A 52591-nucleotide genomic window follows, 5' to 3' on the forward strand; every position below is an offset into this window, starting at 1 on the left:
ACGCCGACCACGAGCAGAACGCCTCGACCTCGACGGTCCGCCTCGCCGGCTCGTCGGGCGCCAACCCGTTCGCCTGCATCGCGGCCGGCGTCGCCTGCCTCTGGGGCCCCGCCCACGGCGGCGCCAACGAGGCGGCGCTGAAGATGCTGCAGGAGATCGGCTCGGTCGACCGCATCCCGCACTACATCGCCCGCGCGAAGGACAAGAACGATCCCTTCCGCCTCATGGGCTTCGGCCACCGGGTCTACAAGAACTACGACCCGCGCGCGAAGATCATGCAGAAGACCACGCACGAGGTGCTCAACGAGCTCGGCATCAAGGACGACCCGCTGCTGGACGTCGCGATCGAGCTGGAGCGCATCGCGCTGCACGACGAGTACTTCATCGAGAAGAAGCTCTACCCGAACATCGACTTCTATTCGGGCATCACGCTGAAGGCGATGGGCTTCCCGACCACCATGTTCACGGTGCTGTTCGCGCTGGCCCGCACGGTCGGCTGGATCGCCCAGTGGAAGGAAATGATCGAGGACCCGTCCCAGAAGATCGGCCGTCCGCGCCAGCTCTACACGGGCTCGCCGCTGCGCCAGTACACCTCGATCAACCAGCGCTGAGGCGCCGGTTCGACGGTTTCGAGAGGCCCGGGGTTTCCCCGGGCCTTTTCTTTTGCGCAGGAGCCGGTTAGCTGGCGTCTCCTCATCCTGCGCCGGAGCCGGGCATGCCCTTCCAGACGTTCAACGCGGGCGAAAGCGCCTATGCCGTGTTCCGCCCCAAGGGCGCGGGCCGCAAGCCGCTGCCGGCGATCCTGTTCCTGCACGGCAAGGGCGAGAGCGGCACCGACGGGCGCCAGGTGAAGGTGGGCCTGCCGCCGCGCCTGCTTGCCGCGCCCGACGACTGGCCGTTCCTGGTGGTGTGCCCGCAAAAGCCCGAGGCCGACCGGCTGTGGCCCGAGTACCAGGACCTCTTGAAGGCGGTGCTCGCCGACGTGGATGCCCGCTTCCGCACCGACCCGGCGCGCCGCTACCTCACGGGCCTCAGCCAGGGCGGCAACGGCACGCTGACGCTGGCCACCGCCCTGCCCTGGCGCTTCGCCGCGCTGGCGCCGGTGTGCGGCTGGGCCGACCCCATGCGCACGGCGCGCCAGCTCAAGGGCATCCCGACCTGGCTCTTCCACGGCACCCACGACGCCATCGTGCCTGCGTCCTGCTCGACGGCCATCGTCGACTGCATGGTGCGGCCCGACCTGCGAGGAGACGACCCCGCCCCTCGCCTGACGCTCTACCCGGGCGTGGGACACAATGCCTGGGATGCGGCCTATGCCGAGCCGGAACTGCCGGCCTGGCTCCTGTCGCACAGGGTGGCCGGCTGAGCCTCAGCGCAGACGCCGGCGCAACGCTTTCCAGGGCCGGCCGTCGATGGCGGCGAGCCCAAGCCCGATGAGCGCCATCCCGGCGACATGGCGCAGCGCGAGTTCGTCGCCGAGCAGGGTGACGCCCAGCATAACGGCCGTGACCGGGATCAGGAACGTGACGAGACCGAGATTCGTGGCCCCGGCCGAGGCCAGGATCCGGAAGAACAGCACGTAGGCGAAGGCCGTCGACGGCAGCGCCAGGGCCGCCACGCAGGCCCAGGCCAGGGGCGAAGCCGGCGCCAGTGTCCAGGGCTGCACCACGACGACCGCGATGGGCAGCATGATGGCGAAGGACACCGTGGTCTGCCCGGCGGCGATCGCCAGCGGGGCGACGCCGAGCCGCGTGAACCGGCGCCCGTAGAGGTTCGACGCCGCATAGCAGGCCGAGGCCCCGAGGCAGGCGAGCTCGGCCAGGATCTCGACCCAGCTGGACAGCGTGGGCGCGGCGCCCAGCATCACGGCCACGCCCAGGAATCCTGCGACCACGCCGAAGAGGCGGTTGCCGGTCGCCTTCTCGTCCTGCGTCGCGAAATGGGCGGCGACCACCAGGAAAAGCGGCGTCGTGGCGTTGAGGATGGACGCCACGGACGCGGCGATGTGCGACTGCGCCCAGGCGAAGAGCGAGAACGGCACGACGTTGTTGAGCAGCGCCATGCCGATGAACGAGAGCCAGACCGACGCTCCGCGCGGCGGGGCGACGCCCATGAGCTTCACCGTGAGCCACAGGGCCGAGGCCGCAAGGCCGACCCGCACGGTCACGATCAGGAGCGGTGGAATCTCCTTCACGGCCACGCCGATGAACAGGAACGAACAGCCCCACAGCACCGACAGGACCAAGAGCATGGTCCAGTCGCGGGCACTCATGGGACGGTTGACGGCGGGGGACGCGGAGGGGGTGCTCATGACCCCCGTCCTGTCGCACGCCGGCGCGGGCTTGGCATCCCGATTCCTGCGCTGTTCAGGCGTGCGCGGAGAGTGTGCGTCCTTCGACACGCCGCTCTCGGCGGCTGCTCAGGATGAGGCTCATTGCTGCTCTTGAAACAGTTGGATGGGTCTTCGTCCTGCGAGCCTGTGAATCAATGCCCGGTGCAGCGTTGCATCTGACGTCTCCAGCGCGCGACCACCTCTCCGCCGTCCTGCCCGGGCTTGGCCCGGGCATCCACGACTTTGCCGGGGCCATCCTGAAGTCGTGGGTGGCCGGGCCAAGCCCGGCCATGACGCGGAGAGGGAGGCGCAAGCTGGACGACCGAAACAGTTACGCGCTCTGGGCTGGCCGGGTAGCGGCCGTGTCGAGGCCCGCAGAGGCGTCAAGCGCCCTTGGCCCTCACCACGTCCAACACGATCCGCGCGGCGCGGGCGCTGGGCGTGTCGCCGTCGGGCAGGCGCATGAGGCCGTCGAGGCGGGCGAGCACGGCGAGCTGGACGCGGCGCTCGGGCGTGTCGGTGAGGAGCGGCGCGAGAGAGGCGGCGAGGATCCCGGGTTCGGCTTCGGCCTGAAGCTTCTCGGGGATCGCGTTCGCGCCGAGGATGAGGTTCGGCAGCACGATCGAGGGCACCTTGATGAGGTACTTGAGCTGCTCCTCGAGCTTGGAGACCTTGTAGGCCACCACCATCGGCACGCCCGACAGCGCCAGTTCGAGGGTCACGGTGCCCGAGGCCGCGAGCGCGGCGCGGGCCTGCCGGAAGGCGGCGTACTTGGCCTCGTGCCCTTCCACGACGCGCACGGGCACCGGCCAGGTGGCGACGGCGGTGCGGATGTCCGGCGCAAGATGCGAGACGGCCGGCAGGACGGCCTCGAAGCGGTCGCCGCGCGCGGCCATGCGGGCGAGCGTCTCGCCGAACACCGCCAGCAGCCGTCCGATCTCCGACCGCCGGCTGCCCGGCAGCACCAGGAGCACCGGCGGCTCGGCGGCGCGGCGCGCGGCCTCCTCCGGCGATGGGCGCAGTTCATCCAGCCGCTCGATGAGCGGGTGGCCGACATAGGTGCAGGCGGGGCCGCCAAGATCGCGATGCGCCTGCGGCTCGAACGGCAGCAGCGCCAGCACGTGGTCGACGTAGCCGGCCATGGCTTTGGCGCGGCCCGGGCGCCAGGCCCACACGGAGGGGCTGACATAGTCGACGACGGGGAGCCCCGGCAGGGCCTTGCGGACCTTGCGGGCGACGCGATGCGTGAAATCCGGGCTGTCGATGATGACGAGCCCGTCCGGGCGGGCCGCCACGATGGCTTGTGCCGTCTCGTCGATGCGGCGCAGGAGGCTGGGCAGCCGCTTGATGACGGGCAGGATGCCCATGACGGCGATGTCCGAGAGCGGGAAGAGGCTCGCCATGCCCTCCCGCTGCATGGCCTCGCCCGCCGTCCCGGTGAAGCGGATGTCGCTCCCGGCGGCGTCGCGCAGCGCGCGCATCAGCTTGAAGCCGAGCTCGTCGCCGGAATGCTCCCCCACGACGAGCGCCAGGTGCAGGGGCCGGCTCATGACGGCACGTGTCCTTCCACGAAGTCACCCGCCTTCACACCGACGAGGGCGATGCCCGCATCCCGGGCGGCCGCGACCGTCGTGGCCCGCTCGATGACGACGACGCCCGCCGCCGCGACCGCGATTGCCCCGATCCTGGCCGCCCGGCCCCGCTCGACGGTGCGGGGGCCGATCGCGGGAAGGTCGACGCGCGTGTCCTGCCCGCGCTTGGGCACCTTGACGAGGACGGCAGCCGCGCCGTCCAGCACGACCCGGCGCCGACGGATCAGGCCGGCCACGCGTTCCAGCATGGCGTCCGTGCCCTCCGGTCCCTCGACCGCGAGGACCCGGCCGGACGACACCACGACGCCCTGCCCCACGTCGTAGGGCCCTGTCGCCGCCAACAGGGCGAGGCCTCGCTCGACGTCGGCGCGCTCGGCCGGCGTCGGCTCGCGGCCGGCGAAGGCGCCCAGGGGGGCCAGCAGCGCGGGGGCGATCTCATGAGCGCCGACGACGTGGAAGCCGGCTTCCTCGATGAACTGGACGACGCCGCGCAGGATGCGGTCGTCCCCGCCCGCGAGCACCTTCGCGATGTGGTCGCGGTTGCGGTAGGCGGAGAAGATGGAGGTGATCGCGCCCGGTCCGGGCCGGGTGACCGAGCCCGCCAGGACCACGGCCGCCGGCGCGACGGCGCGCAGCGTGTCGAGGATGCGGGCGGGATCGAGCATGTCGGCCCACACCAGCGGAAAGCGTTTGAGGCCGCGGTGGGCGAAGCCCTTCAGGGCGACGATCGACACGTCGCGGCCGCAGGCCCGGGCCGCCTCGGCGATCTCCAGCGGGAAGCCCCCGCCCCCGGCGATGATCGCGACCGGACCGGGGGGCACGGCCACCGGATCAGCCTTCGTGGGCGTCGCGCGGGGTGCAGATGGACCGGTTGCCGCCCTCGCGGATGAAGGCGAGGATCTCGTGCACCGTCTCGCGCTGGGCGAACTCGGTGGCGACGTCCTCGACCCGCTCCTGCAGGGTGCCCTCGTCCGCGAAGAGCAGCCGGTAGGCGCGGCGGATGTCGTGGATCACCTCGCGGTCGAAGCCGCGGCGCTTCAGGCCGACGATGTTCAGGCCGGCGAGATGGGCGCGGTTGCCGATGGCGATGCCATAGGGGATCACGTCGTTCTCGACGCCCGACAGGCCGCCGATGAAGGCGTGCGCGCCGATGCGGCAGAACTGGTGGACGGCCGCGCCGCCGCCGATGATGGCGAAGTCGCCCACCTTGCAGTGGCCGGCCAGCATCACGTTGTTGGAGAAGATGACGCTGTTGCCGACGATGCAGTCGTGAGCCACGTGGGCGTTGGCGAGGAAGGTGCAGTTGTCCCCGACGATGGTCGCCAGGCCCCCGCCCTCGGTGCCGGGGTTCATGGTGACGCCCTCGCGGATCGTGCAGTTGGCGCCGATCGTGAGCGTGGAGGGCTCGCCCTTGAACTTGAGGTCCTGCGGCTGGTGGCCGATGGAGGCGAAGGGGAAGATGCGCGCCTTGGGGCCGATCGTGGTGCGGCCGGCCACGACGGCGTGGCTGATGAGCTCGCACCCGTCGCCCAGCGACACGTCGGGACCGACGACGCAGAAGGGGCCGATGACGACGCCCTCGCCCAGCTTGGCCGCGGGGTCGACGACGGAAGAAGGATGAATGGTGGCCATGGGGATCAGTCGGTCACCAGCATGGCACTGACGTCGGCTTCGCAGACGACCTTGCCGTCGACCTTGGCGTCGCCGTGGAACCACCACATGTTGGCGCGCTGCTTGATCTTCTTGAGATGGTACTCGACCACGTCGCCGGGAACGACGGGCTTGCGGAACTTCGCATTGTCGATGGTCATGAAATACACGACCTTCGGCCGCGCCTTGCCGAGCTTCGAGGCGACGCAGAGCGCGCCCGCCGTCTGGGCCATGCCCTCGATGAGCATGACGCCCGGCATCACCGGACGGCCCGGGAAATGGCCGTTGAACTGCGGCTCGTTGAAGGTGACGTTCTTGATGCCGATGCAGCTGTCGTCACCGCGCATCTCGACGATCTTGTCGACCAGCAGGAACGGGTAGCGATGCGGCAGGAGTTCGAGGATCCGCAGGATGTCCGCGGTGTCCAGGCTCTCCGGTGTCGTCTCGGTCATCATCTCACCCTGTCTTGAGCACCGATCGGTTTCCCCGGAAACCCACCGGTGCTTCGTTCGATCATGGTCGCATGCCTGTTGCGGAAAGCCGGTACCCACCTTTCCGCGGCATGCTCCGTCGCGCGCCCTGCGCTCAGCTCTTCTCGTCCTGGCCGGATCCCGGTGCGGCGGGCTTTCGCTTCGCAAGATTGGCGAGCAGCGTCAACTCCCGGAACCATTCCTTCACAGGCTTGGCCGGCGTTCCGCCCCAGCGCGAGCCGGGCGGCACGTCGTCGGCGACGTTGGACGAGCCGGCGATCTGCGATCCGGCGCCGATGCGCACGTGGCCCACCACACCGACCTGGCCGCCGAGCGCCACGAAGTCCTCGACCGTCACGCTGCCGGAGATGCCGACCTGCGCGACGATGATGCAGTGGCGGCCCGCCACGACGTTGTGGGCGATCTGCACCAGGTTGTCGATCTTGGTGCCCTCCCCCACGATCGTGTCGCGGTTCGCCCCGCGGTCGATGGTGGAGTTGGCGCCGATCTCGACGTCGTTCTGGATCACGACACGGCCGATCTGCGGCACCTTCTGGTGGCCCTGGAGACCCAGCGCGAAGCCGAAGCCGTCCTGGCCGATGCGCACGCCCGGATGCAGGATCACCCGGTCGCCGACGAGCGCGTTGAGCACGGTGGCGTTGGGCCCCACCGAGCCGTTGCGGCCGATGCGCACCTGCGGGCCGATGACGGCGTTGGCGCCCACCACCGTGCCGGATCCGATCTCGGCGCCAGGACCGATGACGGCGCCGGGATCGACGATGACGCCGGGCTCGAGACGCGCCTGGGGATGCACGAAGGCGCCCGGCGCGATGCCGGTGGAGCCGAAGACCGACCCCGGCCGCATGGCGTCGGGATAGAACTTCGCGGTGACCGAGGCAAAGGCCTTGTAGGGCTGCGGGCTCACCAGCGCGACCGTTCCGGCCGGCACGCGGGCCGCGAACTTCGGCGCAACGAGGCAGGCCCCGGCCTTGGTCAGGTCGAGATCGGCCGCGTAGCGGGGATTGTCGAGGAAGACGAGGTCGTCCGGGCCGGCGCGGTCGAGCGGGGCGACGCCCGAGAGCGCGAGGTCCAGGTTCGCGCCGTCCGGCGCCTTGGCGCCGGTGATCGAAACGATGTCGGCCAGCGTCAGGGGAGACGCCAGCCGAAAGAAGACGGGTTCTGTCATGTGGGCACCGTGGCCCGGCGCCGGCCCCCGGGGGCCGGCGGCGGTGCCGGTCAGAAGGACGTGCCGCCGGAGAACCGGAAGTACTGGGTGCGGTCGTTCCGGTCCTTGGTGACCGGATAGGCGTAGTCGAACCGGATCGGCCCGAGCGGCGACTGCCACAGCAGGCTGGCGCCGACCGCCGAGCGGATCTTGTGCTCGTCGATGACGGTGATCGTCGTCGGGTAGCCGGTCGCCACCGGGGACGGGCTGACGGCGGCGAAGTTGCGCTTGCCCTCGTAGCCGAACAGCGTGCCCGCGTCGGCGAACACGGCGCCGCGCATGCCCAGTTCCTTCGGCAGGCCCCAGATCGGGAACTGCACCTCGGCCGTGCCGCCGAAGTACTTGGTGCCGCCGAGCGCGTTGTTCTTCGGGTCGGAGGCGTCGCGCGGGCCGATGCCCGACGGAGCGAAGCCGCGAACCAGGCTCGGGCCCATGAAGAACTGGTCCGTGATGCGCAGGTCGTTGCCGTAGAGGTGACCGCCCTGGACCTTCAGCATGCCGACGACGTCGTCGGTGAGCTCCTGGTAGTAGCGCGCCTCGCCGGTGGTGCGGATGAAGCGGCTGTCGCCACCCAGGCCCGCGATGTCCTGCTTCAGCTCGGCATAGATGCCGTTCTTCGGGTTCTTGTTGTTGTCCAGCGTGTTGTAGGCCAGCGTGTAACCGACGAGCGAGGTCATCGTCGTGCCGGTGGCCTCCTTCAGCGCCAGCGAGGCTTCGCCGTTGTCACGGCAGGCCGGCCAGGAGAAGGCGTAGGTCGGGGCGAGCGAGTACCAGCAGTCGTTGTACGGCCGCTTGATCGTGTTCGGGATCGAGATCTTCTGCTGGTAGAGCGAGTAGCGCAGCAGCAGCGAGGTCTCGTCCGTGAGCGGCAGGCCCAGGCGGAGCGTGCCGCCGGTGATCTTGTTCTCGTAGTACGAGTAGCGGGTGTTGTCCTGCTGCTTGGAGAACAGGTCGAAGCCCGCGGCGAGCCGCCGGTCCATGAAGAAGGGCTCGGTGAACGAGAACTCGACGCCCTGCGAGTACTGGCCGCTGGACGCCGCGATGCGCACGTACTGGCCGCGACCCAGGAAGTTCGATTCCGACAGCGACACCTCGGCGATGAAGCCGTCCGAGGTGGAGTAGCCGCCGGCGATCGAGAACTGGCCAGTGGGCTGATCCTCAACGTCCACGTTCACGACGACGCGGTCGGGGGTGGAGCCGGGCTCGTTGGTGATGCGGACGCGCTTGAAGTAGCCGAGGTTGTTCAGGCGGCGCTCCGCCTTGTCCATCAGCACCTTGTTGTAGGCGTCGCCCTCGCCCACGTCGAACTCGCGGCGGACGACGTAGTCGCGCGTGCGGGTGTTGCCGCGGACGTTGATGCGCTCGATGTAGACGCGCGGGCCTTCCTCGACCACGTAGGTGATGTCGATGGTGCCGGCCTGCGGGTTGCGGTTGCCCTGCGGACGCACCTGCGAGAAGGCGTAGCCCTTGCTCGCCACGTCCGTGGTCATGTTCTGGAGGGTCTTCTCGACCTCCTCCGCATTGTACACGGAGCCGGACGAGGTCTTGACCAGGCGCTTGAGCTGGTCGGCGCCGACGTCGGGGATGCGGCTCTCGACCGCGGTGTTGCCGACCTTGTACTGCTGGCCCTCGTCCACCGCGACCGTGATGCGGTAGCCGTTGGACTCGGGGTCGAACTGGACGTCGGTGTTGACGACGCGGAAATCGGCGTAGCCGTGCTTCAGGTAGAAGCGGCGCACGAGCTCGAGGTCGGCGGCGACGCGGTCCGGATCGTACACGTCGCTGGACTTCAGCCAGGAGAGGAAGTTGCTCTCCGTGGTGGTCATCTGGTCGCGCAGGCGGCCCGAGGAATAGGCCTTGTTGCCGGTGAACTCGATCGACTTGATGCCGGTCTTGTCGCCTTCGTTGATGTCGAACACGACGTCGACGCGGCCGTTCTCGAGCGGCACGATGCGCGAGGACACCTTGGCGAGGTTGCGGCCGGCACGCTGGTAGATCTCGCGGATGCGGCCGACGTCGGCGTCGACCGTGGCCTGGCTGAACGGCCCGCGGGCCTTGGACTGCACCTCGCCCTCGAGCTGCTCGCTCTTGAGCTTCTTGTTGCCCTGGAAGACGACGCGGTTGACGACCTCGTTCTCCCGGACGGTGACGACCATGCGGCCGCCGCTCTGGGAGACGTTGACGCTGGAGAACAGCCCCGTGGCCACGAGATCGGCGCGGGCCTGAGCCGCGGACTGCCCCTGAACGTAGGAGCGAATCGTCTCGGTATCGACGCGCCGGTTGCCCTGGACAACGATGCTTTGCGCGTAAGCCTGGGCAGACAGAGCCACGATCATGGCCAGACCGGCGGCGGTTCCTTTGAGAACGCGAACCGTACCCCGGTACCCCGAACGCTCAACAGTCATCGAGTAACCCGCCCTTTTTAGTCGTCCCGGCCGCGCGCGGTGCGGACCGGAATCCCGGATGTCCCGATGCTTTCTACTAAGTTTCACCCGGGCTGCAAACCGCCAAAAGCCCCGGGAGGGCGAATCCCGGGGTGGCGTGGCTGGCAAGACACTTAGCGCATGGTTAAAGCTGCGCGATGTGGAGCATGTCGTTGAACGTGGTGAACAGCATCAGCATCACCACCAGCGCCAGGCCGATGCGGAAACCGAATTCCTGTGTCCTTTCAGACAGAGGGCGTCCACGCACCGCTTCCACTGCGTAAAAGGCCAGATGACCGCCGTCCAGAAGCGGAACCGGAACGAGGTTAATCAGGCCGATCGAAACCGACAGGATGGCGACAAGGTTCATCAAGGCCATCATCCCGGCCGTGGCGACCTCGCCCGACACCTGGGCGATGCGGATGGGACCCGACAGCTGGTCGGTGCTTTCCTTGCCGGTGAACAGCCCGCCGACATAGGAGCCGGTGCGCTCGACGATGAACCACGTCTCGTAGACCGCCGAGGACAGCGATTCGCCGATGCTCATCGGCACGGTCTTCACGTCGCCCGGGTTGGTGGAGCGCTGGACGCCGATCTTGCCGGACCGCTGGTTGCCGAAACGCGTCTTCTCGACCACCAGATCGGGGGTGACGCTGAGGCCCACCTTGGCGCCGTCGCGCTCGACCATGACCTGCAGGGGCGTGCCCGGCGAGATCGAGACGATGCGCTGCATCTCGGTGAAGCTGTCGATGGCCTTGCCGTCGATGGACAGGATGAGGTCGCGCGGCTGGAACCCGGCCCGCTCGGCGGCGCTGCCGGCGATGACGAGGTCGACGCGCGGCAAAATGACCTGCCGGCCATAGGTGAAGCCGATGACGGCGAAGACGGCGATGGCGAGCAGGAAATTGGCCAGCGGCCCCGCGAACACGGTGGCGGCGCGCTTCCACACCGGCTGGTGGTAGAAGCTGACGGCCTTCTCGGCCGGGGTCATCTCGCGCAGCGCCTCGCCGTCGGGCGTGCTGGCGGCGCTGGAATCGCCGAAGAACTTGACGTAGCCGCCGAGCGGAATGGCCGCGAGGCGCCAGCGCGTGCCCTTGCCGTCGGTGAAGCCCGCGATTTCGGGCCCGAAGCCCACGGAGAAGGCGGTGACCTTGATGCCGCACCAGCGCCCGACGAGGAAATGCCCCATCTCGTGCACGAAGACGACGATCACCAGCACGAACAGGAAGGGCAGCAGGTAGCTTCCGGCCATGTTGGCGTAGTGCGTGGCGGAACCGACGAGATCCATGTGTACTCCCTGGCGCGGGGGCGCCGGCGCTTCATCAGACGCCGGCGAGCATACGCCATTTAAGTCCAGTTCTAAGCGTCAGGGTGAATAGTTAGTTAATCTGCCGGACTTGTGACAGGCCCGAGCCGCTCCCGGGCACGCAGGCGGGCTTCCTCGTCCAGCATGAGCGCGGTGTCCACGTCGCCGGGCGCCGCCATGTCGTTGCGCCGCGCCATGTCCTCGATCACGCCCGAGACCAGCGCCGGGATGCCGTAGACCCCGATGCGGCCCGCCAGGAACGCCTCGACGGCGACCTCGTTGGCGGCGTTGAGGATGGTGGGGGCCCCTCCCCCCTCGCGCAGCGCGTCCAGCGCCAGCCCCAGCGCCGGGAAGCGCGCCAGGTCCGGTGCCTCGAAGTCGAGCCGGGCGATCTCGGAGAGGTTGAGGCGGCGCGCGTCGGTGGCGAGGCGATCGGGAAAGCCGAGGCAGTGGGCGATCGGCACCCGCATGTCGGGACAGGCGAGCCCGGCCACGACCGCGCCGTCGCAGAACGAGACCAGGCCGTGCACGATGGATTGCGGGTGCACCACCACGCCCAGCCGGTCCGGCGGGATGGCGAAGAGGTGCCAGGCCTCGATGAGCTCGAGCCCCTTGTTCATCAAGGTGGCGCTGTCGATCGTGACCTTGGCGCCCATGCTCCAGTTGGGATGGGCCAGGGCCTGCGTGGGCGTGGCCGCCTCGATGCGCTCGCGGCTCCAGGTGCGGAAGGGGCCGCCCGAGGCGGTGAGGATCATCTCCTCGACCTCGTCGGCCCGGTGTCGGCCCAGCGCCTGGAAGATGGCGTTGTGCTCGCTGTCGACCGGCAGCAGCGTGGTGCCGGCCGCCGCCGCGTCCCGCATGAAGGCGTGGCCGGCGCACACCAGGCACTCCTTGTTGGCCAGCGCCACGGTGCCCCCGAGCCGGGCGGCGGCATGGGTGGGCCGCACGCCGGCGGCGCCCGCGATGGCCCCGATGACGATGTCGGCCGGGCGGACCGCGGCTTCCATGACCGCCTGCGCGCCCGCGGAGGCCTCGATGCCGGTGCCGCCCAGCGCCTCGCGCAGGGCGCCGAGCCCCGCCGGATCGCTGAGGGCCGCGACGCGCGCGCCCAGCGCGACCGCCGTGCGGGCGAGCGCCTGCGGATCACGCCCGCCGACGACGGCCTCCACCCGGAAGCGCTCCTTGTGGGTGGCGAGAATGTCGGCCGTGGACCGGCCGATGGATCCGGTGGCGCCCAGCACGGTGACGCTGACGCTCATCGCGGCCCCCCGAAGACGTAGACGATGAGGCCGATGAGGACGCAGACGGCCCAGAAACTGTCCAGACGGTCGAGTACGCCCCCGTGGCCGGGAATGAGCGAGCTCGAATCCTTGACCGCGAAGGCGCGCTTCAGCGCGGATTCGGCGAGATCGCCCAGGATGGACACGACCGAGGCGACCAGCGTGAGCGCGACCAGCGGCAGGCCGTGGTACCAGCCGTGGCCCCCGGCATCGGCCGCCATGACCAGGGCGACGGCGCAGGCCGTGCCCCCGACGAGACCGCCGATGGCGCCCGACCAGGTCTTCTTGGGGCTGACGCGCGGCCACAGCTTGGGCCCGCCCAGGGCCCGGCCGGCGAAATAGGCGGCGATGTCGGAGCCCCAGACCACGCAGAACAGCCACAGCACGGCGACGAGCGCGTGGGCGGGGTGGCCGCGCAGGTCGATGGGCACGACCGCGACCACCGCGCAGACGGCGACGCCCGCGAGCGACCACAGCCGCCGGCCGCCCGGCGCGGAGAGCGCGACGGCACCGGCCGCGAGCCCCACCACGGACCAGGCCCGCGGGTCGGCCGCCGCCGAGGCCTCGGCGAGAAGGCCCGCATAGGCGATGCCGAGGGAGCCCAGGAGCCAGGAGATCTGCCGGCGCCCCCCTTCGAGCCCGATGAGGGTGAGCCATTCGCGCAGGGCCAGGATGGCCGCGAGCGTCCAGAACAGGCCGAAGACCCAGCCGCCGGCCCAGGCCGTGCCGAGCGCCGCCCCGGCCATGACCAGGGCGGAGACGACGCGCAGCGCGAGTTCCGAGCGGGGGGCGGCAGGCGTCGGGGACGCCGCCGTGGCGGGGGCGGGAGCGGCCTGGTTGCCGCCGTCGCTCAAGAAACCGCTCCGGAGACCGCGCCGGCCCGCGACAGGCCGCCGTAGCGGCGGTCCCGGCCGTGGAACTCGGCGATGGCGGCCTCCAGCGCGGGGCGGTCGAAATCCGGCCACAGGCAGGGCGTGAACACGAACTCCGAATAGGCGGACTGCCACATCAGGAAGTTCGAGAGCCGCATTTCGCCGGACGTCCGGATGACGAGGTCGGGATCCGGAATGTCGGCCGTTCCCAGGCGGGCGGAGAAGGCCTCCTCGGTGATGGCTTCCGGCGGCAGGCGGCCGGCGGCGACCTCGAGGGCCAGGCGCTGGGCGGCCTGGACGATCTCGGCGCGGGATCCGTAGTTGAAAGCGACGACCAGGGTGAGCCCGGTATTGTCGCGCGTGAGGTTCTCGGCCTCGGTGAGCAGCCCGTCGATCTCGCTGGAGAGGCGCTGGCGCGAGCCCAGGATGCGGACCCGCACGCCCGAGGCGTGCAGCTGGGCGAGATCGTTGCGAATGAAGCGCTTGAGCAGCCCCATCAGGTCGCCGATCTCCTGGGGCGGGCGCCGCCAGTTCTCCGACGAGAAGCTGAAGACCGTGAGGTAGCGGATGCCCAGATCGATGGACGCGCGCACGGTGCGCCGGAGAGCCTCGACCCCGCGCCGGTGCCCCTCGAACCGCGGCAGGCCGCGCGCCGACGCCCAGCGGCCATTGCCGTCCATGATGATGGCCACGTGGGCGGGCGCGCCGGCCGGTGTCATGCGGGCGCTCCGGATGTGCGCGGTTGGGAGGTCGGGCGATGAGCGAGGAGCGAAGAGCGATACGACGCCATGGGTTGCCAACTCGCGAACGAGCACCTGTCCCCATTCGCAACTCGCCATTCGCCGGCCGCCCCGCGGCGGCACAGCGCGGACACCCCGGTCACTCTCTCCCGAAAGCCGATCATGGCGACGCTCCGCGGCCCCGGGGGTCAGACGTGCATGATTTCCTTTTCCTTGGCCGCGAGCGCGGCGTCGATCTCGGCGATCGTCTGGTCGGTGGCCTTCTGCACCTGCTCGGAGTGACGCTCGATGTCGTCCTTGCCGATGTGACCGTCGAGCTTCTTGAGGTGGTCAAGCCCGTCGCGGCGGACGTGGCGGGCGGCGACGCGCGCCTCCTCGGCATATTTGTGCGCCACCTTGACCAGCTCCTTGCGGCGCTGCTCGTTGAGCTCGGGGATGCGGATGCGCAGCACCTGGCCCTCGGTGGCCGGGTTGAAGCCCAGGTTACTGTCGCGGATGGCCCGTTCCACCGCGGCGACCATGGAGCGGTCCCACACCTGGACGGTGATCATGCGCGGCTCGGGCACGTTGACCGTGGCCACCTGGTTCAGCGGCATCATGGAGCCGTAGGCATCCACGTTGACGGGATCGAGCAGGTTCGCGGAGGCGCGGCCGGTGCGCAGGCTCGCGAGGTCCTTCGAGAACGCCTGCACGGCGCCGGCCATGCGGCGCTTGATGTCGGCGAGATCGAACGGTGCGGGTGCGGCCATCAGTGTTATCCGGAGCTTGAAAAAAGATCAGGCCAACGCCTTACGCCCGCAGCCTTGCGGGTTCAAGGGGTGACACGCGTGGCGGGCGCCTTGCCGGCCAGGATGGCGGTGATGGCGCCCGGCCCGTGGGCCGACCCGACGATGATGGGAAGCCGGTTTTCCCGCGCCAGGGCGAAGGCGGCCGTGTCCATGATCTTGAGGTCGCGGGCGATGGCTTCGTCGTGGGTGAGCACGTCGTAGCGCCGGGCCGTGGGATCCTTCTTGGGGTCGGCGGTGTAGACGCCGTCGACCTGGGTGGCCTTGAGCACGGCATCGCACTTGAGCTCGATGGCGCGCAGCACGGCCGCGGTGTCGGTGGTGAAGAACGGGTTGCCCGTGCCGCCACCCAGCACCGCCACGCGGCCTTTGCTGAGATGGTGCAGCGCCGGCTGGCGGGCATAGGTCTCGCACAGCGAGGGCATGGCGACCGCCGAGAGCGTGCGGGCCGGGGTGCCTTTCGATTCCAGGGCGCTTTCGAGCGCGATGGAGTTCATGACCGTGGCGAGCATGCCCATGGCATCGGCCGTGGCCCGGTCGATCCAGCCGGCCGCGCCGACCTTGGCGCCGCGGATGACGTTGCCGCCGCCGATGACCACGGCGATCTCGAACCCCTGCCCCACCGCCTGGGCGATGTCCTCGGCCAGGGTGGAGAGCGTCTGCGGGTTCAGCCAGTAGCCGTCCGGCGCGATCAGCGCCTCGCCGGAGAGTTTCACCAGAACCCGCCGCATCGCCGCCATTCGCTCTCTCCCGCTCACGCGCTCGTCCGCTGCAACGAGCTATCTCCCCCGCGCGGCGGCATCAAGGCCGCCCGACGGGGTCCCCACAAGGAAACGGCGGCGCAGGCGCCGCCGTGACTGACAGAATGCTGACAGGGAGGTGAGCGCGGCTCGCAGGTGCGCTGCACCTCCCGCCAACCTCGTTCGCTCCACCGTCCTGGCGGGGCAGGATGCCGCGTGGGGCCGGATCAGAGAAGGGCGACGCGACGGTCGCCCCTGCCCTGCCTCAGCCCTGGCCGCTGGAGATGGCGGCGACTTCCGCCGCGAAGTCCGATTCCTGCTTCTCGATGCCTTCGCCGAGCGCGTAGCGGAAGAAGCCCTTCACCGCGATGGCGCCGCCAACGCGGCCTTCGGCTTCCTTCACCGCCTGGGCGACGGTCTTGCCGCTGTCGTGCACGAAGGCCTGATCGAGGAGGCAGACCTCCTTGTAGTAGGTCTTCAGGCCGCTCTCGACGATCTTCTCGAGCACGTGGGCGGGCTTGCCGGCGTTCTTGTCGGCGAGCACGGCCTTCTCGCGGGCCACCACGGCGGGGTCGAGGCCCGAGGCGTCCAGCGCCAGCGGGCTGGCGGCGGCGATGTGCATGGCGACCTGGCGGCCGAGCGTGGCGAGCTCGTCGGCCTTGCCGGCCGACTCGAGCGCCACGATGACGCCGATCTTGCCGAGGCCCGGGGCGACCTGGTTGTGGATGTACTGGCCGACCACGCCCTGGTGGACCTGCAGCTCGGCGGCGCGGCGCAGGTTCATGTTCTCGCCGATGGTGGCGATGGCATTGGAGATGGCCTCCTGCACGGTGGCCCCGCCCGGGTAGTGGGTGCCGAGCAGCGCCTCGACGTCGGCCTTCTTCTCCAGCGCGACGTTGGCGATGGTGCGCACCAGCGACTGGAATTCCTCGTTGCGGGCGACGAAGTCGGTCTCGGAGTTCACCTCGACGACGACGCCGCGGTTGCCGGACACGGCCACGGCGACGAGGCCCTCGGCCGCCACGCGGCCGGACTTCTTGGCGGCCTTGGCCAGGCCTTTCTTGCGCAGCCAGTCGATGGCCTGCTCGACGTCGCCGCCGTTGGCTTCGAGAGCGGCCTTGCAGTCCATCATGCCCGCGCCGGTCTTCTCGCGCAGGTCCTTCACCAGAGCAGCGGTGATCGTGGCCATGGTTTCAACCTCTTTGGGTCGTGGATGCGAGACGGCGGCGGGAGGACCCGCCGCCGTGCATCTCAATGGATCGACGATGCGGCGCCATCACGGCGCCGCGTGGCGTTCAGAGATTCAGGCGTTCTCGATGAGCGAGCGGGCCTGCGCGACCCAGCCTTCGCGGTCGATGCGCCCGCCGAGCTTGGCGGCAGCCTCGATGGCGGCGACGTCGGCCGGCGTGGCGGCAGCGAGCTGCCAGTAGTGGAAGATGCCCGCGTCGTTGAGCTTCTTCTCCAGCTGCGGGCTCATGGCCTTCAGCTTGCCCAGGTCGTCCGGCGCGCCGCGCGGCGCGGTGAGCAGCTCGAAGGCTTCGCCGGTGGGCGAGCCGGCCGGCTCGGCCGGCAGGTCCTCGCCCGTGGGGGCCTCGGAGGCGCCGATGTCGATGCCGAGCGAGCCCTGGCCGCGCGAGATGCCGTCGATGGCGGCGCGGGACACGAGATCGCAGTAGAGCGCGATGGCGCGGCCGGCGTCGTCATTGGCCGGCACCGGATAGGTGATGCCGTCCGGATCGCAGTTCGAATCGACGATGGCCGCGACCGGGATGCCGAGGCGCTGGGCCTCCTTGATCGCGAGCTGTTCCTTGTTGGTGTCGATGACGAAGATCAGGTCGGGCGTGCCGCCCATGTCCTTGATGCCGCCGAGAGCACGCTCGAGCTTCTCCTTCTCGCGGGAGAGCATGAGACGCTCCTTCTTGGTGAGGCCCTGGGCCCCGCCGGCGAGGATCTCGTCAACCTTGCGCAGGCGCGAGATGGAGCCGGAGATCGTCTTCCAGTTGGTGAGCATGCCGCCGAGCCAGCGGGAGTTCACGTAATACTGGGCCGAGCGGCGCGCCGCGTCGGCAATGGCCTCGGACGCCTGGCGCTTGGTGCCGACGAACAGCACGCGGCCGCCGGCCGCCACCGTGTCGGAAATCGCCTGCAGCGCGCGATGGAGCATCGGCACAGTCTGGGCGAGATCGAGGATGTGGATGTTGTTGCGCGTGCCGAAGATGAAGGGCGCCATCTTCGGGTTCCAGCGATGCGACTGGTGACCAAAGTGCGCACCGGCCTCGAGAAGCGAGCGCATAGAAAAATCGGGCAGAGCCATGCTGCGTAGTCTCCGGTTTAGGCCTCCGCGGAGCGTGAACCAGGGACGATCCCCGGCCACCGGAACGGCCGAAGCCGAATGTCCGCGTGTGGAATGGCGCGGGCTTTAGCGGAAATGGGGGGGATTGGCAAGGGTGGGGGTGGGGACCGTGCGCCAGCTGGATACAGCACTAATTGTTTGGCGCGCTTGCTCAGCGCAAAAGTAAAAAGCCCAGCTGTGCCGGGCTTTTCTGTCGTATTCGAAAAAATGGTCGGAGTGGCGGGATTCGAACCCACGACCCCTAGTCCCCCAGACTAGTGCGCTAACCGGGCTGCGCTACACTCCGACTGCGCGCCTTATAGGGGGCGGCGGCGCGTTCCGCAACAGGGGGTGTGGAGAGAGTGTCACCTTCCCGAAAAGTGCGTGCGCGAGGGGTGTTGGATGCGAATTCGCTACGATCGCCGAGCGGCCCGCTCGAGGATGAGGACCTTTCCTGGTGACGATTCGACGACTGTCTGAGCAGCCCGCGAGGGCTAGGAGACGAGCGGTCTCACGTCCTGCCGCGGTCGGGACCCGGCCGTGAGCGGCGGGCGCTGGGGCATCGATGGCCACAACCGCCCCGAGTTTCTGGACAGGCTGCGCGCGCAGGGGTTTTCGCAGGCCTATGCCGGCGGGCCGTTCGAGGCGTGGCGGGCGGGGGCGCGGGCGGCGTTCGAGGGGCTGCTGCCTCGCCTGCCGGCCGGGTGGGCGGCGCGGGCGCCGGCGGTGATCTGCGCGGTGGAGCGCGACGGGCTGGTGCTCGAGCGGCTGGTCCTGGAGGGGCCGTGGTGCCCCGTGCCGGCGCTCGTCCTGCGCCCGGCGGGCCCGGGGCCCTTCCCGGCGGTGTTGCTGCTGCACGATCACGGGTCGCGGTTCGACATCGGCAAGGAGAAGCTGGTGCCGGCGTGGGACGATGCGGCGCGCCTCGCCTCCGGCGTCGAATGGGCCGGCCGGTTCTATGGCGGGCGATTCGTGGGCGAGGCGCTAGCGCGGAAGGGCTTCCTGGTGCTGTGCGCCGACGCGCTGGGCTGGGGTGAACGCGAGGGCAACGGCTACGAGGCCCAGCAGGCGCTGGCCTGCACCCTCATGCTGGCCGGGGCGAGCCTCGCGGGCGTGATCGCGCGGGAGGACGTGGCGGCGGCGCAGGCCCTGGCGGCGCGCGACGACGTGCGGGGCGTGGCGGCGCTGGGCTTCTCGCTCGGCGGCTTCCGGGCCTGGCAGGTGGCGGCCCTGTGCGAGACCGTGGCCGCGACCGTCGCCGTGAACTGGATGGCGACGCTGGAAGGCGTGACGCGGGCGGGCAACAACCAGCTGCGGGGCCAGTCCGCCTTCAGCATGACCCATCCGGGCGCGGCGGCGCTGTTCGACTATCCCGACATGGCGGGCCTCGCGGCGCCGCGGCCTCTCTTCGTGCAGGCGGGCGCCCAGGACGCGCTGTTTCCGCCGGACAGCGTCGAGACGGCGCTGGCGCGCCTGCGCCACCTGTGGCGCGCCGCGGGGGCTCCGGCAGCGCTGGCCACTGCGATTCGGCCGGGCGGACACCAGTTCGGCGTGGAAGCCCAGGAGGAGAGCCTCGCCTGGCTCGCCGCCGCGATGGGGCCGTGAGGATCGCCCGGAACGGCCCGGCCCGGGCCGGCGTTCTCCCGTGACGCGCACGGGAGACAGCGATGGCAGACCTTCACCAGCACGATGAAACCAACGAAACCGGCTTCGGCACCGGCGTCATCCTGTCGATCGTCATGGCGATCGTCATTTTCGGCATCCTGCTGCTGTCCCACCGCGGGTGAGGCGCGGGGCTCGGTTCGCGCCACTCTCCTTACCAATTCCCAATGTTTCAGTGGCGTGGCCCTTCAATTCCGCCATACTGCATCCCATATGGTCAGGCGTTGGGCATCCTGCCCCCGATGGATGGACGATGAACACGTTTCCGTTTGCACGTACCGGCCGCACGATGGCGATCGCGGCGGCGATCCTGGCGCTCGGCATTGCCGCGGCGGACGCCCGTCCGGGCGGAGGGTCGAGCTTCGGCAGCCGCGGCGGGCGCACCTACAGCGCGCCGCCGGTGACCAACACGGCCCCGCGCACCGCGGCGCCGATGGAACGCTCGATCACGCAGCCCTCGCAGGTGCAGCCCGGCATGGCCGCGCAGCGCCCCGGCATGGCGCAGCCGTCCACCGGCTGGCGCCCCGGCTTCGGCACCGGCTTCATGGGCGGCCTGCTAGGCGCGGGCCTGCTCGGCATGCTGTTCGGCCATGGCTTCATGGGCGGCTTCGGCGGCCTGTCCTCCCTGTTCGGGCTGCTGCTGCAGGCCGGCCTGATCGTGGGTGGCATCTACCTCGTCATGCGCCTCATCCGCGGCCGGCAGCCTGCCTTCGCCGGCGGCTCCGGCGCGACGAGCCCGCTGGCGGCGAATGCCGGTCCCGGTGGACCGCTGCGGCGTGACGCCATGGGCGGCGCCGGCGGCTCGGGGCTTGGAGGCTCGGGGCTTGGAGGCTCGGGGCTTGGAGGCTCGGCTCTGGGCGGCATGGGCCTTGGTGCGGGTGCCGGCGCGGCGATGGCCTCAGCCAAGCCGTCCGACGCCGTGGGCATCGAGGCCAAGGACTTCGACGCCTTCGAGGCCTCGCTCAAGGCCGTGAACGCGGCCTGGGATCGTGAGGACCTCACGGCCATGCGCGGCCTGGCCACGCCCGAGATGGTCGGCTATTTCGGCGAGGAACTCGCCCGCAATGCCGGCCGCGGCCTGCACGACCGCGTGTCGAACGTGACGCTGGAGCAGGGCGACCTCGCCGAAGCCTGGCGCGAGGGCAGCACCGACTACGCCACCGTCGCGATGCGCTTCTCGCTCGTGAACGCGCTGACCGAGCGCGCCACCGGCAAGGTGGTGGAAGGTGACGCCACGAAGCCCCAGGAGGCCACCGAGCTGTGGACCTTCCGCCGCGATGCCGGCGGGTCCTGGATGCTGTCGGCGATCCAGCAGAGCTAATCCAAGGGGCCTTCGGGCCCCTTTTCCTTTTCACATCGCCCCCCTCGCCGTCCTGCCCGGGCTTGGCCCGGGCATCCACGACTTTGCCGGGGCCATGCTGAAGTCGTGGGTGGCCGGGCCAAGCCCGGCCATGACGGTGGAGGGAAAGCGGGCAACGGGAGTGTTGCAGCCCTACCCCAGCCTCCGCCCTACCCCGCTACGATCACGTCGGCCGGCAGGTCCGTCTTCAGCGCCCGCTGGACGGAGCGGCTGGCGGCCACGGTGCCCTTTTCGGCATAGGCCTCGTGGTTCTCCTCGATGTCGTCGAGGTCGTAGCAGTAGTTCACCATGAGCCCGTGCGACTGGCGCAGGCCCTTCTCGGAGAGGTCGCCGAGCGGGTTGAGGCGTTCCAGGCGGGCGCCGTTGCCGAGATGAAAGCGGGCCACCGGGTCCACCGGCTTGCCGGAGTGGCTCCGCGCCTTGAGGAAATAGACCGCCGCCGCCGGCAGCACGGCCCGCCGCACGGTGTCGGCCAAGGCCGGGTCCTGGGCGTAGCCTTCCTGGTCCAGCACGGCGAGCGCGCGGCGCAGGCCCGCGTCCAGCAGACCGTCCTCCTTGTCGCGTTCCGCGCGAAGCCATCGGGCGAAGCCGGGAACGGGCGAGAGCGTCACGAAGGTCTTGAGGTTGGGCAGGTCCTTCTTCAAATCCTCGGCCACCTGCTTGATGAGGAAATGGCCGAAGGACACGCCGGCCAGCCCGCCCTGCGTGTTGGAGATGGAATAGAATACCGCCGTGTTGGCCTCGTTCGCGGCAATGGGCTTGCGGGCGAGGTCCAGCAGCGGCGCGATCGCGCCGGGCATGTCCGTCGTCAGCGCCACCTCCACGAAGATCAGCGGCTCGTCGACGAGCTGCGGGTGGAAGAAGGCGAAGCAGCGCCGGTCGGTCGGCGCCAGGCGGTTGCGCAGGTCGTCCCAGTCGCGGATCTCGTGCACCGCTTCGTAGCGGATGATCTTCTCGAGGATATTGGCCGGGGTGTTCCAGTCGATCGGGCGCAGCACCAGGAAGCCGCGGTTGAACCATGACGCGAAGAGGTGGACGAAGTCGCGGTCCACCACCGCGAGGTCGGGGTGCTCTGGCAGAGCCTCCAGCAGGTCGGCGCGCATGCGCACCAGCGCGGCCGTGCCGCCGGGCGCCAGGTTGATGCGACGGAAGAGCTCCTGCCGGCGCGCCTCCGCCGCCGTGGCGAGGGCCGAGGCGGCCTCCCCCACGGGATTGTCGCGAAATGCCGCGAGCGCGGCCTCCAGCTTCGCCTCGTCCGGCCCGAAGCGGCTGGCCAGCACCTGCAGGAAGGCGAGCCGCGCCACCGGCGGGGCCGCGCGGTAGGTGTCCACGATGCCGCGCGCCAGGGCCACCCCGGACGCTTCGCCGCGCCGCGACAACAGCTCGTCGGCGAGCGCCGGCAGGTCGGAAGCCTTGAGCGGCCCGCGGGGCAACCCTAAGAGGGCGCGGCTGCGGTCGGTGAGGGAAGAGAGCATGTCGGCGAGAAAGGTCGTCGGCATCGGTATCCTCGTTTTCCCGCAGCTTCGGCGCGCCGTGCGGCATCATCATGACAGGCCGCCCATGGGGGGCAAGCCGCGCGGTTGGCTGCAGATTTGACCGGTCCCCGAGGCCGTCTCCGCCTCTCCGCCGTCCTGGCCGGGCTCCGGCCCGGCCATCCACGACTGCGCGTGGCCCTGGCAAAGTCGTGGGTGCCCGGGCCGAGCCCGGGCATGACGCGGAGAGATGGAGAATGGATCTAAGACGTCCCGCGGCGTTGATTTTCCAGGCGGGGGCATGCAAGCGTCCGAGCTCTCCAGGGAGCCTGCCCATGACCGACCTCCTCACCCGCCCGGCCACCGAGATCCTGGCCGCGCTCGCCCGCAAGGAGCTTTCGGCGGTCGAGCTGCTCGACATGACGCTGGCCCGTACGGCAGCGGTGAACCCGCGGCTCAATGCCGTGGTGGCCATGGACGTGGCGGCCGCGCGCCGGGCGGCGGAGGCCAGCGACGCGCGGCGGGCGCAGGGGCTCGACGGGCTCGCCGAAGGGCTCGCCGTCACCATCAAGGATGCCTTCGACGTCGCGGGCCTCGTCTCCACGGGCGGCGCGCCGGCCTGGCGGGACCGGGTGCCGGAGAAGGACGCCGCCGGCGTGGCGCGGCTGCGGGCCGCCGGCGCGGTCATCTACGGCAAGACCAACGTGCCGCCCTACTCGGGCGACTGGGTGGCCGAGAACCCCATCCACGGGCGCACGCTGAACCCGTGGGACCCGGAGAGAAGCCCCGGCGGCTCATCGGGCGGGGCCTGCGTGGCGGTGGCCACCGGCATGAGCGCGCTCGAGTTCGGCTCCGACCTCGGCGGGTCGATCCGCTGGCCGGCCCATTGCTGCGGCCTGTTCGGCCTGAAGCCCACCTGGGGGCTCGTCTCCACCCGCGGCCACCGCCCTCCCCCGCCCGGGATCGAGGTCGATGCCGATCTGTCCGTCGCGGGCCCCATCACGCGCTCCGCCCGCGATCTCGACCTGGCGCTCGCCATCATGGCCGGTCCGCCCGCGCTGGACGGCGTTCGCCCGCAGATCGCCCCGCCCCGCAAGACCTCGCCCAAGGGCCTTCGCGTGGCGCTGTGGGCCGAGGATCCGTTTGCGCCGGCCGATGCGACGGTGACGGAGGCGGCGCGCCGGGCGGCCTCGCTGCTGGCGGGCGCCGGCGCCGAGGTGGACGACGAGGCGCGGCCGGGCTTCCGCTTCGCCGAGAGCTTCGAGGTCTACTCCATGCTCATGCACGCCATCGTGGCGGCCGGCCTGCCGGACAAGATCCGCGACCGGCTCGCGGCGGAGGCCGCGAACTACGCACCCGGCGACATCTCCCACCCGGCCCTGCAGGCCCGCGCCGCCCGGCTCGACGTGAAGACCTACGCGGCGTTGCAGGACCGCCGGGCCGCGCTCAAGCGCGCCTGGGACGCCTTCTTCACCCGCTACGACGTGGTGCTGATGCCCCCGGCCCCGGTGCCGGCCATCCCGCATCCCCCGGCCGCCATGGCCGAGCGCCGGCTCGTGGTGAACGGCATCGCGCGCCCCTACATGGACATCCTGCATTGGGTCGGTCTCGCCACCGTCGCGCACCTGCCGGCCGCCGTGGCGCCGGTCATGCGCACCGATGGAGGGCTGCCGGTCGGCGTGCAGATCGTCGCCGCCGAAGGCGCCGACCGCACGGCGATCGCCGTGGCGGGGATGCTGGAGGCGCTGGGCTGCCGGTACGAGGCGCCTCCCCTGGACGGCGTTGCCTGAAGGGCGCTCTCTCTCCGGCGTCCTGGCCGGGCTCCGGCCCGGCCATCCACGACTTTGCTGCAACCGGTCCGAAGTCGTGGGTCCCCGGGCCAAGCCCGGGGATGACGAGCGGAGGGATGGCGGGCGGCGACATGGGCCTGCTGCCGTTTGACGCGCCCGCCCCCGCGACTACACTGCCCGGCCTCAGCAAGAACGAAGGGCCGGGCCATGCTCACCAATCTGCAGACGCGCGACGTCGAGACGCTCATCCATCCCTACACGAATCTCGACACGGTCCGGCAGACCGGCACCCTCGTGCTCGAGAAGGGCAAGGGCGTGTGGGTGTGGGACACCGACGGCAACGGCTACATCGAGGGCATGGCCGGCCTGTGGTGCACGGCGCTGGGCTACGGCAACGAGGAGCTGGTCGAGGCCGCGCGCGAGCAGATGGCCAAGCTCCCCTTCACCCATCTGTTCGGCGCCAAGAGCCATGACCCGGCCATCGAGCTCGCCGAAAAGCTGAAGGACATGGCCCCGGTGCCGATGTCCAAGGTGTTCTTCGGCTGCTCGGGCTCGGACGCCAACGACACCCAGATCAAGCTCATCTGGTACTACAACAACGCCATCGGCCGGCCGAAGAAGAAGAAGATCATCGCCCGGCTCAAGGGCTACCACGGCGTCACGGTGGCCTCGGCCTCGCTCACGGGCCTGCCCAACAACCACCTCGACTTCGACCTGCCGATCCAGAACATCCTCCACACCTCCTGCCCGCACCACTACCGCTTCGGGCTGCCGGGCGAGACCGAGGAGGAGTTCGCCACCCGCATGGCCAACGAACTCGAGGAGCTCATCCTCAAGGAAGGGCCGGACACGGTCGCCGCCTTCATCTGCGAGCCGGTGGGCGGCGCCGGCGGCGTCATCACGCCGCCCAAGGGCTACTACGAGAAGGTCCAGGTCGTCCTCGACAAGTACGACGTGCTCCTGATCTCCGACGAGGTGATCTGCGGCTTCGGCCGGCTGGGCACGCCCTTCGGCTGCTCGGCCATGAACATGCGGCCCGACACCATGTCGCTCGCCAAGGCGCTGACCTCGGCCTATTTCCCGCTCTCGGCGGTGATGATCCCCGAGAAGATCAACGAGGCCATGGTGTCGGAGAGCCGTAAGATCGGCGTCTTCGCCCACGGCTACACCTATTCGGGCCATCCGGTGGGCGCCGCCATCGGCGTCAAGACGCTGGAGATCTACGAGCGCGAGAAGATCTTCGAGCGCGCCGCCGCGCGCGTGCCGAAGTTCTGGAAGCGCCTCGACGCGCTGCGCGACCATCCGCTGGTCGGCGAGGTGCGCGGCAAGGGCCTCGTCGCGGGCGTCGAGCTCGTGGCCGACAAGGCCACGAAGAAGGCTTTCGACGGCAAGGCCGGCGTCGGCGCCAAGGTCAACGCCTTCGCGCAGAAGGAAGGCGTCATCCTGCGCAACATGGTCGACACCATCGCCGTGTGCCCGCCCCTGGTCATCAGCGACGACGAGATCGACGACCTGTTCGACCGCTTCACCCGTGCGCTCGACGCCGGCGAGGAGATGGTGCGCCGGGACAACCTGCGCGGCTGATACTCCACGCGAGCTTTGTTCAATTCAGACCCGGCCGTCCTGCGGCCGGGTTTTTTCGTTCTGTCAGGTGAAGCGAACAACAAGCGTCGTCATTGCCAACGGTCAACTTGGGCCACCAGGTGGAAAATCTCGCCGGTTGCCCATTGTTGCGTTGCATCATGTGCGCTTTCGCACTTCTTGAATTTTTCCCAAGCTGTTAATCGAGCATTCACCTTGAGGTTGCCAGAGTCCCCGCGAGTTGCAGGCGACCAGACTGTGCGGCGGCCTTGAAGCCGCCACGCCGAGGCCTAGCTCCGGCTGAAGACGCCGGCCATCCATCGCCCGCCCGATCACCGGGCGTGACGACAACAGAGGAACCATCATGTCTACCGAAGTTCGCGCGGCGCGCACGAGCGAGATGCCGACGATGACGACCCCCGAGCGCACCAAGGCCGCTCCGGCCTTCTCCAGCATCGGCATCCAGGCGGTGGCCGCCGCGGCCGAACAGCTGAAGCGCGCCGAGGCCGCCGACAGGGCCCGCGCCGCCGCCGGACGCGAATGGCCGCCGGCGCTGCGCGCCGAGCTCGAGGCGCTCTGAGCGCATCACTTTCGGAACGACGTGGTGAGGGGCGCCCGGGGCGCCCCTTTTTCGTTGTCGAGACCGCGGCCTCAGACGGCGAACGCCTTGCCCTTCTCCGGCACCACGACCTTGGTGCCCGAGCCCTGCATCGCCGCCACGAAGGCGTCCGGCGAGGCATCGAGCAGGCCGAACGTGGCGTAGTGGCAGGGGATCACGGTGTCGAACGTGAAGAAGCGCCGGCAGGCCAGCGCCGCCGTCTTTGCGCCCATGGTGAAGCGGTCGCCGATCGGCACCAGGCCCACCTTGGGCGCGTGGATCTCGGCGATGAGTGCCATGTCGCCGAAGATGTCCGTGTCGCCCATGTGATAGACGGTCGGCTCGCCGGGAGCCTTGACGATGAGGCCGTTGGCGCTGCCGAGCGGAAAGTTGACGCCCGCCTCCACCATGCCGGCCGAGTGGTCGGCGCGCACCATCGAGACCGTGAAGCCGCCCATGTCCACCGTGCCGCCGGTGTTCATGGGGCTGAAGGTTTTCAGGCCCTGGCTGGCCAGCCACATCAGGAGGTCGTAGTTCGACACCACCGTGGCGCCGGTCTCCTCGGCGATCGCCACCGTGTCTCCCACGTGGTCGCCATGGCCATGGGTCACGAGGATGTGCGTCACCCCGGCGATGGCGGCCGCCCGATCGGCGGAAAACGCCGGGTTGCCGGTGAAGAAGGGGTCGATCAGGACCGCCTTGCCGGCAAAATCGAGACGGAAGGCGGAATGGCCGAACCAGGTGATCTGCATGCGACGTCTCCTTCGGGCGTGTGAAGCGACCGGGAGAATGGAGCGGTCAGGCGGGTTCGGCAATGCGGCAAGGGCAGAGGATGGTCCCGCAGCCGAACAGGAAACGCTTGCGCCCTCGCCTCGCCCGGAGGATCAAGGGGCATGACCCAGCCCACCAGCGACTACGATTTCCTGCTCGATCTGCCGCGCGGCGCGCGCCTGCTGGGGCTCGATCTCGGCACGAAGACGATCGGAATGGCGCTGTCGGACGTCGATCGGCGCATCGCCACGCCGCTCGACACGATTCGGCGGACCAAGTTCAAGGCGGATGCGCAGGCGCTGCTCGGGCACGTGGAGCGCCACGGGGTCGCCGTGCTGGTGCTGGGCCTGCCGCTCAACATGGACGGCAGCGAAGGCCCGCGCGTGCAGAGCACGCGGGCCTTCGCCCGGAACATGGCGGGGCTGACGCCGATCCCGATCGTCTACTGGGACGAGCGCCTGTCGACGGCCGCCGTCACGCGCACGCTCATCGAGGCAGACGCCTCGCGCGCGAGACGCGGCGAGGTCGTCGACAAGATGGCGGCGGCCTACATCCTCCAGGGCCTGCTCGACCGCCTCGCGGCGATGCGGCGGGCCCGGGAGGCCAGCCTGGACGATCAGCGATAGCTGTCGCGGAAGCTGTCGATCTGCCGCTTGCCGGGCCCGCCGGCGTGGTGGCGGACGCTCGGCCGCGGGGCGTAGGTGTAGCCGTAGGCCGGCGCGTAAGCCGGGGCGGGGTCGACGTAGACCGGCGCGGGCTCCTCGTAGACGTAGGTCTGCGGAGCCTCGTAGTAGGTCGCCGCCGGGGCGTAGTAGCCCTGCTGCGGGGCGGCATAGTAGCCCTGCGGCTGGGCGTAGTAGCCGCCGCCGTAGCCCCCGCCATAGGAGCGGTTCTGCGAGGCGATGGCGGCGCCGACGCCGAGCGCGGCGATGCCGCCCACGATCGCCGCCGCGGTCGCATTGCGGCCATTGCGGACCTTCACGATCTGGGCGCCGTCGAAGTCGCCGTCGGCGACGGCGGGGACGAGCCGCGACTGCTCGGGCTGGGCCGTCAGACCCGCCGCGCTCGCGACGGGCATGGGGCCGGCGGCCGCCGGAAGGGCCGAGGCGAGAGAGACGGCGGCGACACCCGCAACGAGCGTGCGGCGCCAGGCCGAAGAGGTCATCGAAATTGCAGACATCATGGTCTCCCTGTGTGGGCGGCTTCCACCCGTCATGACTTCCATCATCGTGGGTGCCGGCTGAATGCACCCTGAATGGAGCGTGGCGGGATCGTGGCGACGGCAAGGCGCCGCAACGATGCCGAAGGTTGTCATCTGGTGACCTGCAATTCGTGAGGCGGCCGGATCGTTCCCGTCGGCATGGATTGGCATGGCGGTCCGGGCGTGCTTCAAGGCCGCGGTCCTTCGCCTCCCGCATGGTTTCCGCCCTTAATGTCACCCGTCGCCGCCAGCCTCGTCCCCGTCTTCCTGCTCATCGTCACCGGCTGGGCGGTGCGCGTCTCCGGAATCGTCAACGAAAGCCACTGGGCCGGCTTCGAGAAGGTGACGTACCTGGTCCTGTTCCCAGCCCTTGTGGTCGAGACGCTGGCGCGCGCCGACCTCGCCCATGCGCCGCTGGCCGCGGTCGGCGGCGCCTTGATGGGCGCCATCCTGCTGATGGCGGCCCTGCTCCTGGCGACCCGCCCTCTGATGGCGCGCTGGCTCGCCATCGACGGCCCCTCGTTCACCTCGGTGTTCCAGGGCGCCCTGCGCTGGAACACCTTCGTGGCCATCGCGCTGTGCGGCAGCCTGTTCGGCAAGGAGGGCACCACGCTGTGCGCGGTGGCGATCGCGGCGATGATTCCGCTGCTCAACGTCACCTGCGTCCTCGTGCTGTCGCGCCATGCGGGCGGCGCGCCGCTCGGACCGGCGGCCCTCGCCGGGACGCTCATCCGCAACCCGTTCATCTGGTCGAGCCTGCTCGGCATCGCCATCAACGCCACGGGCGCGCCGGTTCCGGCCACGGTGCTGTCCTACGCGGAGATCCTCGGCCGGGCCTCGCTGGCGGCCGGGCTGCTGGTGGTGGGTGCCGGCCTGGATCTGGCGCGTCTGCGTCGGCCCAGCCTGGCGCTCGCCCTGGCGACGGTCGTCAAGCTCGCCGGCATGCCCCTGCTCGCGGCCACCCTGGCCCGCCTGTTCGGCGTGGAGGGCGTCCCACTCGCCGTGGTTGTGTTGTGTACGGCAGCGCCAACGGCGAGCGGCTCCTACATGCTGGCGCGACAGATGGGCGGCAATGCCCCGCTGATGGCGGAGATCCTGACCGTGCAGACACTTGTCGCCCTGATCACGATCCCCTTCGCCCTCGCCTGGCTGTCGTGAGGGCCTGGCCCAGTCGCGACAAAATACAACCTCTAGTAGATTTCAATTTCCCTTCGGGGTTGCCAGTTCTGCAGTGCGCGTCTTCAGCACGCAATTTGCAACCCCCGCGTATCCATTTGGTTCTATACATTCTGTGCGTTCAATGGCACTCTGAGTTTCAGCGAATCGTCCTTCGCTCATTTTTCAGAAAAACCATTTCAGAGGCACCGATGACGACAACATTGATGCGCCCGGCCACCGTCACGCACATCCAGCAGCAGCCCATGGCCACGCCCGAGAAGGCGGACGAGGCTGCCCGCTACATCGGCCAGATGACCGGCGAGATGGCCCTGCTCGCCCGCGGCGCCCGGCTCGACACGCTCGCCTATTTCCTGGAGATGGCGCGCATCGAGGCCCAGACCATGGCGTCCCGGCTGGCGCGCTGACGCCACGCATCCGAAGGATCGGGCAAGGGAGCGACGAAGGCCCCGGGCTCGATCAGGCGGAGGTCGGGCGCAGGGACACCTTCGTTCCGGCGTGACGGTCCAGGAGGCCTCGGCTCTCCAGTTCGTACAGGGCCAGGTGGACCGTGCCGGGATGAAGGGACGACATGCGGATCAGGTCGTCCACGCTCACGGGCGAGGGTCCCAGCAGCCCGGCGATGGTGATCGCCGGGTCGACGGCATGAACCCGCTCCTGGCGGACGGGCTCGCGGCGGGCCGGTTCATCCTGCAGCACCAGGGGGCGCCCGGCCCCCGGTTCGGCCAGATAGTCGATCTCGTCGAAGAGCGGCTCGTCGGGTTCGGGGCTCTCCTGCTCGCGGGCGAGGTGCTGTCCGTCGAAGGGTTTGCGCAGGAGCGGCTCCAGCACCTCCAGCACGTCCTCCAGCCCGGTGACCAGGGTGGCGCCCTGGCGGATCAGGTCGTTGGTGCCCTGGGCGCGGGGATCGAGCGGCGAGCCGGGAACGGCCATGACCTCCCGCCCCTGCTCCAGCGCGAACCGGGCCGTGATCAGCGAGCCGGATTTCCGGGCGGCCTCGATCAGCACCGTGCCCAGCCCCAGGCCCGACACCAGGCGGTTGCGGCGCGGAAAGTCACGGCCCCGCGGCTCCCAGCCGGTGGGCATCTCGCTCAACGCGACGCCGGTCTCCAGCACCTGCTCCAGCAAGGCGGCGTGCTCGGGTGGATAAGGGTGTTCGTGCCCTCCGGCGAGCACGGCGACCGTGCCGGTGGCCAGACTCGCCTCGTGGGCGCGGGCGTCGATGCCGCGCGCCAGCCCCGACACGATGGTGAAGCCCGCGCGGCCCAGCCCCGCCGCCAGCGACCGGGCGAACTGCTGGCCCGCCGCCGAGGCGTTCCGGGATCCCACGATGGCCACGGCCGGAGCCGAGAGGCAGCGGGCGTCGCCGCGCAGCCCCAGGATCGGGGGAGCGTCGGCGATGGCGGCCAGGGGCACCGGATAGTCCGGTTCACCCGTGGCCACGAACACCACGCCGAGCCGGGCGGCGAGCTCCATCTCCCGCTCCGCCTCGGCCATGGTCGTGATGCGCGGCACCGGCACATGGCGCTGGCGCGCCAGCCCGGGCAACTCGCGCAGGGCCTCGGCGGCGCTGCCGAAGTGGTTGACCAGCTTGCGGAAGGTGCGCGGGCCGACGCCCTCGCTCCGGATCAGCCGCAGCCATTCGAGCCGCTGCGCGTCGGTCAGCCTGACGACCGGTCGCGCAGCGCCCTCGCTCATCCCTTCTGTCCTATCCTGCCCTCGGTGCCGGCGCGCAGCCGGGCGATGTTGGCGCGGTGCATCCACCACAGGGCGGCGGCGAGGGCGACATAGACCAGTGCGGCCTGCGGGCGCCCGAGCGCCAGCAGCACCAGCGGCGTCGCAGCGCTGGCCACGAGGGCGGCGAGCGAGGAATAGCGGAACAGCACCGCGCAGCCGAGCCAGAGCCCCGCGAAGGCGAGGCCGGCGGGCCAGGCCACGGCGAACAGCGTGCCCAGGAAGGTGGCAACGCCCTTGCCGCCCTTGAAGCCGAGCCACACCGGAAACAGGTGGCCGGTGAAGGCGCCGATGGCGCCGGCCAGCGCGGCCGGCTCGCCCCAGCGCGCCGCGATCAGCACCGCGACCGTGCCCTTCAGGGCGTCGCCCAGGAGCGTCGCGGCGGCCAGCCCCTTGCGGCCGGTGCGCAGGACGTTGGTCGCCCCGATGTTTCCCGAGCCGATGGTGCGGATGTCCTGCGTGCCGGCGAGGCGCGTGAGGACGAGCCCGAAGGGGATCGAGCCGAGCAGATAGCCCACGACGAGGGCGAAGAAGAGCATCAGCGACACGGACGTGCCTCCGGGAAGGGCCAGACTGCGAAACGCCTCGGCCGGGCGTCAAGGGCCGAGGCGCATTTTCAATTTCGAGTGGAATTGTGCAGGTTTACGGCGCGCCGATCAAACTTCGCCGTGAACCAGGCGCCCCGCCACGATGGTGGCGTGGACCCGCCCCTGCAGCCGCGCGCCGTCGAAGGGCGTGTTCTTGGAGATCGAGCGCAGGTCGGCGGGATCGAGCACGAAGGGCTCGTCCGGATCGAACAGGATCATGTCGGCCGGCGCGCCACGCGCGAGCCGGCCCTGGCGCAGCCCCATGATCTCGGCCGGACGGCTGGACATGGCCCGCAGCAGCTTCACCAGAGACAGTTCGCCGGCATGGACGAGCCGCAGGCCCGCAGCCAGCATGGTCTCCAGCCCGATCGCGCCGTCCGCGCATTCGGCGAAGGGCACGCGCTTCGTCTCGACGTCCTGGGGATTGTGGTCGGAGACGACCACGTCGATGATTCCCTCCGCCAGCGCCTCGACCACGCTGAGCCGGTCGTCCTCGTGGCGCAGCGGCGGCGACAGCTTCAGGAAGGTCCGGTAGGGCCCGATGTCGTTCTCGTTCAGCGTCAGGGAGTTGATCGAGACGCCGCATGTGGCGTCGAGGCCGTCCCGCTTGGCCCGGGCCATAATGGCCACCGAGTCAGCGCACGACACCATGGCGGCGTGGTAGCGGCCCTGGGTCAGGCGCACGAGCCGGAGGTCGCGCTCGAGCACGATCGTCTCGGCCTCGCGCGGGATGCCGAGCAGGCCGAGCCGGCTGGCGTTCTCGCCCTCGTTGACCACGCCGTCGCCCACGAGGTCGGGATCCTCGCAGTGCTGGACGATGAGGGCTCCGATGTCGCGGGCGTAGGTGAGCGCCCGGCGCATCACCTGGGGATTGGCCACGGTCTTCAGGCCGTCGGTCACGAACGCGGCGCCGGCCTCGGTGAGAAGGCCGATCTCCGTCATCTCGCGCCCGTGCAGGCCCTTGGTCAGCGCCGCCGCCGGCATCACCCGGACGATACCGGTGTCGCGGGCGCGGCGCATCAGGTAGTCGACCACCGCCGGGTCGTCGATCGGCGGATTGGTGTCGGGCATGCAGACGACCGTCGTCACACCGCCCGCCGCCGCGGCGCGGCTGGCCGAGGCGATGGTCTCGCGGTGCTCGGCGCCGGGCTCGCCCACGAAGGCGCGCATGTCGACGAGGCCGGGCGCCAGGACCCGGCCGCGGGCGTCGATCTCGCGCGCGCCGTCCGGCCGCGACCCGCGCAGGCTCGGACCGAGGTCGCAGATGACGCCGCCTTCGGCGTAGAGGTCGCCGTTCTCCTCGCGCCCGCTCGCCGGATCGACGAGGCGCGCGTTGCGGATGATCAGCGGGGCGGCGGTCACGTCGGGCATGCGCGCCTCACTGGTTCGGCAGGTGGCGCGAGAGCGCCTCGAGGACGGCCATGCGCACCGCCACGCCCATCTCCACCTGTTCGCGGATGAGCGACTGGGCCCCGTCGGCCACCTCCGAGGCGATCTCGACGCCGCGGTTCATGGGCCCCGGATGCATCACGAGCGCGTCGGGGGCGGCGTGCGAGAGCTTCTCGGCGTCGAGCCCGAAGTAGCGGAAATACTCCTTCACCGACGGGACGAAGGAGCCGTTCATGCGCTCGCGCTGGAGGCGCAGCATCATCACGATGTCCGCCCCGGCCAGGCCCTTGCGCATGTCCGTGAACACCGTCACGCCCATCCGCTCGATGCCCGGCGGCAGCAGGGTGGACGGCCCGATGACACGCACCTCTGCGCCCATGGCGTTGAGCAGGATGATGTTGGAGCGCGCCACGCGCGAATGCAGGATGTCGCCGCAGATGGCGACCACGAGCCCGCGGATCCGGCCCTTGTTGCGGCGGATCGTCAACGCGTCGAGGAGCGCCTGGGTCGGATGCTCGTGCGCGCCGTCGCCCGCGTTCACCACCGAGCACTCGACCTTGCGGGCCAGCAGGTGCACGGCGCCGGCGGCGTGGTGGCGCACGATGATGATGTCCGGGCGCATGGCCGAGAGCGTCATCGCCGTGTCGATCAGCGTCTCGCCCTTCTTGATGGAGGACGAGGCCACCGACATGTTCATGACGTCCGCGCCGAGCCGCTTGCCCGCGAGCTCGAACGAGGCCTGCGTGCGCGTCGACGCCTCGAAGAACAGGTTGATCTGCGTTCGCCCGCGCAGCGTCGTCTTCTTCTTCTCGACCTGCCGGGAGACCTCGACGGCCTCGTCGGCGAGATCCAGCAGCATGGTGATGTCATGGGGCGAAAGGCCCTCGATCCCCAGCAGGTGCCGGTGCGGAAAGAGAGGGGGCGGTGTTGCGAGCGCGCTCATCAAAGCGACTGCTATAGGCAGCTTGCCCGTCCCCCGCAAGCGACGGCGGGGCGTTTTGCACCGCGATCGCTCGGCCGAGGCGGTTGTAAAGTTAACTTGACACGCACCGTGTAAATCAAGTAGTTCAACAGAAGCGTAAGGTCACGCTGCCTCCGGCAGAAATTTTTTTCTGTTATTTCATGGATTACAAATCCGATATTCGCGGCGATTGCCAAATCCGCGACTGTCGTTGCTGCCGGCGAATGGCCAAGCTGCCGCTAATCGCTTGGTCGCGGGATGTTTTTTAGCGCTCCTTATTTGTATTTTCGAGGAAACGCCAAAGTCACGCCCGGGATGCGACGCCAGACGATCGCGTCATATTCTCCACAGCGCAGGCGTCTCATCCAGTCGAATGTCACTGGGCCTCGCCCCCTCGACGGTTTGCCCGGCCCTCTAGTCTTTCGTCGTTGCAGCGTTGTTGCGCTTACGGTTTGTATATCCTGAAGTAACATATGCTAATTCCGGCTGTTTCTCACCAATTTCCGGATGGATCATCCGGAAAACAACAGTATTCCCGCGTCTCTCCTTTAATCTCTTGCGTGCTTTGTCGGCCCACACCCGATGTGGAGAACGACGATGGCCCTCATGAAGACGGATGGAAGCAGCAACACCCTGAACGGCCGGTCCTACACCAATGGACATGCGAGGCCGATCGGCGCCACGCCGGAGCTGGCCAGCCTGGTCAAGCGCGCCGTGGACCAGAAGTCCGCTCCCTCCGCCATCGGGACCGCACGGGCCCAGAAGCGCCAGCGGACCTTCTCCCGCCAGCAGAAGGCCGCCGAGCGCGTCGCCTCCGCCACCACCCAGCTCGCCAGCGGCATCGCCGAGGCCGCCGCCGCATCCGAAGAGCTGCGCAAGGCCATGGAGCAGATCGCGGCGGGGGCCGAGCAGGCCGCCAGCGCCTCCCAGCAGTCCCAGCGGGCCATCACCCTCATCGCGACGAAGATCACGGACAGCCGACAGTCCGCCGAGACGTCGCTCGAGAAGACGGACATGCTGAAGCGGCGCGTCGCCGATCTCGGCCAGCAGATCCTCGCCTCGGTGAAGAGCATCTCGCGGGCGGCCGAACGCCAGGAAGCGTCCGTCAGCATGGTGGCGGAGCTCGATCACCAGGCCGCCAACATCGGCGAGATCGTCAAGGCCGTCGCCCACATCGCCGACCAGACCAACCTCCTGGCGCTCAACGCGGCCATCGAGGCGGCACGGGCCGGGCAGCACGGCAAGGGCTTCGCCGTGGTGGCCGACGAGGTCCGCACCCTGGCCGAGACGTCCGAGAAGAGCGCCCGCGACATCCAGGAGCTCGTCGCGCAGATCCAGTCCGAGGTGACCGTCGTGTCCGACGGCATCAAGCGCTCGGCGGCGGTCGCCAAGACGGGCGTCGAGGTGGGCCAGGCGATCAACGAGCAGCTCGCGACGATCGAGACCGACATGGTGACGATCCAGGAGGGCTCGAAGGAAATCCTGCGCGCCTCCAACGAGGCCGATGCCGGCGCCCGTGAGGGGCAGCAGGGCGTCGAGGCCATCGCCACCGCCGCGACCGAGCAGGCCTCGGCGTGCGAGGAGGCCGTCAAGACCGTGATGCAGCAGACGACCGCGCTCGACCAGAGCCAGCAGGCGTCGAGCGAGCTCTCGGAGCTGTCGGAAGAGCTGAAGAACAGCACGGACATCGCCAAGAGCGCCGAGGAAGTGGCCTCGACCTCCGAGGAGCTGTCCTCCGCCATGGAAGAGATCAACCGCTCAGCGACCCAGATCATGACCGCCATCGACCAGATCAGCCGTGGCGCACAGCAGCAGTCGGCCGCCTCCCAGCAGTCCGCCGCCGCGATCCTCCAGATCGAGCGTGCCGCCCAGCTGTCGACGGAACGTGCCAAGGTTGCGACCGAGAAGAGCGACGCCATGACCGCCGCGCTCAAGGCCAACAGCGACTCCGTCCGGCAGATGATCGCCAACGTCCAGACCTCGGTCGAGGACAACGCCACCTCGCGCGACCAGATCAACGCCCTGGAGCAGATCAGCCGGCGCATCGACAAGATCGTGGACGCGATCACGACCGTCTCCATCCAGACCAACATGCTGGCCGTGAACGGCTCGGTGGAGGCCGCGCGGGCGGGCGAGTTCGGCAAGGGCTTCGCGGTCGTGTCGACCGACATCCGCAACCTGGCCCGCGACAGCTCGGAGAACGCCGAGCGCATCAAGGACCTGGTGAAGGCCGTCCAGGACCAGATCGTGACGGTCCGCCGCGACCTCGAGGACATCGGGACCCAGGCGGCCCTCGAGGTCGAGAAAAACAGCTCGATCGGCCAGGCGCTGGCCACCGTGGCCGAGGAGATGGCCGTGGTCGGACAGGGCAACGCCAGCCTCGTGGAGGCCGCCGGCGAGATCCTCTCCGCCCTCGGCGAGGCGCGCAAGGGTGTCGACGAGATCGCCACCGCCGCCGGCCAGGCCATGCAGGCGGCCGGCCAGGCCGCCGGCGCGGCCAAGGAGCAGGCCAAGGGGTCGGAAGACCTCGCCGCCGCCGTCGAGGAGATCGCGTCGATCGCCGACGAGCTCCAGAACACCGACGCCGCCTGATCGCGTCCCGCGCCCGAGGAGACACTCCATGAGCCCACGCAGGAAGACGCCGGCGAAGGCCCCCTCCCGGCCCGTCGTCGAAGAGGTCGCAGAGGTCGCAGCCGCGGCCGCGCCCCCGACCGGGGACGTCCAGCAGTTCGTCACGTTCGAGGTCAACGGCGAGCATTTCGGGATCAGCCTGGCCGAAGTGCGCGAAATCATCCGGATGCCCGACATCGTCCAGGTCCCGCTGGCGCCCCCCAGCCTGCGCGGGGTGGCCAACCTGAGGGGCGCGGTGCTGCCGATCACCAGCCTGCGCAGCGCCTTCGGGGCGCCGCCGCGGGCCGACGACGACACCACCCGCGTCGTGGTCGTCCAGCGCGACGTGATGATGGGGTTCGTGGTCGACCGGATGGCCAGCGTCATCGACGCCTCGGCGGAGCAGTTCGAGGCCACGGACGCCATCGGCTCGACCATCGCCGCGGACCTCGTCAGCGGCGTCGTGAAGAACGACGACAAGATCGTGCTCATCCTCGATCTCGGTCGCCTGATCCAGCTGGGAGCCGCCGTGACGGCCTCCGGGACGGATCCGATGGACGATGCGGCCACCCGCGCCCTCCCCGAGGGCGAGGCCAACGAGATCCAGCTCGTCAGCTTCGAGGTCGCCGGCGAGGAATACGGCTTCCCGATCGAGGAGGTGCTGGAGATCGTCCAGTATCCCGACCGCGTCAGCCACGTCCCGAACGCCGCGCCGCACATCGTCGGCATCATGACGCTGCGCGACCGGCTGCTGCCGCTCGTCTCGCTGCGCGAGATGTTCGGCATGGAGCGGGCCGCCGACGATGCGCCGCGGCGGATCGTCGTCGTCGGGTCCGACCGCAACGCGGACTTCGCGGTCGGCGTGGTCATGGACACGGTGAAGGCGGTCCTGCGGGTCAACAAGAGCCAGTGCCAGGACATTCCGGCCCTGATCCAGGCCCAGGCGGGCGAGCTGACCTCCATCTGCCGCCTCGACGGCGGACGCCTGGTGACGGTCCTGTCGGCCACGCGCATGTTCGACCTGCAGGCCCTGCGCACCGTCGTGGGCCAGGCCACGACGGCCACCCGCGCGGTCGCCGCGCCGGCGGCCGGCCAGCCGGATCCCGACAGCCAGTTCGTCGTCTTCCGCCTCGCCGAGGAGGAGTATGCGGTGCCGATCGAGGCGGTGAAGGAAATTGTCCGGGTTCCCGACACGCTCACGGCCGTGCCCATGGCGCCGAGCTTCATGGCCGGGGTGGTGAACCTGCGTGGCTCCGTTCTGCCGGTCATCGACCAGCGGACCCGCTTCGCCCTGGCGCGCGCCGAGCGCTCGGACAGGCAGCGGATCTTGGTTCTCGTCCTCGACGGGGTCCATGCCGGCTTCGTGGTGGACCAGGTGAACGAGGTCCTGAAGATCAAGGCGAGCTGCCTGCAGGCGGCCCCTCCCCTGTCGGCGGCCCAGGCCGACGTCATCGGGCAGGTCGCCAACCTTGCCGACAGCAAACGGATGATCCTGGTCATTAATCCGGATCGCCTGCTGGCCGACGAGCATCGCAGCCAGCTGGCACGGGCCGCCTGACACGACCGCCGGAGACGAGGCCGCCATGCTGCGACTGCTCGTTGTGGACGACTCCGCGCTCATGCGGCGTCATCTGCGCCAGATCTTCGAGGCCGAGGGCGATTTCCGCGTGGAGCTCGCCCGGAACGGCGTCGAGGCCCTCCAGAAGGTGCGCGACTTCGAACCCGACGTCGTGACGCTGGACGTCAACATGCCCGAGATGGACGGGCTGTCCTGCCTCGAGCAGATGATGGCCGTGCGGCCCACCTCCGTCGTCATGGTGTCGTCCCTGACGGAAGCAGGGGCGGAGGTGACGATGAAGGCCCTGGAGCTCGGGGCCGTCGACTTCGTCTGCAAGCCGGACGGGACCGTGTCGCTGCACTTCAACCGGGTGCGGCCGGCCCTGGTGGAGAAGGTCCGCACCGCCGCCCGGGTGAAGCCGCGCCGCGCCAAGGGGCTGCAGCAGCGGCTCGCCCGCCAGCGCACCGCGCGGCCGGCGTCGGCGGCACGAGGGCCCTCTCTCGGGCTGGCGCCATCGGGCCTCGTCCTCGTCGGCGTTTCGACGGGCGGGCCGCGGACCCTCGAGGAGATCCTGCCCAAGTTCACCGAGACCTTTCCCTGGCCGGTCCTGGTGGCCCAGCACATGCCCCAGAGCTTCACGGGGGTCTTCGCACGACGGATGGACGCCATCTGCCCGCTCGAGGTCGTCGAGGTCGAGCGATCGATGCCGATCCAGCGTGGCCGCATCTACATCGGACGGGGGGATGCCGACCTGGTCGTCGAACGCCGGTTCGGCCGGATCGTGGCGAGCAGCGTCCCGGCGGATGCCAGCCTCTGGCACCCCAGCGTCGACCGGCTGGTCGCCACCGCCATGGACATCCTGCCCGCCAGCGCCCTCGTGGGGGTCCAGTTGACGGGCATGGGCAGCGACGGCGCCACCGCCATGACCGAACTGCATCGCCGGGGCGGTCGGACGGTCGCCGAGAGCGAGGCCACCGCCGTCGTCTTCGGCATGCCGCACGAATTGATCCAGCGCGGCGGCGCCAGTCTCGTGCGGCCGTGCGAGGCGATCGCGGGCACCGTCATCGAATGGATCACCAGTTGAGCGGGGCGTCCGGACGCATCGCGACCTGATGCTGCCGCAGACGCCACCCCGAACCCCCACCAGCAAGCGGGCGACCTGACGCGGTCAGGTGCGGTCCCCGGCCCACAGCAGGACGCAGTGGTCACCATGAGCGCGCCAGGACCGAAAGTCATGAACGACGACGAGTTCGAGCTCTTCCAGGACTACTTCCGGCGGCGAACGGGGATCCAGTTCGGGGCGGGCAAGCGCGCCTACATCGAGCGGCGGCTCGACGACCGTCTCGCGAAGACGGGCGAGCCCTCGGTGCGCTCCTACGTCACCTACCTCAAATACGCCGATCGCGGCGACGAGATGCAGTCCCTCGTCAACGCGATGACCGTGAACGAGACCTATTTCAACCGCGAGACCTACCAGTTCAACATCCTGGTGAAGGCGATCCTGCCCGAACTGACGACGGAGAGGCCCGACAGGCCGCTGTCGATCTGGTGCGTGCCCTGCTCGACGGGCGAGGAGCCCTTCTCCATCGCCATCTGGCTCCTGGAGAACTGGCCCAGCGTCGACCGGCACCACATCGACATCCTGGGCTCCGACATCGACAGCGCCGTGCTCGCGACCGCACGACGCGGCGAGTACGACAGCCGCTCGCTGCAGCATCTCTCGCCGCGCCTGCGCGAGAAATACTTCCGCCCGGCCGGTCCCGGCCGCTGGCGCGTGATCGACGCCCTGCTGCGCTCGGTGGACTTCTCCAGCGTCAACCTCACCGACGCCGGCCAGATGAAACAGCACGGGGAGCACGACGTCGTGTTCTGCCGCAACGTACTCATCTACTTCGACGACGAGTCCCGCCGCATCGCGGCCGAGCGGCTCTACGAAGCCCTGCGGCCGGGCGGCTTCCTGTGCCTCGGCCACTCGGAGTCGATGGACCGGATCTCGCGCCTCTTCAAGGTCCGCCGGTTCGCCGACGGCGTCGTCTACCAGAAGCCGGTCTGACGGAAAGGAGCACGCCCGTGAGCACCGAAGACAGCGACCTCCTGCGCGCCTTCGTCCTGGAATCCCGCGACCTGATCGCGGACGCCTCCGAGAGCCTGCTCAGCCTCGAGCGCGAGCCCGTGAACCGGCAGGCGATGCAGCGGCTGTTTCGCGCCATGCACACGCTGAAGGGCGCATCCGGCCTGTTCGACATGGCGCCCTACACGCGCCTCCTGCACCACGCCGAGGATCTCCTGTCGGGCCTCGAGGCGCGCGGCGAGCAGCTGGCGCCCGACATCGCCACCACCTTGCTGGAATGCCTCGACGCCGCCTCGGGCTGGACCGACGGGCTCGAGGCACGGGGAGCCCTCCCCGCGGACGCGGAAGGGCTGGCGGCCGCCCTGCTGAGCCGCCTCGCCGCGCCGACGAGCAAGGCCGCCGTGGCGCGCGAGGCGGGATCGGCTCCTGCCGGCCGCGAACCGGCCTGGGTGCGGGACCTCGACCCGGCCTCGCGGCTCGCCATGGAGACGGCCGCGGCGGGGCGCCCCCTCCACTGCATCACCTACCGGCCGGACGAGAACGCGTTCTTCCGAGGCGAGGATCCGCTGCGCCTCGTCCTGCAGGTCCCCGACCTCCTGCACGTCAAGGCCGTCACCGACGAGCCATGGCCGGAGCTCTCGGCCCTCGACCCGTTCCAGTGCCGCCTCGTGTTCCAGGCCGTGAGCGCCGCGGACGCGGGGGACCTGGAGCACCACTTCCGCTACGTCGTCGACCAGATCGCCTGGCATTCGACCGGCGGGCCGGGCTCGCCCGTGGCCGAGGAGGGTCCGGTCGCGGAGCTCCTCGATCCCGCCGCAGCGGACGGCTCCGCAGCGACGAACGACGGCGCGAAGGCGGCTCCCGATACGCGCCAGGCCCGGGCCCCGGTGTCGATGCTGCGGGTGGAGCAGGGTCGCGTCGATCTGCTCATGAACCTCGTGGGCGAGATCGTGGTGATCAAGAACAGCATCCCCTACCTCGCCCGGCGCATCGAGCACGGCGAGGCGACGCCGCGCCAGCTCGCCCGCGAGCTGCGGGAGCGCGAGGCCCAGTTGCACCGCGTCGCGGAGGACCTGCAGGCCGCGATCATGGCGGTTCGCATGATGCCGATGTCCACGGTGTTCCAGCGCTTCCCCAGGCTGGTGCGCGACACCGCGCAGCGGCTCGGCAAGGCGGTGGAGCTGATCGTCGACGGCGAGACGATCGAGGCCGACAAGAACGTCGTCGAGGGCCTCGCCGAGCCCCTCATCCACATGGTCCGCAACAGCCTCGACCATGGGCTGGAGCCCCCGGCGGAACGCGTCGCCGCCGGCAAGCCGGCCGCGGGCCGGCTGTGGCTGAGCGCACGGCAGGACAACGAGAGCATCATCGTCACGCTGCGCGACGACGGCCGGGGCATCGACCCGGACCGCGTGCGGGCGCGGGCCGTCGAGCGGGGGATCCTGGCACCCGACCAGGCCTTGGCCCTGTCGGAGGCCGACGCGGTCCAGCTCGTCTTCGCGCCCGGCTTCTCGACCGCCGAGGCCGTCTCGGACCTGTCCGGTCGCGGCGTCGGCATGGATGCGGTCCGCACCTCGGTGGAGCGGATGGGCGGCCATGTCGCCCTGCGCAGCGCCAAGGGCGCGGGATCGACCGTCACCCTCACGCTGCCGCTCTCGATGGCCATGTCGCAGATCGTCATCGTGGAGGCGGGCGGAGGCCAGATCTTCGGGGTTCCAATGGGTCTCGTCGCCGAGACGCTGAAGATCCCGGTGGGCAGCCTGAAGACGATCCAGGGCCGCGAAGCCTTCGTGCTGCGCGACGAGGTGGTGCCGTTGCGTCATCTGAACGCGATCATGGACCTGCCGGCCAAGGCGAACGCCGCGGATCGCTCGATCCTGGTCATCCGGACAGGGACCGAGCTGGTGGGCCTCGCCGTCGACCGCATCTGCGACAGCATGAAAACCATCGTGAAGCCGATGGAAGGGCCGCTCGCGATCATCCGGGGGTTCGTCGGAACCACCCTGCTCGGCGACGGCCGCGTCCTTTTCGTCATCGACCCGCGGGAGCTGATGTGATGCCGATCGCCTACAGCCCGGGCCTCGCCCGGTTCGAGGACGTCTGCGGACCGGAGGAGGCCGAGGCCTTCCTCGACTGGGTCCGATCCGACCCGCGACCGCGCGTCGACCTGTCGCCCGGCGCGAGCCCCCATGCAGCCCTGCTGCAGGTGCTCCTCGCGGCACGGCCCGATCTGGCCACCCCGCCCGACGACCCCTTCCTCGCCGCCATCCTGGCAGACCTTCCGGTCAGCCCAGACCCCGACGGCAGCGCCGCCGCCCCGCCCCCATCGCCAACCTCGAACCGAGCCCTCGTGTCATGAAATCAGTCTTCCTCGTGGACGACAGCCCCACGATCCTCGCCTCGCTGTCCGCCATCCTGTCGCGTGCCGGCGTCCCGGTCGAAAAGGCGGGAACGGGCGAAGAGGCCCTGTCCGCCTTCAAGGCCGGCAAGACCCCGCTGCGCATGATCGTGACCGACTACCACATGCCGGGGATGAACGGGGTCGAGCTCGTGCGGGAGGCTCGGCGCATCCCGGCGCTGCGCTTCGTGCCGATCCTGCTGCTCACGACCGAGTCGGAGCAGGCCCGCCGCGACGAGGCCCGGCAGGCCGGCGCCACGGGCTGGCTGGTGAAGCCGGTTGATGCCGGGAAATTCCTGTCGGTGCTCAACCAGGTCGCACCGGCCTGAGGGCTCAACGGCGCAAAGCAGACGGAGAGACGAAGGTGAGCGAGGCGCTTTCGAAACGAGACGTCCTGCCGCGACCGCGGTGGGGTGCCGCCACGGGCATGGCGTCCAGGGACCTGGTTGTCGCCGGCCTGGCGGCGGCGCTCGTCCTGGCCACGTTGCGGCTCGCCGCCTTCGCCGGGATCTCCGGCCCTGCCGTCGACCTGGTGGTCAGCATGATGGCGGCCCTGCTCGTGTTCGCGCCGTTGCGGGCTTTCGACGGCGTCCCGGGGACGATCCGGGAGCCTTCGCCGGCGCCGACCGCCGACGCCGGCCCGCCGCCACAACAGACCGTCCTTTCGGACGACCTCGCAGGCGCCGGCATCGTCCCGACGGACGAACCGGAAGAACCGGCACCCATGGACCTGGAGATGCAGGCCGCCCCAGAGGCGCCGGTCAGCCAGCGCGCGCAGGACGTGGCGGCTGAACTGCTGGCCTATGGCGAGGTCACGGATCTGCTGGGCGCCCAGATCGACGCGGCGGTCGAGGAGACCGCCACCTCCGCCCTGACGACGATCACCAACCTGCAGGCCCTCGACACCGCGATCGAGACGCTGCTGCGCGACGTGCGGTCGGCGCAAGAGGTTTCCCACCGCACCATCACGCGCGGACAGGAGGCCGTCAGCGCGAACGCGGCGCTCGTCTCCAGCCTGCGCGACACGATCCTGGCCTCGCTGGAGGATGCCAGCCAGGACCGCAGGACCTACGAGGAGATCGCCGAGCAGGCCAACGTCTTCGGCACGGCGCTCGACTCGATCGCGCACATCGCGCGGCAGACGCGGTTTCTCGCCCTGAACGCCACGATCGAGGCGGTTCGGGCCGGCGGCGCCGGCCAGGGCTTCGTCGTGATCGCCGCCGAGATCCGCAACCTCGCCGACGCGGCGGGAACGACGTCCGACGAGGTTCGCCTGGGTCTGCAGAAACTGCGCGAGACGACCAGCCGCCGGATGAAGCAGAAGCTCGACGCCGTCGACGAGATCAGCCTGCTCGACGACGTGGAGGCCCACTCCAGGGCCGCGGTCGCCGGGTACGAGGACCTGTCTCGCCACCAAAGCGAAACGCTGTCGATGGTGCAGCACGTCACCGAGGAGGCGGCGACGCACCTCGTGGCCGTGATGGCCGAAACGCAGGTCCAGGACATCGTCCGCCAGCGGCTCGGCAACGCCAAGACGGGCCTGCAGCGGCTCGGAGGCCACGCCGCCGCGCTCGCGGACGGGCTTCTGGACGACGCCCTGCCGCTCGAGAGCGTGCAGGCGTCCGTCCTCGACACGATGCGCGCCAACTACGTGATGAAGAGCGAGCACGACGTCCACACCCGCCGGGGCGCCGCGGCGCCGTCGGCCCAGGCCGACGGGTTGCCGGCGATCGAGCTGTTTTGAGGACGGACCAGCGAACAAGATTGCTGTACGAGACCGGGACTTCCGCTGCCCAATCTCCGCGATCACCTGCCCCACTCAGCCGTCCTGCCCGGGCTTGGCCCGGGCATCCACGACTTTGCCTGGGCCGTTCTCAGTCGTGGATGGCCGGGCCAAGCCCGGCCACGACGCGGAGAGGGATGCGCAACCGGGACAAACTGATGACAGCGTGGCCGGTCAGGGTGCTGCCTGCTGCGGAATGGGCCGTCGAGTCCCCCCTCAGTGCTCGCCCTTGCTCAAGGCCACCGTGCCCAGCGCCAGGCGGTCCACATAGGCGATGCCGATGGCCGACAGGATGAAGACCGTGTGGATGATCGTCTGCCAGAGAATGCCGGCCTCGGTGTAGGTGGCGTTGGCCGAACCGAGGTTGCCCGCCTCGATGAAGGTGCGCAGCAGGTGGATGGACGAGATGCCGATGATGGCCATCGCCAGCTTGATCTTCAGCACGCTGGCGTTGACGTGGCTCAGCCACTCGGGCTGGTCCGGATGGCCTGTGAGGCGCAGGCGGGAGACGAAGGTCTCGTAGCCGCCCACGATGACCATGACGAGCAGGTTGGAGATCATCACCACGTCGATGAGGCCCAGCACGATGAGCATGATCTGCTGCTCGGAGAAGGTCGCCGCCTCGGTGACGAGGTGAATGAGCTCCTTCATGAATTTGAACACGTAGACGCACTGGGCGAGGATGAGGCCCAGATACAGGGGCAGCTGCAGCCAGCGCGATCCGAAGATCAGGGCGGGAAGCGGCTTCAGCGGCTGGTAGCCGCTCGGCTTCGTGGGGGACGTCATGGGCGGGGGAGGCTCCTGGTCGAAAGGTCTGGGCGCCCCCTCACATAGGCGCTCGCCGCGGCCACGCCAGAGGTCGTGCGCGCGTGCTTACGTGTGCGCGCGCCTTGGCATCGTCCCGCCCCTCCCCCATTTGACAGGCGCTTTCACCTGAACCACTTTCGCGGCGCGTCGCAGGGGGCGACCGTCGCGGCCCGACCCTCTCCAGAAAATTTCCAACCGGCCGGTACGCCCGCGCCGAGGATCGTTGCCGTATGAAAGTCGTCGTCGTCGAGTCTCCGGCCAAGGCCAAGACCATCAACAAGTACCTGGGGTCGGACTACGAGGTCATCGCCTCGTTCGGCCATATCCGGGACCTGCCGGCCAAGGACGGCTCGGTGGAGCCCGAGCAGGACTTCTTGATGTCCTGGGAGATCGAGCCCAAGGCGTCCAAGCGCGTCTCCGAGATCGCCAGCGCCGTGAAGGGCGCCGACCGCCTGATCCTGGCGACCGACCCGGATCGCGAGGGCGAGGCCATCTCCTGGCACATCGTCGAGGCGCTGCGGGCGCGCCGCGTCCTCAAGGACGTGCCCATCGAGCGCGTCACCTTCAACGCCATCACCAAGGACGCGGTGAAGGAGGCGATGGCGCAGCCGCGCGAGATCGACCAGGCCCTGGTGGATGCCTACCTGGCCCGCCGGGCGCTCGACTACCTCGTCGGGTTCCGCCTGTCGCCGGTGCTGTGGCGCAAGCTGCCCGGCGCACGCTCGGCCGGCCGCGTCCAGTCCGTGGCGCTGCGCCTGGTCTGCGACCGGGAACGCGAGATCGAGACCTTCGTGGCCCGCGAATACTGGTCGCTCGTCGCGACGCTGGCGACGCCGGCCGGCGCGACCTTCGACGCGCGGCTCGTGGGCGCCGACGGACGCAAGATCACGCGTCTCGACATCGGCACCGGCGAGGAGGCCGAGCAGTTCAAGCGCGACCTGGAGCAGGCCCGCTTCACGGTGGCCCGCGTCGACGCGCGCCCGGCCAAGCGCCATCCCTATCCGCCCTTCACCACGTCGACCCTGCAGCAGGAGGCGAGCCGCAAGCTCGGTCTGGCGCCGGCCCGCACCATGCAGGTGGCGCAGCGTCTCTACGAGGGAATCGACATCGGGTCGGGCACGGTCGGCCTCATCACCTACATGCGAACCGACGGCGTCGATCTCGCGCCAGAGGCGATCAGCCAGGCCCGCCGCGTCATCGGCCAGGAGTACGGCGACTCCTACGTGCCGTCCGCCCCGCGCCGCTACACGACCAAGCAGAAGAACGCCCAGGAGGCGCACGAGGCGATCCGCCCGACCGACATGGGCCGGCTGCCCAAGGACATGGCCCGCTACCTCGACGGCGAGCAGGCCAAGCTCTACGAGCTGATCTGGATCCGCACCCTCGCCTCGCAGATGGAATCGGCCGAGCTCGAGCGCACCACGGTCGACATCGCCGCGCTGGTGGGTCTGCAGACGGACAAGCCGCGCCACCTCGACCTGCGCGCCACCGGCCAGGTGGTAAAGTTCGACGGCTTCCTGCGCCTCTACCAGGAGGGCAAGGACGACGAGGGCGACGACGACGAGAACCGCCGCCTGCCGGCGATGCGCGACGGCGATCCGCTCGACAAGCGCAAGATCGACGCGACCCAGCACTTCACCGAGCCACCGCCGCGCTACTCGGAGGCCTCGCTCGTCAAGCGCATGGAAGAGCTCGGCATCGGGCGGCCCTCCACCTACGCCTCGACGCTCGCGGTGCTGAAGGACCGCGAATATGTGCGCATCGAGAAGAAGCGCCTGCATGCCGAGGACAAGGGCATGCTGGTCACCTCGTTCCTCGAGAGCTTCTTCTCGCGCTACGTGGAGTACGACTTCACGGCCGCGCTGGAGGAGGACCTCGACCGCATCTCCAACAGCGAGGTGGACTGGAAGGAGATCCTGCGCCGTTTCTGGAAGGACTTCTCGGCGGCGCTGGACGGCACCAAGGACCTGAAGATCGGCGAGGTGCTCGAGGCCCTCAACGACGTGATGGGCCCGCACATCTTCCCGCCCAAGGCCGACGGCGGCGACCCGCGCGTCTGCCCGACCTGCGGCACGGGCCAGCTCTCCCTGAAGCTCGGACGGTTCGGCGCCTTCGTCGGGTGCTCGAACTATCCGGAGTGCAAGTACACGCGCCAGCTCGCCGCCGGCAACGGCGACGGTGAGGCCAACGCCACCGAGGGCGGAGCCGGCGCCGGCCCGCGTTCGCTGGGACAGGACCCGGCCACCGGGCTCGACGTCACCGTCCGCGACGGGCGCTTCGGGCCCTACGTGCAGCTCGGCGAGGGCGAGAAACCGAAACGACAGACCCTGCCGAAGGGCGTCACGGTCCAGGGTATCGACCTGGAGATGGCGCTCGCCCTCCTGTCGCTGCCGCGCGAGGTGGCCCGCCACCCCGAGAGCGGCGAACCGGTCCTGGCCGGCATCGGTCGCTACGGGCCCTATGTCCAGCACGGCCGCACCTACGCCAACATCCCGAAGGAGGAGGACGTCCTCACCATCGGCGGCAACCGGGCCATCGACCTGATCGTCGCCAAGGAGAGCGGCGCCTCGTTCCGCCGGGGCGGCGCGACGGCGGGACGCGTGCTGGGCGACCATCCCGACGGCGGCCCCGTGACCGTGCGGGCCGGGCGCTTCGGGCCCTACGTCAACCACGGCGCGGTCAACGCCAACCTGCCGCGCGGCTCCAATCCGGACGAGTTCACCCTCGAACTGGCGTTGCCGCTGCTCGCGGCCCGCGCGGCTGCAGCCCCTGCGAAGGGCAAGGGCAAGGCGGCCGCGAAGTCGAAGGCGGCCCCCAAGGCCAAGGCCGCAGCCAAGCCGAAGAAGACGGGTGCGAAGAAGCCGAAGGCCGCCGGCGCGGCCAAGGGATCGGCCTCGGCGGAGTAAAAGGGCCCGCAGCGGCGCCGAGACGGCAGACAGGTCGGCGCCCGCCGGAGATCGGCGGCGCCGCCGGTGGAATCGCCGCCCGATCCGTGTCAGAAGGTGCCTGACGCTGAAAGGACGTGGCCCTTGGCCAAGGACCCCCATGCCATGCGCGGCGGCGAGACGCTGCCGACGCGCGACGAGATCCTCGAGTTCATCAACAAGGAACCCGGCCCCGTGGGCAAGCGGGAGATCTCGCGCGCCTTCAACATCAAGGGCGCGGCGCGGATCGCGCTGAAGCGGCTGCTGCAGGACCTGGAAGACGACGGGGTTCTCGATCGCAAGGGCAAGTCGGTCCACAAGGCCGGCATGCTGCCTCCCGTGGTGATGGCCGACATCGTGTCCCGCGACCGCGACGGCGAGTTCCTGGCCACGCCCACCGAGTGGGACGAGGCCGAGCGCGGACGCCCGCCGCGCATCGCCGTGCACCTGCCCCGCCGACCGAAGCCCGGCATGGCGGTTCCGGGGCTGGGCGACCGGGTCATCCTGCGGGTCGAGCCCGCCCGAGACCGCTCCGCCGCCGCCTATCTCGGCCGGCTGGTGAAGGTGCTCGACAAGTCCAGGGCGCAGGTGCTGGGCGTGTTCCGGGCGTTCCCGGGCGGGGGCGGTGCCATCGCGCCCATCGACAAGAAGCAGCTCGGCCGCGAGATCCCGGTTCCGGTCGGCGACGAGAACGGCGCCGCCGACGGCGACCTCGTGTCGGTGAGCCTGGCCAAGCGGGGCCGCTTCGGGCTCGTCCTCGGCAAGGTGATGGAGAAGCTCGGCTCGCTCAAGAGCGAGAAGGCGATCAGCCTGGTCGCCATCCACGCGCACGGCATTCGCATGGAGTTTCCGCCGGCCGCCCTGGCGGAGGCGGAGGCCGCGCGCCCCGCGACCCTGTCCGGCCGCGAGGACTGGCGTGACCTCCCCCTCGTCACGATCGACCCGCCCGACGCCAAGGACCACGACGACGCGGTCCACGCCCTCCCCGACGACGATCCGAAGAACGAGGGCGGCCACGTGGTGACCGTCGCGATCGCGGACGTTGCCGCCTACGTGGCATCCGGCGGCGCGCTGGACCGCGAGGCGCTCCTGCGGGGCAATTCTGTCTACTTCCCCGACCGTGTCGTGCCGATGCTGCCCGAGCGCATCTCCAACGACCTGTGCTCCCTGCGCCCGCAGGAGGTCCGCCCTGCCCTCGCCGTCCGGATCGTGCTCGACGCGCAGGGGCGCAAGCTGCGCCACAGCTTCCACCGCGTCCTCATGCGCTCGGCGGCCAAACTCGCCTATGCCCAGGCCCAGGCCGCCATCGACGGAGCGGCCGACGACACGACGGGTCCGCTGCTCGAGCCCGTGCTGCGGCCCCTGTGGGCGGCGTACCGCGCGGCCACCAGGGCCCGCCAGGAGCGCGCGCCGCTGGATCTCGACCTGCCCGAGCGCAAGATCCTGCTGAAGAAGGACGGAACGGTCGACCGGGTGATCGTGCCCGAGCGCCTCGATGCCCACCGGCTGATCGAGGAGTTCATGATCCTGGCCAACGTCGCGGCCGCCGAGACGCTGGAGGAGCGCCGGACGCCGCTGCTCTACCGCGTGCACGACGAGCCGTCGCTGGAGAAGATGCGGGCGCTGGGGGAGGTCCTGGCCTCCGTCGGCATCAAGATGACCCTGCAGGGCGCGCTGCGGCCGGCCTTCTTCAACCGCATCCTGGCGCACGTGGCCGGCGGCGAACACCAGGCCCTGATCAACGAGGTCGTGCTGCGCTCCCAGGCGCAGGCCGAGTACGCCAACGAGAATTACGGCCATTTCGGCCTCAACCTGCGCCGCTACGCCCATTTCACCTCGCCGATCCGCCGCTACTCCGACCTCGTGGTCCACCGGGCGCTGGTGCGGGCGCTGCGGTTCGGCGACGACGGTCTGCGCGACGAGACCATCGAGGCCCTGCCGGAGATCGCCGCGTCGATCTCGGGGTCGGAGCGGCGGGCCATGGCGGCCGAGCGCGAGACGATCGACCGGCTCATCGCCCACCATCTGGCCGACAGCATCGGCGCGACGTTCGAGGGGCGGATCACCGGCGTGACCCGGTCCGGGCTCTTCGTGCGGCTGAACGAAACGGGAGCCGACGGGTTCATCCCCGCCGGGACGCTCGGAGCCGACTATTTCCGCTATGATGAGGCCGCCCACGCCCTGGTGGGCGACCGCACCGGCGAGACTCACCGCCTGGGCGACCTGGCCACGGTCCGGCTCGTGGAAGCCGCCCCGCTGGCCGGCGCCCTGAGGTTCGAACTGCTCTCGGAGGGGAAGACCACGACACCGCGCAGCCGGCGCTCCGGCCGGAATGCCGGGAAGACGGGCCGACGTGACGGCCGGGAAGACCACAGAGGACCATCGGCGCGCCGTTCGCGCCGCGGATAGCCATCATGAGCATCGAAGACACCAGTCCCCGCAACCTCGCCCTCGCCATGCGCCGCGGCGCCTTCGGCCGCTGCCCGCACTGCGGTGAAGGACGCCTGTTCACGCGCTTCCTGAAGATCGCCGATCGCTGCGAGGCCTGCGGGGTCGAGTTCCACCACCATCGGGCGGACGACCTGCCGGCCTACATCGTGATCTTCATCGTGGGCCACGTGGTGGTCGGCGGCATGCTGTCGGCGGAAACGAACTTCGACTGGCCCATCTGGCAGCACGTGCTGCTGTGGCCCCTGCTCACGGTCGTGCTGTCGCTGGTCCTGCTGCAGCCCATCAAGGGCGCGATCGTGGGCCTGCAATGGGCCCTGCGGATGCACGGGTTCGGGCACCATCCGGACGGCGACGACCACCCGGCGCTGCGTCCCCATGTGGGCGAGCCGCGTCCATGACCAACGCGACCGTCATCGCGGCGCCCGACTACAAGGATCCGCGCCACGCCTACCAGCGGCCGCGCGATGCGGCCACGCTGATCCTGATCGACCGGTCCAAGCGCAAGCCGAAGGTGCTGATGGGTCGCAGGCACGCCGGCCACAAGTTCATGCCGGGGGTGTTCGTGTTCCCCGGCGGGCGCGTCGATCCGGCCGACCGCGAGATGGTGGCGGCGGGCATGCTCGATCCCGTGGTCGAGACGCGGCTGATGGCGCGCACGCAGCGCCCCACCCTGCAGCGCGCCCGGGCGATGGCCCTGGCCGCCGTGCGCGAGACCTACGAGGAAACGGGGCTGATGCTCGGCAGCCGCGACTACGGCGCGCCGGAGGCCCCGGCAGACGGCCCTTGGGCGGCCTTCGCCGAGCACGGCGTGTTTCCCGTGCTCGAAACCCTGCACTACGTCGCCCGCGCCATCACCCCGCCGGGACGGTCGCGGCGATTCGACACGCGTTTCTTCGCGGCCGACGTGGAGGACGTGGCGCACCGCACGGATCCCAACATCGGTCCGGATTCGGAGCTCGTCGAGCTCGTGTGGGTGGACCTGGACAAGGCGGCCTCGCTCGAGGCGCCCTGGATCACCCATGTCATCCTCGCGGACGTGAAGGCGCGGATCGACGCCGGCTTCTCGCCGTTCCTGCCCGTTCCGTTCTACCACGAGCTGCACGGCAAGCGCCTGCGCGAGGAGATCGCCTGAAACTCGGCGCCCGGCCTGCATCGGCTTTCTTGACTTTCCCTGCGCGATGCGTAGGTTGCGCGCCAACAGGGCCGGTCGCTGACCGGCCCCCTTGCTTTTCGTTCACATGAGGTCGCCGCCCGGGCGGCTCGACATCAGGGATATCCGCCATGGCAAAGGCGACCACCATCAAGATCAAGCTCGTGTCGTCGGCCGACACCGGGTTCTTCTACGTCACCAAGAAGAACTCCCGGACCATGACGGACAAGCTCACGAAGAAGAAGTACGACCCCGTCGCGAAGAAGCACGTGGAGTTCAAGGAAGCCAAGATCAAGTGATCCGGCTTTCCCGGCCATCCTGGTCGTGACGACGAACCGCCCTTCGGGGCGGTTTTTTGTTGGGCGATGCCAAGGATACGTTTTCGTCGGATTGCGACCTTAACCATGGCCGGTCATCGCGCGGTAAGGACCTGAGGCGTTCCTGGGCCGCGGGGCAGGAGCCCCGATCCGAGGACAGACCATGCAAGTCGGTTCCACCGATGCGACGTCGCAGCTGATGGCCACCCTGGCCCAGCAGCAGTCGTCGCAGACGACCCAGAAGAACGACCACGACCAGGACGACGGTGCCAGCGCGCCGCCCGCCCCCACCAAGGCCGCGCCGGCCCCCGGCACGGGCAAGCTCGTCGACAAGACCGCCTGATTGGTCGTGAGCCGCTCTCCGGAGCTGCCTTGCAGCTCCCGTTCCGGTTCGTGACCACCTCTCAGCCGTCCTGCCCGGTCCGAGCCCTTCGGGTATCACACATCTCACTCGAGCCCGAAGGAAGGGCGCTCTCCCTCCCCTGCAGGGGAG

The 52591-nt window shown here is 69.9% G+C and carries 47 protein-coding genes and 1 tRNA gene; 24 read left to right on the plus strand and 24 right to left on the minus strand.

Annotated elements, in window-relative coordinates; genetic code table 11:
• Positions 1–611 (plus strand): citrate/2-methylcitrate synthase (locus tag Q0Q47_RS24410; protein ID WP_293866205.1); only part of this gene is annotated, 611 nt, incomplete at its 5' end.
• A 104-nt stretch (positions 612–715) separates the two neighbouring features.
• A complete protein-coding gene (locus Q0Q47_RS24415; protein ID WP_293866208.1) occupies positions 716–1366 on the plus strand; it encodes an alpha/beta hydrolase-fold protein in 651 nt (216 codons plus the stop codon).
• A 3-nt stretch (positions 1367–1369) separates the two neighbouring features.
• Here the strand turns inward: Q0Q47_RS24415 and Q0Q47_RS24420 are convergent, their stop codons facing one another.
• The 16 genes from Q0Q47_RS24420 to Q0Q47_RS24495 all read right to left on the minus strand — a co-directional run bounded on the left by Q0Q47_RS24420 (position 1370) and on the right by Q0Q47_RS24495 (position 18054).
• Complete coding sequence (locus Q0Q47_RS24420; protein ID WP_293866210.1) at positions 1370–2311, minus strand: DMT family transporter; 942 nt, start codon at positions 2309–2311, stop codon at positions 1370–1372.
• Between the two features lie 404 nt (positions 2312–2715).
• Positions 2716–3882, minus strand: coding sequence for a lipid-A-disaccharide synthase (gene lpxB, locus Q0Q47_RS24425; RefSeq protein WP_293866213.1), 1167 nt, complete (start codon positions 3880–3882; stop codon positions 2716–2718).
• Positions 3879–4751 (minus strand): LpxI family protein, encoded by an 873-nt coding sequence (locus tag Q0Q47_RS24430; protein ID WP_293866215.1) that lies wholly within the window; start codon positions 4749–4751, stop codon positions 3879–3881. Before Q0Q47_RS24430 ends, lpxB begins: the two co-directional genes overlap by 4 nt.
• A 4-nt stretch (positions 4752–4755) precedes the next feature.
• Complete coding sequence (gene lpxA / locus Q0Q47_RS24435; protein ID WP_293866218.1) at positions 4756–5556, minus strand: acyl-ACP--UDP-N-acetylglucosamine O-acyltransferase; 801 nt, start codon at positions 5554–5556, stop codon at positions 4756–4758.
• A 5-nt stretch (positions 5557–5561) separates the two neighbouring features.
• Positions 5562–6026 (minus strand): 3-hydroxyacyl-ACP dehydratase FabZ, encoded by a 465-nt coding sequence (fabZ, locus tag Q0Q47_RS24440; protein WP_293866341.1) that lies wholly within the window; start codon positions 6024–6026, stop codon positions 5562–5564.
• 133 nt (positions 6027–6159) lie between these two features.
• On the minus strand, positions 6160–7230 hold the full coding sequence (gene lpxD, locus Q0Q47_RS24445; RefSeq protein ID WP_293866221.1) for a UDP-3-O-(3-hydroxymyristoyl)glucosamine N-acyltransferase: 1071 nt from the start codon (positions 7228–7230) through the stop codon (positions 6160–6162).
• Between the two features lie 50 nt (positions 7231–7280).
• Positions 7281–9605 carry an outer membrane protein assembly factor BamA gene (gene bamA, locus Q0Q47_RS24450; RefSeq protein WP_293866224.1) on the minus strand — a complete coding sequence of 775 codons (2325 nt, stop codon included), beginning with the start codon at positions 9603–9605 and terminating at the stop codon, positions 7281–7283.
• Between the two features lie 232 nt (positions 9606–9837).
• Positions 9838–10980 carry an RIP metalloprotease RseP gene (rseP, locus tag Q0Q47_RS24455; protein ID WP_293866227.1) on the minus strand — a complete coding sequence of 381 codons (1143 nt, stop codon included), beginning with the start codon at positions 10978–10980 and terminating at the stop codon, positions 9838–9840.
• Positions 10981–11075: 95 nt separating this feature from the next.
• A complete protein-coding gene (gene dxr, locus Q0Q47_RS24460) occupies positions 11076–12257 on the minus strand; it encodes a 1-deoxy-D-xylulose-5-phosphate reductoisomerase (protein WP_293866230.1) in 1182 nt (393 codons plus the stop codon).
• Complete coding sequence (locus Q0Q47_RS24465; protein WP_293866233.1) at positions 12254–13132, minus strand: phosphatidate cytidylyltransferase; 879 nt, start codon at positions 13130–13132, stop codon at positions 12254–12256. Before Q0Q47_RS24465 ends, dxr begins: the two co-directional genes overlap by 4 nt.
• Positions 13129–13869 (minus strand): isoprenyl transferase, encoded by a 741-nt coding sequence (locus Q0Q47_RS24470; protein WP_293866236.1) that lies wholly within the window; start codon positions 13867–13869, stop codon positions 13129–13131. Before Q0Q47_RS24470 ends, Q0Q47_RS24465 begins: the two co-directional genes overlap by 4 nt.
• Positions 13870–14078: 209 nt before the next feature.
• Positions 14079–14639, minus strand: coding sequence for a ribosome recycling factor (frr, locus tag Q0Q47_RS24475; protein WP_293866239.1), 561 nt, complete (start codon positions 14637–14639; stop codon positions 14079–14081).
• Positions 14640–14701: 62 nt separating this feature from the next.
• Positions 14702–15415, minus strand: a complete 714-nt coding sequence (gene pyrH / locus Q0Q47_RS24480) for a UMP kinase (protein ID WP_293866242.1) — start codon at positions 15413–15415, stop codon at positions 14702–14704.
• Between the two features lie 265 nt (positions 15416–15680).
• Positions 15681–16604, minus strand: a complete 924-nt coding sequence (gene tsf, locus Q0Q47_RS24485; RefSeq protein WP_293866245.1) for a translation elongation factor Ts — start codon at positions 16602–16604, stop codon at positions 15681–15683.
• Between the two features lie 114 nt (positions 16605–16718).
• Complete coding sequence (locus tag Q0Q47_RS24490; RefSeq protein ID WP_293866248.1) at positions 16719–17729, minus strand: 30S ribosomal protein S2; 1011 nt, start codon at positions 17727–17729, stop codon at positions 16719–16721.
• Between the two features lie 247 nt (positions 17730–17976).
• Positions 17977–18054 (minus strand) — tRNA-Pro (locus tag Q0Q47_RS24495).
• 233 nt (positions 18055–18287) lie between these two features.
• Between Q0Q47_RS24495 and Q0Q47_RS24500 the strand changes: the two genes are divergently transcribed.
• Together Q0Q47_RS24500 and Q0Q47_RS24505 are read left to right on the plus strand one after the other, a co-directional pair.
• Positions 18288–19352, plus strand: coding sequence for a dienelactone hydrolase family protein (locus Q0Q47_RS24500; RefSeq protein WP_293866251.1), 1065 nt, complete (start codon positions 18288–18290; stop codon positions 19350–19352).
• Positions 19353–19662: 310 nt separating this feature from the next.
• Positions 19663–20730 carry a TIM44-like domain-containing protein gene (locus tag Q0Q47_RS24505; protein WP_293866254.1) on the plus strand — a complete coding sequence of 356 codons (1068 nt, stop codon included), beginning with the start codon at positions 19663–19665 and terminating at the stop codon, positions 20728–20730.
• Between the two features lie 188 nt (positions 20731–20918).
• Here Q0Q47_RS24505 and Q0Q47_RS24510 read toward each other — a convergent pair whose 3' ends face one another.
• Positions 20919–22268: a malonyl-CoA decarboxylase gene (locus Q0Q47_RS24510; RefSeq protein WP_293866257.1), complete on the minus strand. Its 1350-nt coding sequence runs from the start codon at positions 22266–22268 to the stop codon at positions 20919–20921.
• Positions 22269–22576: 308 nt separating this feature from the next.
• Between Q0Q47_RS24510 and Q0Q47_RS24515 the strand changes: the two genes are divergently transcribed.
• The 3 genes from Q0Q47_RS24515 (at position 22577) to Q0Q47_RS24525 (ending at position 26192) form a co-directional block, all read left to right on the plus strand.
• Positions 22577–24031, plus strand: a complete 1455-nt coding sequence (locus Q0Q47_RS24515) for an amidase family protein (RefSeq protein ID WP_293866260.1) — start codon at positions 22577–22579, stop codon at positions 24029–24031.
• 207 nt (positions 24032–24238) lie between these two features.
• The gene (locus Q0Q47_RS24520) at positions 24239–25615 is read left to right on the plus strand and encodes an aspartate aminotransferase family protein (protein ID WP_293866263.1); all 1377 of its coding nucleotides are present in this window, start codon (positions 24239–24241) and stop codon (positions 25613–25615) included.
• Positions 25616–25976: 361 nt separating this feature from the next.
• Complete coding sequence (locus Q0Q47_RS24525; protein WP_293866266.1) at positions 25977–26192, plus strand: hypothetical protein; 216 nt, start codon at positions 25977–25979, stop codon at positions 26190–26192.
• A 71-nt stretch (positions 26193–26263) separates the two neighbouring features.
• Here Q0Q47_RS24525 and Q0Q47_RS24530 read toward each other — a convergent pair whose 3' ends face one another.
• The gene (locus tag Q0Q47_RS24530) at positions 26264–26962 is read right to left on the minus strand and encodes a metal-dependent hydrolase (protein WP_293866269.1); all 699 of its coding nucleotides are present in this window, start codon (positions 26960–26962) and stop codon (positions 26264–26266) included.
• 141 nt (positions 26963–27103) lie between these two features.
• Here Q0Q47_RS24530 and ruvX point away from each other — a divergent pair, with 141 nt between their 5' ends.
• On the plus strand, positions 27104–27607 hold the full coding sequence (ruvX, locus tag Q0Q47_RS24535; protein WP_293866272.1) for a Holliday junction resolvase RuvX: 504 nt from the start codon (positions 27104–27106) through the stop codon (positions 27605–27607).
• Here the strand turns inward: ruvX and Q0Q47_RS24540 are convergent.
• Positions 27598–28161 (minus strand): hypothetical protein, encoded by a 564-nt coding sequence (locus Q0Q47_RS24540; protein ID WP_293866275.1) that lies wholly within the window; start codon positions 28159–28161, stop codon positions 27598–27600. The genes ruvX and Q0Q47_RS24540 overlap by 10 nt on opposite strands.
• 252 nt (positions 28162–28413) lie before the next feature.
• Between Q0Q47_RS24540 and Q0Q47_RS24545 the strand changes: the two genes are divergently transcribed.
• Together Q0Q47_RS24545 and Q0Q47_RS24550 are read left to right on the plus strand one after the other, a co-directional pair.
• Positions 28414–29340: an AEC family transporter gene (locus Q0Q47_RS24545; protein WP_293866278.1), complete on the plus strand. Its 927-nt coding sequence runs from the start codon at positions 28414–28416 to the stop codon at positions 29338–29340.
• A 209-nt stretch (positions 29341–29549) separates the two neighbouring features.
• Positions 29550–29765: a hypothetical protein gene (locus tag Q0Q47_RS24550; RefSeq protein ID WP_293866281.1), complete on the plus strand. Its 216-nt coding sequence runs from the start codon at positions 29550–29552 to the stop codon at positions 29763–29765.
• 52 nt (positions 29766–29817) lie between these two features.
• Here the strand turns inward: Q0Q47_RS24550 and dprA are convergent, their stop codons facing one another.
• From dprA to Q0Q47_RS24570, 4 genes are all read right to left on the minus strand, one after another.
• Complete coding sequence (dprA, locus tag Q0Q47_RS24555; protein WP_293866284.1) at positions 29818–31056, minus strand: DNA-processing protein DprA; 1239 nt, start codon at positions 31054–31056, stop codon at positions 29818–29820.
• Positions 31053–31631 (minus strand): glycerol-3-phosphate 1-O-acyltransferase PlsY, encoded by a 579-nt coding sequence (gene plsY, locus Q0Q47_RS24560; protein WP_293866344.1) that lies wholly within the window; start codon positions 31629–31631, stop codon positions 31053–31055. The genes dprA and plsY overlap by 4 nt, the downstream gene beginning before the upstream one ends.
• Before the next feature lie 117 nt (positions 31632–31748).
• Positions 31749–33050 carry a dihydroorotase gene (locus Q0Q47_RS24565; protein ID WP_293866287.1) on the minus strand — a complete coding sequence of 434 codons (1302 nt, stop codon included), beginning with the start codon at positions 33048–33050 and terminating at the stop codon, positions 31749–31751.
• A 7-nt stretch (positions 33051–33057) separates the two neighbouring features.
• Complete coding sequence (locus tag Q0Q47_RS24570) at positions 33058–34011, minus strand: aspartate carbamoyltransferase catalytic subunit (protein WP_293866290.1); 954 nt, start codon at positions 34009–34011, stop codon at positions 33058–33060.
• 615 nt (positions 34012–34626) lie between these two features.
• On the opposite strand from Q0Q47_RS24570, the gene Q0Q47_RS24575 reads away from it, so the two are divergent.
• From Q0Q47_RS24575 to Q0Q47_RS24610, 8 genes are all read left to right on the plus strand, one after another.
• Positions 34627–36621, plus strand: coding sequence for a methyl-accepting chemotaxis protein (locus tag Q0Q47_RS24575; RefSeq protein WP_293866293.1), 1995 nt, complete (start codon positions 34627–34629; stop codon positions 36619–36621).
• Between the two features lie 28 nt (positions 36622–36649).
• On the plus strand, positions 36650–38197 hold the full coding sequence (locus Q0Q47_RS24580) for a chemotaxis protein CheW (protein ID WP_293866296.1): 1548 nt from the start codon (positions 36650–36652) through the stop codon (positions 38195–38197).
• Between the two features lie 25 nt (positions 38198–38222).
• Complete coding sequence (gene cheB / locus Q0Q47_RS24585; protein ID WP_293866299.1) at positions 38223–39281, plus strand: chemotaxis-specific protein-glutamate methyltransferase CheB; 1059 nt, start codon at positions 38223–38225, stop codon at positions 39279–39281.
• Positions 39282–39431: 150 nt separating this feature from the next.
• Positions 39432–40250: a protein-glutamate O-methyltransferase CheR gene (locus Q0Q47_RS24590; RefSeq protein ID WP_293866302.1), complete on the plus strand. Its 819-nt coding sequence runs from the start codon at positions 39432–39434 to the stop codon at positions 40248–40250.
• Between the two features lie 17 nt (positions 40251–40267).
• Positions 40268–42325 (plus strand): chemotaxis protein CheA, encoded by a 2058-nt coding sequence (locus Q0Q47_RS24595; RefSeq protein WP_293866305.1) that lies wholly within the window; start codon positions 40268–40270, stop codon positions 42323–42325.
• Positions 42325–42627 carry a hypothetical protein gene (locus Q0Q47_RS24600; protein WP_293866308.1) on the plus strand — a complete coding sequence of 101 codons (303 nt, stop codon included), beginning with the start codon at positions 42325–42327 and terminating at the stop codon, positions 42625–42627. The genes Q0Q47_RS24595 and Q0Q47_RS24600 overlap by 1 nt, the downstream gene beginning before the upstream one ends.
• On the plus strand, positions 42624–42995 hold the full coding sequence (locus Q0Q47_RS24605; protein ID WP_293866311.1) for a response regulator: 372 nt from the start codon (positions 42624–42626) through the stop codon (positions 42993–42995). The genes Q0Q47_RS24600 and Q0Q47_RS24605 overlap by 4 nt, the downstream gene beginning before the upstream one ends.
• A gap of 98 nt (positions 42996–43093) precedes the next feature.
• Positions 43094–44410 (plus strand): methyl-accepting chemotaxis protein, encoded by a 1317-nt coding sequence (locus Q0Q47_RS24610; RefSeq protein ID WP_293866314.1) that lies wholly within the window; start codon positions 43094–43096, stop codon positions 44408–44410.
• Between the two features lie 255 nt (positions 44411–44665).
• On the opposite strand, the gene Q0Q47_RS24615 is transcribed toward Q0Q47_RS24610, so the two are convergent.
• Complete coding sequence (locus Q0Q47_RS24615; RefSeq protein ID WP_293866317.1) at positions 44666–45235, minus strand: TIGR00645 family protein; 570 nt, start codon at positions 45233–45235, stop codon at positions 44666–44668.
• A gap of 251 nt (positions 45236–45486) precedes the next feature.
• On the opposite strand from Q0Q47_RS24615, the gene topA reads away from it, so the two are divergent.
• The 6 genes from topA (at position 45487) to Q0Q47_RS24645 (ending at position 52441) form a co-directional block, all read left to right on the plus strand.
• Entirely contained in the window at positions 45487–48162 is a 2676-nt protein-coding gene (gene topA, locus Q0Q47_RS24620; protein ID WP_293866320.1) for a type I DNA topoisomerase, read from the plus strand.
• A 144-nt stretch (positions 48163–48306) separates the two neighbouring features.
• Positions 48307–50589: a ribonuclease R gene (gene rnr / locus Q0Q47_RS24625; protein ID WP_293866347.1), complete on the plus strand. Its 2283-nt coding sequence runs from the start codon at positions 48307–48309 to the stop codon at positions 50587–50589.
• 5 nt (positions 50590–50594) lie between these two features.
• Positions 50595–51029 carry a DUF983 domain-containing protein gene (locus Q0Q47_RS24630; protein WP_293866322.1) on the plus strand — a complete coding sequence of 145 codons (435 nt, stop codon included), beginning with the start codon at positions 50595–50597 and terminating at the stop codon, positions 51027–51029.
• Positions 51026–51763 carry an NUDIX hydrolase gene (locus Q0Q47_RS24635; RefSeq protein WP_293866325.1) on the plus strand — a complete coding sequence of 246 codons (738 nt, stop codon included), beginning with the start codon at positions 51026–51028 and terminating at the stop codon, positions 51761–51763. Before Q0Q47_RS24630 ends, Q0Q47_RS24635 begins: the two co-directional genes overlap by 4 nt.
• A gap of 149 nt (positions 51764–51912) precedes the next feature.
• Positions 51913–52080, plus strand: coding sequence for a 50S ribosomal protein L33 (gene rpmG / locus Q0Q47_RS24640; protein ID WP_106339721.1), 168 nt, complete (start codon positions 51913–51915; stop codon positions 52078–52080).
• A gap of 181 nt (positions 52081–52261) precedes the next feature.
• Complete coding sequence (locus Q0Q47_RS24645; RefSeq protein WP_293866338.1) at positions 52262–52441, plus strand: hypothetical protein; 180 nt, start codon at positions 52262–52264, stop codon at positions 52439–52441.
• Positions 52442–52591 lie beyond the last annotated feature (150 nt).

The organism is uncultured Alsobacter sp. (genome assembly GCF_945952055.1).
GTDB lineage: Bacteria > Pseudomonadota > Alphaproteobacteria > Rhizobiales > Beijerinckiaceae > Alsobacter.

Excerpts from the sequence above, each read along its gene's own strand:
- Q0Q47_RS24415 (WP_293866208.1), top strand. The coding sequence starts at position 716 with ATGCCCTTCCAGACGTTCAACGCGGGCGAAAGCGCCTATGCCGTGTTC.
- Q0Q47_RS24420 (WP_293866210.1), bottom strand. The coding sequence starts at position 2,311 with ATGAGCACCCCCTCCGCGTCCCCCGCCGTCAACCGTCCCATGAGTGCC.
- lpxB (WP_293866213.1), bottom strand. The coding sequence starts at position 3,882 with ATGAGCCGGCCCCTGCACCTGGCGCTCGTCGTGGGGGAGCATTCCGGC.
- lpxA (WP_293866218.1), bottom strand. The coding sequence starts at position 5,556 with ATGGCCACCATTCATCCTTCTTCCGTCGTCGACCCCGCGGCCAAGCTG.
- fabZ (WP_293866341.1), bottom strand. The coding sequence starts at position 6,026 with ATGACCGAGACGACACCGGAGAGCCTGGACACCGCGGACATCCTGCGG.
- lpxD (WP_293866221.1), bottom strand. The coding sequence starts at position 7,230 with ATGACAGAACCCGTCTTCTTTCGGCTGGCGTCTCCCCTGACGCTGGCC.
- bamA (WP_293866224.1), bottom strand. The coding sequence starts at position 9,605 with ATGATCGTGGCTCTGTCTGCCCAGGCTTACGCGCAAAGCATCGTTGTC.
- rseP (WP_293866227.1), bottom strand. The coding sequence starts at position 10,980 with ATGGATCTCGTCGGTTCCGCCACGCACTACGCCAACATGGCCGGAAGC.
- dxr (WP_293866230.1), bottom strand. The coding sequence starts at position 12,257 with ATGAGCGTCAGCGTCACCGTGCTGGGCGCCACCGGATCCATCGGCCGG.
- Q0Q47_RS24470 (WP_293866236.1), bottom strand. The coding sequence starts at position 13,869 with ATGACACCGGCCGGCGCGCCCGCCCACGTGGCCATCATCATGGACGGC.
- frr (WP_293866239.1), bottom strand. The coding sequence starts at position 14,639 with ATGGCCGCACCCGCACCGTTCGATCTCGCCGACATCAAGCGCCGCATG.
- pyrH (WP_293866242.1), bottom strand. The coding sequence starts at position 15,415 with ATGGCGGCGATGCGGCGGGTTCTGGTGAAACTCTCCGGCGAGGCGCTG.
- tsf (WP_293866245.1), bottom strand. The coding sequence starts at position 16,604 with ATGGCCACGATCACCGCTGCTCTGGTGAAGGACCTGCGCGAGAAGACC.
- Q0Q47_RS24490 (WP_293866248.1), bottom strand. The coding sequence starts at position 17,729 with ATGGCTCTGCCCGATTTTTCTATGCGCTCGCTTCTCGAGGCCGGTGCG.
- Q0Q47_RS24505 (WP_293866254.1), top strand. The coding sequence starts at position 19,663 with ATGAACACGTTTCCGTTTGCACGTACCGGCCGCACGATGGCGATCGCG.
- Q0Q47_RS24510 (WP_293866257.1), bottom strand. The coding sequence starts at position 22,268 with ATGCCGACGACCTTTCTCGCCGACATGCTCTCTTCCCTCACCGACCGC.
- Q0Q47_RS24515 (WP_293866260.1), top strand. The coding sequence starts at position 22,577 with ATGACCGACCTCCTCACCCGCCCGGCCACCGAGATCCTGGCCGCGCTC.
- Q0Q47_RS24520 (WP_293866263.1), top strand. The coding sequence starts at position 24,239 with ATGCTCACCAATCTGCAGACGCGCGACGTCGAGACGCTCATCCATCCC.
- Q0Q47_RS24525 (WP_293866266.1), top strand. The coding sequence starts at position 25,977 with ATGTCTACCGAAGTTCGCGCGGCGCGCACGAGCGAGATGCCGACGATG.
- Q0Q47_RS24530 (WP_293866269.1), bottom strand. The coding sequence starts at position 26,962 with ATGCAGATCACCTGGTTCGGCCATTCCGCCTTCCGTCTCGATTTTGCC.
- ruvX (WP_293866272.1), top strand. The coding sequence starts at position 27,104 with ATGACCCAGCCCACCAGCGACTACGATTTCCTGCTCGATCTGCCGCGC.
- Q0Q47_RS24540 (WP_293866275.1), bottom strand. The coding sequence starts at position 28,161 with ATGTCTGCAATTTCGATGACCTCTTCGGCCTGGCGCCGCACGCTCGTT.
- Q0Q47_RS24545 (WP_293866278.1), top strand. The coding sequence starts at position 28,414 with ATGTCACCCGTCGCCGCCAGCCTCGTCCCCGTCTTCCTGCTCATCGTC.
- Q0Q47_RS24550 (WP_293866281.1), top strand. The coding sequence starts at position 29,550 with ATGACGACAACATTGATGCGCCCGGCCACCGTCACGCACATCCAGCAG.
- dprA (WP_293866284.1), bottom strand. The coding sequence starts at position 31,056 with ATGAGCGAGGGCGCTGCGCGACCGGTCGTCAGGCTGACCGACGCGCAG.
- plsY (WP_293866344.1), bottom strand. The coding sequence starts at position 31,631 with ATGCTCTTCTTCGCCCTCGTCGTGGGCTATCTGCTCGGCTCGATCCCC.
- Q0Q47_RS24565 (WP_293866287.1), bottom strand. The coding sequence starts at position 33,050 with ATGCCCGACGTGACCGCCGCCCCGCTGATCATCCGCAACGCGCGCCTC.
- Q0Q47_RS24570 (WP_293866290.1), bottom strand. The coding sequence starts at position 34,011 with ATGAGCGCGCTCGCAACACCGCCCCCTCTCTTTCCGCACCGGCACCTG.
- Q0Q47_RS24575 (WP_293866293.1), top strand. The coding sequence starts at position 34,627 with ATGGCCCTCATGAAGACGGATGGAAGCAGCAACACCCTGAACGGCCGG.
- Q0Q47_RS24580 (WP_293866296.1), top strand. The coding sequence starts at position 36,650 with ATGAGCCCACGCAGGAAGACGCCGGCGAAGGCCCCCTCCCGGCCCGTC.
- cheB (WP_293866299.1), top strand. The coding sequence starts at position 38,223 with ATGCTGCGACTGCTCGTTGTGGACGACTCCGCGCTCATGCGGCGTCAT.
- Q0Q47_RS24590 (WP_293866302.1), top strand. The coding sequence starts at position 39,432 with ATGAACGACGACGAGTTCGAGCTCTTCCAGGACTACTTCCGGCGGCGA.
- Q0Q47_RS24600 (WP_293866308.1), top strand. The coding sequence starts at position 42,325 with ATGCCGATCGCCTACAGCCCGGGCCTCGCCCGGTTCGAGGACGTCTGC.
- Q0Q47_RS24605 (WP_293866311.1), top strand. The coding sequence starts at position 42,624 with ATGAAATCAGTCTTCCTCGTGGACGACAGCCCCACGATCCTCGCCTCG.
- Q0Q47_RS24610 (WP_293866314.1), top strand. The coding sequence starts at position 43,094 with ATGGCGTCCAGGGACCTGGTTGTCGCCGGCCTGGCGGCGGCGCTCGTC.
- Q0Q47_RS24615 (WP_293866317.1), bottom strand. The coding sequence starts at position 45,235 with ATGACGTCCCCCACGAAGCCGAGCGGCTACCAGCCGCTGAAGCCGCTT.
- topA (WP_293866320.1), top strand. The coding sequence starts at position 45,487 with ATGAAAGTCGTCGTCGTCGAGTCTCCGGCCAAGGCCAAGACCATCAAC.
- rnr (WP_293866347.1), top strand. The coding sequence starts at position 48,307 with ATGCGCGGCGGCGAGACGCTGCCGACGCGCGACGAGATCCTCGAGTTC.
- Q0Q47_RS24630 (WP_293866322.1), top strand. The coding sequence starts at position 50,595 with ATGAGCATCGAAGACACCAGTCCCCGCAACCTCGCCCTCGCCATGCGC.
- Q0Q47_RS24635 (WP_293866325.1), top strand. The coding sequence starts at position 51,026 with ATGACCAACGCGACCGTCATCGCGGCGCCCGACTACAAGGATCCGCGC.
- rpmG (WP_106339721.1), top strand. The coding sequence starts at position 51,913 with ATGGCAAAGGCGACCACCATCAAGATCAAGCTCGTGTCGTCGGCCGAC.
- Q0Q47_RS24645 (WP_293866338.1), top strand. The coding sequence starts at position 52,262 with ATGCAAGTCGGTTCCACCGATGCGACGTCGCAGCTGATGGCCACCCTG.